The sequence below is a fragment of the Heyndrickxia sp. FW510-T9 genome, from assembly GCF_058781025.1.
In genome coordinates, this window is the sequence record NZ_JBYSWK010000001.1 from 173015 (window position 1) to 230685 (window position 57671).

The 57671-nt window shown below is 35.2% G+C and carries 59 protein-coding genes (2 of these 59 running past the window's edge); all 59 read left to right on the forward strand.

Annotation, left to right across the window (positions count from 1 at the left end):
• A protein-coding gene (fliH, locus tag AC3WJF_RS00845) for a flagellar assembly protein FliH (RefSeq protein ID WP_492449168.1) crosses the window boundary here: on the forward strand, nt 1–332 show its 3' end. The gene continues 430 nt to the left of window position 1, outside the view; 332 of the gene's 762 nt are visible here — the last part of the coding sequence; the start codon falls outside the window, past its left edge; the stop codon is at nt 330–332.
• Nucleotides 329–1645: a flagellar protein export ATPase FliI gene (gene fliI / locus AC3WJF_RS00850; protein WP_492449170.1), complete on the forward strand. Its 1317-nt coding sequence runs from the start codon at nt 329–331 to the stop codon at nt 1643–1645. The genes fliH and fliI overlap by 4 nt, the downstream gene beginning before the upstream one ends.
• 5 nt (nt 1646–1650) lie before the next feature.
• The gene (fliJ, locus tag AC3WJF_RS00855) at nt 1651–2091 is read left to right on the forward strand and encodes a flagellar export protein FliJ (protein ID WP_492449171.1); all 441 of its coding nucleotides are present in this window, start codon (nt 1651–1653) and stop codon (nt 2089–2091) included.
• Between the two features lie 15 nt (nt 2092–2106).
• Nucleotides 2107–2694 carry a MotE family protein gene (locus AC3WJF_RS00860; RefSeq protein WP_492449173.1) on the forward strand — a complete coding sequence of 196 codons (588 nt, stop codon included), beginning with the start codon at nt 2107–2109 and terminating at the stop codon, nt 2692–2694.
• Between the two features lie 29 nt (nt 2695–2723).
• Entirely contained in the window at nt 2724–3983 is a 1260-nt protein-coding gene (locus tag AC3WJF_RS00865; RefSeq protein ID WP_492449174.1) for a flagellar hook-length control protein FliK, read from the forward strand.
• Between the two features lie 9 nt (nt 3984–3992).
• Nucleotides 3993–4637 (forward strand): flagellar hook assembly protein FlgD, encoded by a 645-nt coding sequence (gene flgD / locus AC3WJF_RS00870; protein ID WP_492449176.1) that lies wholly within the window; start codon nt 3993–3995, stop codon nt 4635–4637.
• A 14-nt stretch (nt 4638–4651) separates the two neighbouring features.
• Entirely contained in the window at nt 4652–5047 is a 396-nt protein-coding gene (locus AC3WJF_RS00875; RefSeq protein ID WP_492449177.1) for a TIGR02530 family flagellar biosynthesis protein, read from the forward strand.
• 105 nt (nt 5048–5152) lie between these two features.
• The gene (gene flgF, locus AC3WJF_RS00880; protein WP_492449179.1) at nt 5153–6349 is read left to right on the forward strand and encodes a flagellar basal-body rod protein FlgF; all 1197 of its coding nucleotides are present in this window, start codon (nt 5153–5155) and stop codon (nt 6347–6349) included.
• A 48-nt stretch (nt 6350–6397) separates the two neighbouring features.
• Entirely contained in the window at nt 6398–6619 is a 222-nt protein-coding gene (locus AC3WJF_RS00885) for a flagellar FlbD family protein (RefSeq protein ID WP_492449181.1), read from the forward strand.
• A gap of 1 nt (nt 6620) precedes the next feature.
• Nucleotides 6621–7034 (forward strand): flagellar basal body-associated protein FliL, encoded by a 414-nt coding sequence (gene fliL / locus AC3WJF_RS00890; protein WP_492449182.1) that lies wholly within the window; start codon nt 6621–6623, stop codon nt 7032–7034.
• A 202-nt stretch (nt 7035–7236) separates the two neighbouring features.
• Nucleotides 7237–8235 (forward strand): flagellar motor switch protein FliM, encoded by a 999-nt coding sequence (gene fliM / locus AC3WJF_RS00895; RefSeq protein ID WP_492449184.1) that lies wholly within the window; start codon nt 7237–7239, stop codon nt 8233–8235.
• On the forward strand, nt 8219–9403 hold the full coding sequence (gene fliY / locus AC3WJF_RS00900; RefSeq protein WP_492449185.1) for a flagellar motor switch phosphatase FliY: 1185 nt from the start codon (nt 8219–8221) through the stop codon (nt 9401–9403). Before fliM ends, fliY begins: the two co-directional genes overlap by 17 nt.
• A gap of 20 nt (nt 9404–9423) precedes the next feature.
• The gene (locus AC3WJF_RS00905; RefSeq protein ID WP_492449187.1) at nt 9424–9786 is read left to right on the forward strand and encodes a response regulator; all 363 of its coding nucleotides are present in this window, start codon (nt 9424–9426) and stop codon (nt 9784–9786) included.
• Nucleotides 9787–9810: 24 nt separating this feature from the next.
• Complete coding sequence (locus AC3WJF_RS00910; RefSeq protein ID WP_492449188.1) at nt 9811–10479, forward strand: flagellar biosynthetic protein FliO; 669 nt, start codon at nt 9811–9813, stop codon at nt 10477–10479.
• Nucleotides 10472–11137 (forward strand): flagellar type III secretion system pore protein FliP, encoded by a 666-nt coding sequence (gene fliP, locus AC3WJF_RS00915; protein ID WP_492449189.1) that lies wholly within the window; start codon nt 10472–10474, stop codon nt 11135–11137. The genes AC3WJF_RS00910 and fliP overlap by 8 nt, the downstream gene beginning before the upstream one ends.
• Before the next feature lie 26 nt (nt 11138–11163).
• Complete coding sequence (fliQ, locus tag AC3WJF_RS00920) at nt 11164–11421, forward strand: flagellar biosynthesis protein FliQ (protein WP_492449291.1); 258 nt, start codon at nt 11164–11166, stop codon at nt 11419–11421.
• A 4-nt stretch (nt 11422–11425) separates the two neighbouring features.
• Nucleotides 11426–12202, forward strand: a complete 777-nt coding sequence (fliR, locus tag AC3WJF_RS00925) for a flagellar biosynthetic protein FliR (protein ID WP_492449190.1) — start codon at nt 11426–11428, stop codon at nt 12200–12202.
• On the forward strand, nt 12199–13281 hold the full coding sequence (gene flhB, locus AC3WJF_RS00930; protein WP_492449191.1) for a flagellar biosynthesis protein FlhB: 1083 nt from the start codon (nt 12199–12201) through the stop codon (nt 13279–13281). Before fliR ends, flhB begins: the two co-directional genes overlap by 4 nt.
• 52 nt (nt 13282–13333) lie before the next feature.
• Nucleotides 13334–15370, forward strand: a complete 2037-nt coding sequence (gene flhA / locus AC3WJF_RS00935; protein WP_492449193.1) for a flagellar biosynthesis protein FlhA — start codon at nt 13334–13336, stop codon at nt 15368–15370.
• Nucleotides 15367–16515 carry a flagellar biosynthesis GTPase FlhF gene (gene flhF / locus AC3WJF_RS00940; RefSeq protein WP_492449194.1) on the forward strand — a complete coding sequence of 383 codons (1149 nt, stop codon included), beginning with the start codon at nt 15367–15369 and terminating at the stop codon, nt 16513–16515. Before flhA ends, flhF begins: the two co-directional genes overlap by 4 nt.
• Nucleotides 16512–17387 (forward strand): MinD/ParA family protein, encoded by an 876-nt coding sequence (locus tag AC3WJF_RS00945; protein WP_492449196.1) that lies wholly within the window; start codon nt 16512–16514, stop codon nt 17385–17387. The genes flhF and AC3WJF_RS00945 overlap by 4 nt, the downstream gene beginning before the upstream one ends.
• Nucleotides 17387–18457, forward strand: coding sequence for a protein-glutamate methylesterase/protein-glutamine glutaminase (locus AC3WJF_RS00950; RefSeq protein WP_492449198.1), 1071 nt, complete (start codon nt 17387–17389; stop codon nt 18455–18457). The genes AC3WJF_RS00945 and AC3WJF_RS00950 overlap by 1 nt, the downstream gene beginning before the upstream one ends.
• 14 nt (nt 18458–18471) lie before the next feature.
• Nucleotides 18472–20502: a chemotaxis protein CheW gene (locus AC3WJF_RS00955; RefSeq protein WP_492449199.1), complete on the forward strand. Its 2031-nt coding sequence runs from the start codon at nt 18472–18474 to the stop codon at nt 20500–20502.
• Between the two features lie 256 nt (nt 20503–20758).
• Entirely contained in the window at nt 20759–21205 is a 447-nt protein-coding gene (locus AC3WJF_RS00960; protein ID WP_492449201.1) for a chemotaxis protein CheW, read from the forward strand.
• A gap of 183 nt (nt 21206–21388) precedes the next feature.
• Complete coding sequence (locus tag AC3WJF_RS00965) at nt 21389–22030, forward strand: chemotaxis protein CheC (RefSeq protein WP_492449203.1); 642 nt, start codon at nt 21389–21391, stop codon at nt 22028–22030.
• Nucleotides 22023–22514, forward strand: a complete 492-nt coding sequence (locus AC3WJF_RS00970) for a chemotaxis protein CheD (protein WP_492449205.1) — start codon at nt 22023–22025, stop codon at nt 22512–22514. The genes AC3WJF_RS00965 and AC3WJF_RS00970 overlap by 8 nt, the downstream gene beginning before the upstream one ends.
• Before the next feature lie 50 nt (nt 22515–22564).
• Nucleotides 22565–23329, forward strand: coding sequence for a FliA/WhiG family RNA polymerase sigma factor (locus tag AC3WJF_RS00975; protein ID WP_492449207.1), 765 nt, complete (start codon nt 22565–22567; stop codon nt 23327–23329).
• Between the two features lie 19 nt (nt 23330–23348).
• On the forward strand, nt 23349–23666 hold the full coding sequence (locus AC3WJF_RS00980) for a hypothetical protein (RefSeq protein ID WP_492449208.1): 318 nt from the start codon (nt 23349–23351) through the stop codon (nt 23664–23666).
• Nucleotides 23667–23675: 9 nt separating this feature from the next.
• The gene (locus AC3WJF_RS00985) at nt 23676–24209 is read left to right on the forward strand and encodes a hypothetical protein (protein ID WP_492449210.1); all 534 of its coding nucleotides are present in this window, start codon (nt 23676–23678) and stop codon (nt 24207–24209) included.
• A 169-nt stretch (nt 24210–24378) separates the two neighbouring features.
• On the forward strand, nt 24379–25098 hold the full coding sequence (rpsB, locus tag AC3WJF_RS00990) for a 30S ribosomal protein S2 (RefSeq protein ID WP_492449212.1): 720 nt from the start codon (nt 24379–24381) through the stop codon (nt 25096–25098).
• A 129-nt stretch (nt 25099–25227) separates the two neighbouring features.
• Nucleotides 25228–26112, forward strand: coding sequence for a translation elongation factor Ts (gene tsf, locus AC3WJF_RS00995; RefSeq protein ID WP_492449213.1), 885 nt, complete (start codon nt 25228–25230; stop codon nt 26110–26112).
• Nucleotides 26113–26216: 104 nt separating this feature from the next.
• Nucleotides 26217–26942: a UMP kinase gene (pyrH, locus tag AC3WJF_RS01000; protein WP_492449215.1), complete on the forward strand. Its 726-nt coding sequence runs from the start codon at nt 26217–26219 to the stop codon at nt 26940–26942.
• On the forward strand, nt 26942–27499 hold the full coding sequence (gene frr / locus AC3WJF_RS01005) for a ribosome recycling factor (RefSeq protein WP_492449217.1): 558 nt from the start codon (nt 26942–26944) through the stop codon (nt 27497–27499). The genes pyrH and frr overlap by 1 nt, the downstream gene beginning before the upstream one ends.
• Before the next feature lie 220 nt (nt 27500–27719).
• Nucleotides 27720–28517, forward strand: a complete 798-nt coding sequence (gene uppS, locus AC3WJF_RS01010) for an undecaprenyl pyrophosphate synthase (RefSeq protein ID WP_492449292.1) — start codon at nt 27720–27722, stop codon at nt 28515–28517.
• Nucleotides 28514–29305: a phosphatidate cytidylyltransferase gene (locus tag AC3WJF_RS01015; protein ID WP_492449218.1), complete on the forward strand. Its 792-nt coding sequence runs from the start codon at nt 28514–28516 to the stop codon at nt 29303–29305. Before uppS ends, AC3WJF_RS01015 begins: the two co-directional genes overlap by 4 nt.
• Before the next feature lie 59 nt (nt 29306–29364).
• Nucleotides 29365–30513, forward strand: a complete 1149-nt coding sequence (locus tag AC3WJF_RS01020) for a 1-deoxy-D-xylulose-5-phosphate reductoisomerase (RefSeq protein ID WP_492449220.1) — start codon at nt 29365–29367, stop codon at nt 30511–30513.
• A 14-nt stretch (nt 30514–30527) separates the two neighbouring features.
• A complete protein-coding gene (rseP, locus tag AC3WJF_RS01025) occupies nt 30528–31790 on the forward strand; it encodes an RIP metalloprotease RseP (RefSeq protein WP_492449222.1) in 1263 nt (420 codons plus the stop codon).
• A 218-nt stretch (nt 31791–32008) separates the two neighbouring features.
• Nucleotides 32009–36328: a PolC-type DNA polymerase III gene (locus AC3WJF_RS01030; protein WP_492449224.1), complete on the forward strand. Its 4320-nt coding sequence runs from the start codon at nt 32009–32011 to the stop codon at nt 36326–36328.
• Between the two features lie 580 nt (nt 36329–36908).
• The gene (rimP, locus tag AC3WJF_RS01035; RefSeq protein ID WP_492449226.1) at nt 36909–37376 is read left to right on the forward strand and encodes a ribosome maturation factor RimP; all 468 of its coding nucleotides are present in this window, start codon (nt 36909–36911) and stop codon (nt 37374–37376) included.
• Nucleotides 37377–37463: 87 nt separating this feature from the next.
• Nucleotides 37464–38591: a transcription termination factor NusA gene (gene nusA, locus AC3WJF_RS01040; RefSeq protein ID WP_492449228.1), complete on the forward strand. Its 1128-nt coding sequence runs from the start codon at nt 37464–37466 to the stop codon at nt 38589–38591.
• A gap of 13 nt (nt 38592–38604) precedes the next feature.
• Nucleotides 38605–38883 (forward strand): RNase P modulator RnpM, encoded by a 279-nt coding sequence (gene rnpM, locus AC3WJF_RS01045; protein WP_492449230.1) that lies wholly within the window; start codon nt 38605–38607, stop codon nt 38881–38883.
• On the forward strand, nt 38884–39192 hold the full coding sequence (locus AC3WJF_RS01050; protein WP_492449232.1) for a YlxQ family RNA-binding protein: 309 nt from the start codon (nt 38884–38886) through the stop codon (nt 39190–39192).
• Nucleotides 39193–39205: 13 nt separating this feature from the next.
• Nucleotides 39206–41464: a translation initiation factor IF-2 gene (gene infB / locus AC3WJF_RS01055; protein ID WP_492449233.1), complete on the forward strand. Its 2259-nt coding sequence runs from the start codon at nt 39206–39208 to the stop codon at nt 41462–41464.
• Nucleotides 41461–41739: a DUF503 domain-containing protein gene (locus AC3WJF_RS01060; protein WP_492449234.1), complete on the forward strand. Its 279-nt coding sequence runs from the start codon at nt 41461–41463 to the stop codon at nt 41737–41739. Before infB ends, AC3WJF_RS01060 begins: the two co-directional genes overlap by 4 nt.
• 17 nt (nt 41740–41756) lie before the next feature.
• Nucleotides 41757–42101, forward strand: a complete 345-nt coding sequence (rbfA, locus tag AC3WJF_RS01065) for a 30S ribosome-binding factor RbfA (RefSeq protein WP_492449235.1) — start codon at nt 41757–41759, stop codon at nt 42099–42101.
• An 81-nt stretch (nt 42102–42182) separates the two neighbouring features.
• On the forward strand, nt 42183–43085 hold the full coding sequence (gene truB, locus AC3WJF_RS01070; RefSeq protein ID WP_492449236.1) for a tRNA pseudouridine(55) synthase TruB: 903 nt from the start codon (nt 42183–42185) through the stop codon (nt 43083–43085).
• A gap of 246 nt (nt 43086–43331) precedes the next feature.
• On the forward strand, nt 43332–44285 hold the full coding sequence (gene ribF, locus AC3WJF_RS01075; protein ID WP_492449237.1) for a bifunctional riboflavin kinase/FAD synthetase: 954 nt from the start codon (nt 43332–43334) through the stop codon (nt 44283–44285).
• Between the two features lie 156 nt (nt 44286–44441).
• Entirely contained in the window at nt 44442–44711 is a 270-nt protein-coding gene (gene rpsO, locus AC3WJF_RS01080) for a 30S ribosomal protein S15 (protein WP_055740368.1), read from the forward strand.
• Between the two features lie 190 nt (nt 44712–44901).
• Nucleotides 44902–47019: a polyribonucleotide nucleotidyltransferase gene (gene pnp, locus AC3WJF_RS01085; protein WP_492449238.1), complete on the forward strand. Its 2118-nt coding sequence runs from the start codon at nt 44902–44904 to the stop codon at nt 47017–47019.
• A gap of 104 nt (nt 47020–47123) precedes the next feature.
• Nucleotides 47124–48083 (forward strand): polysaccharide deacetylase family protein, encoded by a 960-nt coding sequence (locus AC3WJF_RS01090; protein WP_492449239.1) that lies wholly within the window; start codon nt 47124–47126, stop codon nt 48081–48083.
• A gap of 120 nt (nt 48084–48203) precedes the next feature.
• Nucleotides 48204–49439, forward strand: coding sequence for a M16 family metallopeptidase (locus AC3WJF_RS01095; RefSeq protein ID WP_492449240.1), 1236 nt, complete (start codon nt 48204–48206; stop codon nt 49437–49439).
• Nucleotides 49440–49546: 107 nt separating this feature from the next.
• Nucleotides 49547–49777 (forward strand): YlmC/YmxH family sporulation protein, encoded by a 231-nt coding sequence (locus AC3WJF_RS01100; RefSeq protein ID WP_492449241.1) that lies wholly within the window; start codon nt 49547–49549, stop codon nt 49775–49777.
• 291 nt (nt 49778–50068) lie between these two features.
• The gene (gene dpaA / locus AC3WJF_RS01105; RefSeq protein WP_492449293.1) at nt 50069–50971 is read left to right on the forward strand and encodes a dipicolinic acid synthetase subunit A; all 903 of its coding nucleotides are present in this window, start codon (nt 50069–50071) and stop codon (nt 50969–50971) included.
• Nucleotides 50968–51564 (forward strand): dipicolinate synthase subunit B, encoded by a 597-nt coding sequence (dpaB, locus tag AC3WJF_RS01110; protein WP_492449242.1) that lies wholly within the window; start codon nt 50968–50970, stop codon nt 51562–51564. The genes dpaA and dpaB overlap by 4 nt, the downstream gene beginning before the upstream one ends.
• Before the next feature lie 237 nt (nt 51565–51801).
• Nucleotides 51802–52848, forward strand: coding sequence for an aspartate-semialdehyde dehydrogenase (asd, locus tag AC3WJF_RS01115; protein ID WP_492449243.1), 1047 nt, complete (start codon nt 51802–51804; stop codon nt 52846–52848).
• A 64-nt stretch (nt 52849–52912) separates the two neighbouring features.
• Nucleotides 52913–54148, forward strand: a complete 1236-nt coding sequence (gene dapG, locus AC3WJF_RS01120) for an aspartate kinase (protein ID WP_492449244.1) — start codon at nt 52913–52915, stop codon at nt 54146–54148.
• Between the two features lie 399 nt (nt 54149–54547).
• Complete coding sequence (gene dapA / locus AC3WJF_RS01125; protein WP_492449245.1) at nt 54548–55420, forward strand: 4-hydroxy-tetrahydrodipicolinate synthase; 873 nt, start codon at nt 54548–54550, stop codon at nt 55418–55420.
• Nucleotides 55421–55594: 174 nt separating this feature from the next.
• On the forward strand, nt 55595–56143 hold the full coding sequence (locus tag AC3WJF_RS01130; RefSeq protein ID WP_492449246.1) for a glycerol-3-phosphate acyltransferase: 549 nt from the start codon (nt 55595–55597) through the stop codon (nt 56141–56143).
• A 177-nt stretch (nt 56144–56320) separates the two neighbouring features.
• Nucleotides 56321–57671, forward strand: partial view of an aminotransferase class V-fold PLP-dependent enzyme gene (locus AC3WJF_RS01135; RefSeq protein WP_492449247.1) — the 5' portion only. It continues 245 nt past the right edge of the window; 1351 of the gene's 1596 nt are visible here — the first part of the coding sequence; it begins with the start codon at nt 56321–56323; its stop codon lies off the right edge, out of view.

The window sequence follows — 57671 nt, forward strand, 5'->3', positions numbered from 1 at the left end:
TTTCTGCGGAGAAAATATTACAAGAGACAATACACTCGGATCCTGAGAAATTCATCCCACTTGTGAGACAAGCTATCAAGGAAGTAAAGGAAAATCAAGAAATAAAAGTTATTGTTCATCCATCAAAATATCAGATGCTCCTTTCTCGTAAAGACGAATTAGATGCAATTTTGCTAGGTCAAACAAATTGCTACATATTTGGAGATGAGCAATTAATCGAAAATCAATGTTTTATTGAAACGGAAAATGGACGGATCGATGTTAGTATTGATAGTCAGCTCCAAATGTTGCGCGAAAAATTATTCGAACTTTTGGAAGGTGTCCATGGATGAAAGCGATAGATCTTTTGCCTCTTATTTCAAATTTAGAAACATATAAACGCTTTGGAAAAGTAAATCGTGTCGTTGGACTCATGATTGAATCTATTGGACCGGAAAGCTCTATTGGAGAAGTGTGTTTTATTCATGTAGGCGGAAAAAGACAAGGTCGAAAAATTATGGCAGAGGTTGTTGGCTTTAAAGGTGAAAACGTGATCCTTATGCCATATACAGATATCCAAGAAATTTCACCCGGTAGTCTCGTCGAAGGAACTGGTCGTTCCTTAGAAATAAAGGTAGGGAATTCATTAATTGGGAAAGTAATTGATTCACTAGGCTCCCCACTTGATGAATCACCATTACCAAAAGGATTACAAGCCATACCTACTGAAAAAGCACCACCAAATCCATTAACTCGTCCACCTATTGCAGAAGAAATCGAGCTTGGGGTTCGTGCCATCGATAGCCTTCTCACGGTTGGAAAAGGCCAGAGAGTCGGGATATTTGCAGGTAGTGGTGTTGGTAAAAGTACATTACTTGGCATGATCGCTCGGAATACAAAAGCGGATTTAAATGTGATTGCTCTAATTGGCGAACGTGGGCGTGAGGTCAGAGAATTTATTGAACGTGATCTTGGGCCAGAAGGATTAGCAAGGTCGATAGTAATATGTGCAACTTCCGATCAACCAGCATTAATGAGAATAAAAGGGGCATTTACAGCTACAGCAATTGCTGAATATTTTCGTGATAAAGGTCTAAATGTTATGTTTATGATGGACTCCGTTACCCGTGTTGCGATGGCGCAACGTGAAGTTGGATTAGCAGTTGGAGAACCTCCGGCAACAAAAGGATATACTCCATCAGTGTTTTCAATACTACCAAAATTATTGGAACGAACTGGTACAAATCAAAACGGCACAATAACGGGAATTTATACGGTTTTGGTAGACGGAGATGATATGAATGAGCCAATTGCAGATACGGTGCGCGGGATTTTGGATGGGCATTTTGTTCTAGATCGTTCACTAGCAAATAAAGGTCAATATCCTGCCATAAACATTCTAAAAAGTGTAAGCCGATTAATGAATCATCTCGTTTCGGATATACATAAACAATCTGCTGAAAAAATACGGGATTATTTGAGTACATATTTAAATGCAGAAGATCTCATTAACATAGGGGCTTATAAACGCGGAAGTTCTAATGAAATAGATATAGCGATTGATATGTATCCTAAGATTATAGAGTTTTTAAAACAGCGAACAGACGAAAAAATCACGATGAATGAAAGTATAGCTTCTATTATAAATCTTGCCGGGGAACGGTGAATAACTTGAAGTATCATTACAAATTTGAAAAGGTATTAACAGTGAAAGAACGTGAAAAAGAAGAAGCATTATCCGTTTATCAAAATTCTGTTAGAACCTTTGAAGAGGTAGCACAAGAGTTGTATCGTTTACTAAAGAAAAAAGAGGATCTTGAACAATTTCAGGCAAATAAATTACAATCCGGTTTTTCTGTTCAAGAAATCAGGCATTATCAACGTTTCATTGTAAATATGGATAAATCCATTTCTTATTATCAGGAGCTTGTCTTGAATGCAAGGAACCGTATGAATTGGTGCCAAACACAGCTGCTAGAAAAAAATGTAGAAGTGAAAAAATATGAAAAAATAAAAATAAAAGACTATGAAAAGTTTATTGAGCTTCAAAAGATGGAAGAGGATAAACAAACAGATGAAATTTCTACTCTCCAATATTTTCATCGAACTTAGAAACTAGGTGATTGTATGGCAAAAGAAGAAACATTAATGGAAGAAAAATCAGGCAGTAAATTTTTATGGTTTATATATGTCATTGTAATTCCTTTATTATTTGCGATTGTCATCGCGTTAATTGTTTCAACGGTTGCTGGTATAAACGTTTTCGAAAAAGCGAAGGAATTAGGTGTAAAAACACATATTTTATCATCCAACAATAGCTTATCTAGTAGTTCAAAAGCAGATGAGGATAAAATTATCAGCTTAAATGCAGAAATAGAGAACAAAAATACACAAATTGAAAATCTGCAGAAACAATTAGATAGTGAGGATAATGAAAAAGAGCAATTGCAGCTAGAGCAAAAAAGGCTTCAAGATCAAATTGACAGCTTGCAAAAGTCACAAGCACAAAGTACAAAAAAATTTAGTGAGATAATCAGCTCATACGAATCAATGAATCCAAAAAGTGCTGCTCCGATCATCTTACAAATGAAAGATGAAAACGCACTAAAAATATTATCAAAATTAAGCTCCGAATCATTAGCCAATATTCTTGAAAAAATGCCTGCTGATAGAGCAGCAAAGTATACCGAAATGCTTGGTGGAAATTCTAATTAAGTCTATTGTATTTGAAAGGAGGTGAAACAATGAATGTAGCTATGCTCGGACTTGGTGCTATTTCATCGTCAGTAAATGCAGGAAAGATGCTTTCACAAACATTAGAAAACAATAATACTTTTTCTAGCTTACTAATGGCTCAAAATAGTAATGTTGGTCAAAGTGAGAATAGTAGTATGCTTGGAAATCTAACAGAAGCATTGAACCAAATGTTGAAGATATTAAAAGACGGTTTTCCAGTTTCAAATGAACCAGACTTTACAATTAATGAAAAAATAAGTGATGAGCAAGTAAGCAATTTGTTAGGGATAACAAAGGAAGAGTCGAAAGATCAACTAAATTCCTTAATCGATAGCCTTTTAGGCCTATTTTCAAACGTTCCACAAATTATTACACAACTTAATGATGCGAAAAAAATGCTGGATCAAGGCAATAATCTAGAGGGAATGACAGATTTAGCTTCAAGTCTAACAAAGTTACCAGCAGAAACTTTCAAACAATTAAACGGAAATCAGCTTCTAACTCTAGCGAAAAATGTAAAAGCTGTCGAAATGCTTGCAAATACAGTTGATTTATCAATGGGTGATATAAATCAATTAGCAACATTAAAAGATAGTATAAAAAATATTACTACAAAGATAGAAGCATTGTTAAAAAACAATACAACACAAACTCGGAATTTAATACTGCAAAATACATTTACTACATTAGTAAAAAATCAACAAGAAGTATTAACTACAGAACCGGAAGTGAAAAAGTCTGATGTTCCAGTACAAGAAAATGTTGCATCAAATCTTATGAATCCAATTTCCAAAACAGAACAGTTTATCCTTCATGTAGGAAAAGGACAAGATTCTACACCTAATTATAGTGAATTTGTCAAGGACTTCACCAATATTCTTGCGAAGTCACAGCTAACAACTGGTCAGGGCGGGACAAATAAATTATTTATTAAACTATATCCTGAAAACTTAGGTTCAATTAGGATCGAATTGCTCCAGGATAAAGGGAACATAACAGCAAAAATGATTGCAAGTAGCGGCGCAGCAAAAGATTTACTGGATTCCGAAATGCATCAATTGAGAAATGCATTTTCAATGCAAAATATCCAGGTGGATAAAATTGATGTCGTTTATGGCCAAACCGATGCACAAAAATTTGAACATCAAGATCCTAGACAACAATCTTCTAATCAAGAAAGACAGGCACCAGAGAAAGAAAAGGAAGATGAGAAGGACACACAATTCTTAAATCTATTAAGTGAAAGTCTACTAGAAAAAATAGTATAGGTGATAAACATGGGGAATACGATAGATCCAAGTTTGATGTATACAAATAAACAAAGTGATCGGAAAACGGGATCAGATATTTTAGGGAAAGATGACTTTCTAAAAATATTAATTGTTCAATTACAAAACCAAGATCCTATGAATCCATTACAAGATAAAGATTTTATTGCACAAATGGCTACTTTTTCTTCTCTTGAACAGATGACGAATATGAATCAAGCGATGCAATCTATGTTAGATTCTCAAACCGAAACCCAATTAGTTAATTATACTCAATTTGTTGGAAAAGAAATTACTTGGGACAAATTGACATCAAGCAGTGATTCGAATGGGCAGTCAACTATTACTCATGGATCAGGAGTTGTAACAGGCGTGAAATTTGTAAACGGTGCACCAAAGTTTATTTTAGACGATGGAACAGAGATAGATGCTGGAAACATTTCTCAGGTTAACACTCAGTCGAAAGATAATTCCTTGGTACAAGCTAGTTATTTAATAGGAAAAAAAGTTACTTGGCTAGATGATCAAAATCAAGAGGTTTCCGCAATCGTTCAATCTGTTTCATTAAAAGATGGTAGTACTTGGTTAGAATTAGATAATGGTGAAAAAATCAAGTCATCAAATTTAACAAAAATCGAAAATATCGAAAATTAAAAGGATGTGGTTGAATGGTTAAGTCCTATATACATCAGGTTCCATTACAACCAGTTACGTCAAGAAATCCTGTACCAAATTATAATAAACAAGAATCAAAAGTTGAATCGCCTTTTTCTCAACATTTTAATGAAGCATTAAAAGGGAATTCCCAAGAATTAACCATTAGTAAACATGCAAAAATTAGAATGGAACAAAGAGGAATAAAGATTGATCCTCTACTTTGGGATAAAATTGCAGACAAAGTAAATGAAGCAAAACAAAAAGGGATCAATGATTCATTAGTTATAACAAAGAACGCTGCATTTATTGTGAATGCCAAAAATCAAACTGTCATTACAGCAATGAACAAGAATGAAGCAAGCTCGCAAATCTTTACGAATATTTCTGGAGCCATAATTGTTGAATAACAGCTGGACCTAATTGGAAGCTGAAACTGTGGATTGATGGAAGCAGTTAGCCAAATGACTCTAAGGAAAATTAAAAGAAAAGATAGATGAAAGGGGAAATAAATAATGCTACGTTCAATGTATTCAGGTATTAGTGGAATGAAAAACTTCCAAACAAAATTAGACGTAATTGGTAACAATATTGCTAACGTAAATACTTACGGCTTTAAAAAAGGTCGTGTTACTTTTAAAGACACTATGAGTCAAACAATCTCAGGTGCAAGTGCAGCATCAGGAAATCTAGGTGGTAAGAATCCAATGCAAGTTGGACTTGGTTCATCTTTAGCATCTATTGATATAGTTGATACTCAATCTAGCTTACAAACAACAGGGCGTCCACTAGATTTGGCCATTGATGGAGATGGATATTTTGTTGTAAAGCAAGGAAATCAAACACTTTATACACGTGCTGGTAATTTTTATTTAGATGCTAATGGTACACTTGTAAATAGTGATGGATATAAAGTTCAACAATATGTAAATGGAGTATTAAAGGATATTACGATTAACGTAAATTCTATGGTTCCTTCGAAACAAACAGACACTATAAACTTAATTGGAAATTTACCGAGCGATGCTAGTGGAGAAACTAGTAATACTCAACAAATAGAGATTGTAGATTCTAAAGGAGTTAGTCATGTTTTCAATATGAAAATTGAAAAAGATACAACTGATGGAAGCTCTGACTGGACCATTACATTCAAAGACAGCGCAGCAACAGATGATACTACTGCAAAAACAATTACTTTTACTCCTCCTAGTACTTTAAGTAATTTAGGTCCAGGTAACACAATTGATTTAACTTTAGCGGATGGAACACCACTAACAGGAATAAAATTGACAAATAATTTGACAAACAATAGTGATGAAGGTCTTACCGCAATGGGAAATCCAAATGGCAATCTGCAAGGATCAATTGAAAGCTTCAATATTGGATCTGATGGTGTAATTAATGGTGTATTCTCAAACGGCCAAAATATGTCACTAGGAACTCTTGCAATTGCAAAATTCAGTAATCCAGCTGGTTTGCAAAAAGCTGGTAGTAACACCTTCATGGCGAGCGTTAACTCAGGTACATCCAATATTAATACTGCTGGTAATGGGCGTGGTTCGATCGCTTCTGGTGCCCTAGAAATGTCCAACGTAGACCTTTCTGAAGAATTCACTGAAATGATCGTTGCACAACGTGGATTCCAAGCAAATACAAGAATTATTACCACTTCTGATGAGATTTTACAAGAACTTGTAAATTTAAAACATTAAGATAGGGAGGGACAGGACTGAGGCTAGTCCCTTAGTCCTGATATAAAAGTGATTACAGTTACACGATTAAATGGTAAAAAATTTCAAATTAATGCAATATATGTCGAAACTATAGAATCCTTTCCCGATACAACGATTACTTTAACGAATGGTCATAAATTTGTTGTGCTAGAAAATGAAGAACAAATACAGGAACAAATACTAATATTCTATAAATCTATAAATATGCTAGGAAGAATAAATATGGCGGGTGAAGTGGATGAAAAATAAAATGCTGACCACAATGGTCGTACTTCTTTTAGTAATCTTATTAGCAGGAGCAGTTGCAATTATTATTATTTATAAATTAGATCATAAAAGTGCTAATCAAGCACCTTCCATTGATGAAGTTCTTAAGCAATCGGTAGATGTTCCTGAAATTACAACGAATTTAAAGAGTAATAACTTTATTAAAATAGCCTTTAAGATCGAGACAAATAGCAAAAAAGCTGAAGCAGAATTGGCAAAAAGAGATTTTCAAGTGAAAAATATTATTATTGATCAATTATCAGAAATGAGCTCTAATGATTTATCTGGCCAAAGTGGAAAAGATAAATTAAGAAATACCCTAAAAGATAAAATATCTAAAGCTATGCAAGATGGTAAGATTGTAAATGTATATATCACCTCTTATGTTATTCAATAAATCATGGAGTGTACACATGAGGTTGTTTCGGATAGATTATTGCTTTTCGTAATTGTTATAAATTCAATAGTTGTTTTAGTGCCTGGGCATCTTTTCTTAAAAAGGAAATTATTCCCAATTAGAACAAAAGAGTTTATAAGATGTTCTTTTACAAAAGCAACAAAGTATAAGAAAAGAGCCCTTCATAAAGGAGGTGGGAATATTGTCAGCTGAAGTATTATCACAGAATGAAATAGACGCTTTGCTCTCTGCTCTTTCAACTGGTGAGATGAATGCCGAAGATATAAAGAAAGAGGAAGAAGCAAAAAAGGTGAAAGTTTATGACTTTAAAAGAGCATTGCGGTTTTCAAAGGATCAGATTAGAAGTTTAACTAGGATCCATGAAAATTTTGCGAGATTATTAACAACGGTCTTTTCAGCACAATTAAGAACATATGTCCAAATTAGTGTTGCATCTGCCGATCAAATTCCATATGAAGAGTTTATTCGCTCGATACCGAAAATGACTATATTAAATGTTTTTGAGGTTCCACCATTAGAAGGTAGAATATTAATGGAGATTAATCCTAATATTGCTTATGCTATGATGGACCGAGTTATGGGTGGAAAAGGAACAAGCGTAAATAAAATAGATAATCTAACGGAAATCGAGAAAAGAATTATGTCTAATCTCTTTGAAAGAGCATTTGAGAATTATCAAGAGGCATGGGCGAATATGGTGAATGTTGAACCCTTCCTTGCAGAATTTGAAGTAAATCCACAATTTTTGCAAATGGTATCACCTAATGAAACCGTTGTGGTCATCTCAATGAACACGACAATAGGGGATACAACCGGAATGATTAATTTATGTATTCCGCATGTTGCTCTAGAGCCGATAATTCCAAAGCTTTCCGTCCATTATTGGATGCAAACAAACAATAAAGAAAAAGAACCAATTGAAACAGAGTTAATGGAAAAGAAATTAAGAAATGCCTCTATTCCATTAATTGCACAATTAGGTTCATCTGAAATTACCATTGAGGATTTTTTAAATCTTGACCAAGGAGATACTATCCCTCTTGTTCAAAAGATTGATGATCCAATCAAAATTAATATTGAAGGAAACTCAAAGTTTTTAGGACAGCCTGGTATCGTAGGGAAAAGAATGGCTATTCAAATACTTGAAGTATTAAAAGGGGGGGATGACGACAATGACTAATATGCTATCTCAAGAGGAAATAGATGCTCTATTAAAAGGAACTGCTGACGATAGTGGAATTGATAATGAGATTATCGTTGAAGATTATTTATCCTTAATGGAGACTGATGCACTTGGTGAAATTGGTAATATTTCATTCGGAAGTTCTGCAACAGCACTCTCCACACTGCTATCCCAAAAGGTTGACATTACCACACCGGAAGTATCCATTATTAAAAGGGAAGATCTAAAGGATGAATTTCCACATCCCCATGTTGCCATCCAAGTAAGGTATACAGAAGGATTTACTGGAATGAATCTGTTAGTAATAAAACAATCGGATGCTGCGATTATTGCGGATTTGATGCTAGGTGGAACGGGTGAAAATCTCGAAGAAATGATGGATGAAATTCAACTAAGCGCTGTTCAGGAAGCAATGAATCAAATGATGGGTTCAGCTGCAACATCTATGTCCACCGTATTTAATAAACGTGTTGATATTTCACCACCAGTTGTTGATATAATAGATTTCGCAGTTGGATCAGGAACAGAAACGCTTCCAAATCAAGATTTGCTAGTGAAAATTTCGTTTCGATTAAGAATTGGTTCATTAATTGATTCATCCATTATGCAGGTTATTCCATTAGATTTTGCGAAAAGTTTAGTCTATGACTTAATGAATAATGAAGGGCAAGGGAAATCTATTGGAACTCAACAGGCTGAAACAAGTAGCCAGCCAACAATGAATCAGGAAATGCTAGGATCTACTGGACACACTGATTATCAACAATCTATGCAAAATCCAGTGGAATCAAGTCACTCTTATGTACCAACAACTAGTCGGGAAAAAGAAAAATCACAAACTAATATTAATGTTCAGCCAGCTGTTTTTTCTAGTTTTCAAGAAGTTCCTGTGCAAATACCAGAAACAAAAAATCTTAACATGTTATTGGATATTCCGCTTCAAGTATCGGTTGAATTGGGGCGGACAAAAAGAACTGTCAAAGATATTCTTGAACTAGGTTCAGGTTCTATAATAGAATTGGATAAGCTTGCTGGTGAACCAGTCGATATTCTATTAAATAATCAGCTTATCGCTCAAGGCGAAGTTGTTGTAATTGATGAAAATTTTGGTGTTCGAATTACAGAAATTGTAAGTCAATCAGATCGAATCAAAAAATTAAGATAAGCTAAGTGGGGGAAAAGTAAATGGCAAATAGAATACTAATCGTAGATGACGCAGCATTTATGAGAATGATGGTAAAAGATATTTTAACGAAAAATGGATTTGATGTAGTCGGTGAAGCAGCGGATGGTGCACAAGCCGTTGAAAAATTTAAAGAGTTAAAACCAGATCTTGTGACAATGGACATTACGATGCCTGAAATGGATGGGATTTCTGCATTAAAGGAAATTAAAAGTGTGGATCCAAATGCAAAGGTCATTATGTGCTCTGCAATGGGTCAACAAGCAATGGTTATCGATGCAATCCAAGCTGGTGCAAAGGATTTTATTGTAAAACCATTCCAAGCGGATCGAGTAATCGAAGCTATTCAAAAAACGTTGTCTTAATGCAACGAAGAAGGTGTTTACAGATTGCTTAGAAGAACATTAAAAATATTGATGGTAATCTTTCTTTTCATTCCTCTGTATGGACAATATCAAACTGTCCATGCAGAGACAACGTATGTAGATCAAATGTTTCCGAATGACAAAGACCAACATAATCAAAAAAGTACTATTAATACAGAAAAGAACAATCAAACAAAGGCTGATTCAGGCAGTCCTGTTATATCTATCTGGGATGTAACAAAAATGATTTTCGCACTTATTCTTGTTATTGGATTATTATATTATTTATTGAAATTTGTTAGTAAAAAGAGTCGATCATATCAACATAATCGCTATGTACAAAATTTTGGAGGCACTCCGCTCGGTGGAAATCGTTCATTACAGATTGTCAAAGCCGGTAATCGAATTTTAATTTTGGGAGTCGGCGAAGAAATCCGCTTATTAAAGGAAATTGACGATCAACAAGAGATTGATGATTTTATAAAGCAATACGATGAGCAGATGGAAAATGCCGTAGAACCAAGAGATATCATTAGTAAAATTTCAAAAAGTTTAAATGGTTTTAAAAAGAATGGGGAAATATCACAGTCATCGTTTCAGAGTTTACTAAAAGAGCAGTTATTAAATATTAAAAAGGAAAGAAAGCACATGATGAGAGAGTTCGACAAGAAGGAGAATAATTCAGATGAATGAGTTTATGAGTTACTTTAATAATAGTTCACCTGAGCAGGTTTCAACTGCTGTAAAATTATTTCTGCTTTTAACAGTACTTTCTTTAGCACCGGGCATTCTAATTTTAATGACTTCCTTTACTCGGATTGTTATTGTGTTATCTTTCGTGAGGACATCACTTGGAACTCAGCAAATGCCTCCAAATCAGGTTATTATCGGTTTATCCTTGTTTTTGACATTTTTTATTATGGCACCAACCTTTCATCAAGTAAATGATCAAGCATTAACGCCACTATTTAATGATAAAATTACGTTAGAGCAAGCTTATGACAAGGCTTCTGTTCCTTTTAAGGAATTTATGAGTAAATATACTAGACAAAAAGACTTACAACTTTTTCTCGATTACTCACATGCTAAGCAACCACAAAAGATCGAGGATATTCCTATAACAGCACTTGTCCCAGCCTTTGCGATAAGTGAAATAAAAACAGCTTTTCAAATTGGCTTTATGATTTTTATTCCGTTTCTAGTGATCGATATGGTGGTCGCAAGTGTTTTAATGTCCATGGGGATGATGATGTTACCGCCAGTTATGATCTCACTCCCCTTTAAGATATTATTGTTTGTGCTTGTAGATGGCTGGTATTTAGTCGTCAAATCATTGTTACAAAGTTTTTAAAGTAGGTGAATAATTTGAGTCAAGAAATGGTTGTTTCTATAGCGGAAAAGGGAATATATACTACACTCATAACGGTTGGACCATTATTGATCATAGCCCTTTTAATTGGATTAATCGTCAGTATTTTTCAAGCAACAACCCAAATTCAAGAACAAACGCTTGCCTTTGTTCCAAAAATTGTAGCAGTTTTAATCGGAATAGTCTTTTTTGGACCATGGATGCTTAGTCATATATTATCATATGCAACTGATATTCTTTCAAATTTAACTAGGTATATAGGATAGAAAAATGGAAAACCTTATTCCTTCCTTTTCGATTTTTTTATTAATATTTATGAGGGTATCCGCTTTTTTTGTCATAATGCCTGTATTCTCTTATCGAACGATTCCAGCAATGCATCGTATTGGCTTTGCAGTAATTTTAGCTTGGTTAATGTATTATTCAATTGATGCCCATCCATATGTAATTGATGGAAAGTATTTTTTATTAATTATTAAAGAAGCAATGGTAGGACTTTTTATTGGTTTTATAGCCTATTTAATCGTTTCAGCTGTTCAAATAGCAGGAGGATTCATCGATTTTCAAATGGGTTTCTCGATTGCCAATGTATTAGATCCTATGACAGGCACTCAAAGTCCGTTGATTGGCCAATATTTATATAGTTTTGCAATTTTACTTTTACTTTCATTGAATGGTCACCATCTTATCTTAGATGGAATTTTCTATAGTTATGATTTTATCCCGATGGATAAAATGATTCCTTATGGTGATCCAAATTTGGCTGAATTTATTATTAAAACATTCAGCAAGATGTTCATTATTGCTTTTCAAATGTCGATTCCTGTCGTTGCAACATTGTTTTTAGTAGATGTAGCTTTGGGGATTGTTGCTAGAACAGTGCCGCAGCTTAATATTTTTGTAGTTGGTTTTCCTATTAAAATAGGAGTAAGCTTTATTGTGATTGTCGTTGTAATTGGAGTTATTTTTGCGGTGTGTCAACAATTATTTGGATATATGTTTTATACGATGAGAGACCTTATGAAAATAATTGGGGGATCACCATGAATTGGATTCGTTTGGATTTGCAATTTTTTGCTGGTGACAAAACGGAAAAAGCAACGCCAAAGAAACGGCATGATGCTAAAAAAAAGGGTCAAGTTGCTAAAAGTCAAGATATTAATACAGCAATTGGATTATTAGCTATTTTTTTGTTTTTATCATTCGGAACGTCATTAATTGGAAATCATCTTTTTGGAATTCTTCGTCATTCTTTTCAAGATTACATGCTAATGGATCTGACGGAGAGTAACTTACATAAAATAATGATCGAACTTTTAAAAGAAGTCGCATTTATTGTTGGACCAGTATTGGCAGTTGCGTTGATTGCCGGGGTATTTTCAAATTTTGCTCAAATTGGTTTTATCTTTTCAACCGAAACAATCCAACCAAAAATAGAAAAATTAAATCCCATTAAAGGATTTAAACGAATTTTTTCTATGAGAGCGATTATAGAACTGATGAAATCGGTATTGAAAATTGTATTCGTTGGTACCGTAACATTTATTGTATTATGGCGAAGAATGGACGATGTATTAAGTTTGTCTTTCAAATCGTTAGGGGACTCCTTGTCTGTAATAGGAAGCCTAGCTCTCCAAATGGGTTTTGCGGCATCTATCGCACTATTATTTTTAGCTTTTCTTGATTATCTTTATCAACGCTTTGATCATGAAAAAAATCTAAGGATGTCGAAGCAAGATATTAAAGATGAGTATAAAAATTCTGAAGGAGACCCTTTAATTAAATCTAAAATTAAACAAAGGCAGCGGGAAATGGCAATGCGAAGGATGATGCAAGAAGTTCCAAAGGCAGATGTAATTATTACGAACCCAACCCATTATGCTATATGTTTAAAATATGATGAGAACGAAAGAGAAGCCCCTTTCGTCATTGCAAAAGGTGTAGATTTTGTCGCACAAAAAATCAAAATGATTGCTGGTGAACATGAAATCACGATGATTGAAAATCGGCCGCTAGCAAGGTCCTTATATGATCAAGTAGAAATTGGGGATACCATCCCTGAAGAGTTCTTTAAAGCTGTTGCTGAAATATTAGCATATGTATACCGTATGAAAAATAAAATCTAGTTCAATTAAAAGAAAAAAGATTGATAAGGCTTAAAAGCTAGGGGGAAACAAAATGGCAGCAAGAGAATTGTCTGTACTCATAAGTGTAATATTAGTCGTAGCTATGTTGATTATACCTTTTCCAACATGGTTATTAAGTGTATTAATTTTGATTAATATTTCTCTTGCTCTCCTCGTATTATTGACTTCTATGAATATGAAAGAGCCCTTGCAATTTTCAGTATTCCCTTCATTATTATTACTATTAACATTATTCCGATTGTCACTCAATATTTCAACAACGAGAGCGATATTAACTAAGGGTGATGCAGGAAGTGTTGTTGAAACATTTGGTACCTTTGTAGTCGGCGGAAATATTTTAGTTGGTCTAGTTGTATTTTTAATCTTAATTATTATTCAGTTTATCGTAATCACAAAAGGATCTGAACGTGTTTCAGAAGTTGCTGCCAGATTTACTCTCGATGCAATGCCAGGTAAGCAAATGAGTATTGATGCGGATTTAAATGCAGGGATGATTTCCGACCAAGAAGCTAGGCAAAGAAGAGAAAAAGTTGGTCGTGAAGCTGATTTTTATGGCGCTATGGATGGTGCTAGTAAATTTGTTAAAGGTGATGCAATTGCTAGTATTATTATCGTTGCCATCAATTTAATCTTTGGAATTATTATTGGTATGACTCAACAAGGCCTCGGAATAGCGGAAGCTGCACAACGTTTTTCATTACTTACAGTTGGTGACGGTATCGTTAGCCAGGTGCCTGCATTACTAATTTCAACAGCAACAGGTATTGTTGTTACACGTGCCGCATCCGATGGAAACCTTGGAAAGGACGTTATCTCGCAATTATTAGCTTTCCCTAAAATGCTTTATATAGCAGCTGCTACCATTTTTATCCTTGGTATTGCAACTCCGATTAATAATTTGTTAACGATGCCAATTGCAGGTAGTTTAGCTATAGCAGCATTTCGACTTTCCCGTGTACCGAAACAAAATGAAGAAGAGATAAGCGAAATGGAAGAAGTCATCCAATCGGATGAAATGAAAAGTCCTGAAAGTGTCATTAATCTTCTAAATATCGACCCTATAGAATTTGAGTTTGGTTATGGTTTAATACCTCTTGCAGATACAAATCAAGGTGGGGATTTATTAGACCGCATCGTTATGATTAGAAGACAGTTGGCTCTCGAATTAGGGATTGTGATTCCAGTTGTCAGAATAAGGGATAATATTCAACTCGAACCGAACGAATATCGCTTGAAAATCAAAGGGAATGAAATAGGACGAGGTGAATTATTGCTTGATCATTACTTAGCAATGAGTCCTGGTATGGATGATGATAGGGTGGAAGGAATTGATACGATTGAACCGTCCTTTGGATTGCCGGCAAAGTGGATAACAGATGCAGCAAAGGAACAAGCGGAGATTTTTGGATATACCGTTGTGGACCCTCCATCAGTTGTTTCGACACATATTACGGAAATCCTAAGAACGAATGCATTTGAATTATTAGGTAGACAAGAAACAAAACAGTTAATTGATCATGTGAAAGAGACATTCCCAATCCTTGTAGAAGAAGTAACTCCAAATCCATTATCTGTTGGAGAAATACAAAAGGTTCTGCAGAAACTATTAAAAGAACATGTTTCGATAAGAAATTTAACGATTATTTTCGAAACTTTGGCTGACTTTGGGAAAATGTCATCTGATACTGATTTATTAACGGAATATGTGAGACAAGCACTGGCAAGACAAATTACTCATCAATTTGCTGAGAATGGAAATACTTTGAAAGTTATTACTTTATCAGGAAGAATTGAAAAAATGATAGCGGACGGTGTTCAACAAACAGAGCATGGCAATTTTTTAGCGATTGATCCAAATGATTCTCAAAATATGCTAGAGGCCATTGCAAAACAAGTGGAACAGCAGTCTTCCATTGGTGTTCAACCCATCATCCTTTGTTCACCTGCAGTACGAATGTATGTGCGTCAAGTAACCGAACGTTATTTTCCACAAGTTCCAATCCTTTCTTATAACGAATTAGAAGCAAATGTTGAAGTCCAAAGTATAGGGGTAGTGAATATAGAATGAAGGTAAAAAAATATATTGCCGCTAATATGACGGAAGCAATGAAACAAATTCGTGCAGAATTGGGTGATCATGCGGTTATTTTAAATTCAAAAGTCACACATACAGGTGGGTTTATAGGATTATTTAGGAAAAAGCAATTTGAAGTAATTGCGGCCATTGATCCAGAACCTCGTAATATCCAAGTAAAGCAAAAAAAGATTGATCAGGTTAAGCACCAGAATGTTCTAACAGTAGATGTTGATATAGAGGATGAAAAAGTAAATGGAAACGGAATTCAAAAAGAGATTCTTGATCTAAAAAAAATGGTAGAAGAATTATCATCAAAACCGAGAATAGCTACCTTTGAACATTTCCCAGTTTCGATTCAAAATTTCCTGCAGATACTAGAAAAGCAGGGGATTGGTCAAAAATATATTCAACAATGTGCTGATAATTTATTGCAAAAATGGCGTATATTTGGGGACGATCCAAAGCAAACGGATGTATTTTCTTGGGGAAAGGCATATTTAGAGGAATTGCTTATACCTTTTCATAATGGAGAGATATCTGAAACCAAAAAATATATAAATTTAGTAGGCCCAACTGGAGTAGGTAAAACAACTACTTTAGCTAAAATGGCAGCAAATGCTGTCATTGAAAAACAAAAAAAAGTTGCTTTTATCACAACGGATACGTATCGAATTGCAGCTATTGAACAGTTAAAAACGTATGCAAATTTATTAAATGTTCCCGTAGAAGTTGTCTATAATCTAGCAGACTTTCATAAAGCACTCGATAAATTTCAATACTATGATCTTATTTTTATTGATACAGCTGGAAGGAACTATCGTGAAGTGCAATATGTGGAAGAACTTAAAAAGGTAATTGATTTTAGAAAAGAAATGGATACTTTTCTAACTCTCAGCTTAACAATGAAAGAAGAGGATATTAAATCGATTATCGAAAGTTTTCAATCAATCGAGATTGATCATTTTATTTTCACAAAATTGGATGAAACCATCACTTACGGTTCCATGCTAAATATAATGATCGAATACCAAAAAAGTGCGGCATTTTTAACATATGGACAAGATGTTCCTGATGATATCGAAGTGGCAACATCTAGAATTATCGTAAAACATTTACTTGAAGGTAAAAACAAATGAAAGATCAAGCCGAAAAACTACGAGAGAAATTAAAAAATAAATACAGTAATTCAGCGAAAACAATAGCGGTGGTAAGTGGTAAAGGTGGAGTAGGGAAATCGAATATTTCTATTAATATAGCTTTGTTATTAGCGAAAAAAGGTAAAAAAGTTTTATTATTTGACTTCGATATTGGCATGGGAAACATACATGTTCTTTTAGGGACAGAAGCTAATAAATCTATTTCTGATTTTTTGTTTCAAGATATCTCTTTGCAGGAAATTATATATCAAGGACCTAACAATGTTTCATATATTTCAGCAGGGAATGGATTCTCGAATATTATTGAATTGGACGACTCTATGGTGTCTAGATTAATAGAAGGACTTGAGTATCTACAGCATCTTTATGATTTTATCATTTTTGATATGGGTGCAGGAGCGACTAACTCTAATTTGCAAATTCTATTATCTGTTGATGATATTGTGGTAGTGACTACACCTGAACCAACCTCTATAACAGACGCCTACTCGATGATGAAATACATTAGTATGGAGCATCAGGCAAATCAATTTTATCTAATCTGTAATCGTGCAGAAAAAGAAAAAGAGGGCTTATATACATTAGAGAGATTAAAGCTAGCAGTAAATAGGTTTCTGAACAAGGATATACAACTTTTAGGTGTATTACTTGAAGATCAACATGTCAGGAAGGCTGTGAAACTTCAGGTTCCTTTTTATCAAGCATTTCCAACTGCTAGTATTTCATTAAGACTTGAAAATATAGTTAGACAATATTTGGGTAATAATGAAAGCACACACATACAGTCTGGTTCAAATAATCGCTTTATCCGGAAGTTCCGAAATTTCTTTTTTGAAAGGCAGGGTCGATAATGGAGATAATTAAAGTACTTGTAGTAGATGACTCTGCATTTATGCGAAAACTAATTACCGATATATTAGACAGTGATCCCAAAATTGAAGTGGTTGGTACATCTAGAAATGGTCAAGATGCGATTGAAAAGGTAAAGAAATTCCGTCCAAATGTTATCACTCTTGATATCGAAATGCCTATAATGGACGGGATACAGGCATTACAGAAAATTATGGAGGATTATCCTACTCCTGTTGTTATGTTATCGAGTACTACCAAATTGGGTACAGAAAATACGATGCTGGCCATGCAGAATGGGGCCATCGACTTTGTAACGAAACCATCGGGAACTATTTCGCTTGATCTTGAAAAAGTTAAAGACGACTTAATTCAAAAAGTAAAAGCTGCAAGCATTGTAAACATCCAAAAACTTCGCATTCCGATTGATACGAAGCAGTCTAAAAGAACAGCAGATATTGTGACAGAAAAACGGATAATAAAAGATTGGGGTCGAAGAAGAAATAAATTAATTTGCGTTGGCATATCAACCGGTGGACCACGTGCATTGCAAAAACTATTGACAAGCTTTCCGGAAACCTTAGATGCTCCAATATTAATTGTGCAACATATGCCTGCTGGTTTCACTAAATCATTAGCAAATCGTTTAAACACATTGAGTCAAATCCATGTAAAAGAGGCAGAAGATGGAGAAATAATAAGGAAAGGAACAGCATATATAGCACCTGGAGACTTTCACTTACAAGTAAAACAGCTTGGAACGAACATTGTCATTAGCCTAAACCAGGCACCGCCTTTAAATGGGCATAGACCTGCTGTAGATGTCATGTTTAATTCTATTAGTATTTTGTCGAATTATGATAAAATTGCTATTATTATGACAGGAATGGGTTCAGATGGTGCACAAGGTTTGGTAGAATTAAAGAAAAAAGGAAATGTTAAGACAATCGCTGAATCAAAAAACAGTTGTATTGTCTTTGGAATGCCAAAAGCTGCTATTGCTACTAATCTAGTAGATGATGTGGAAGATTTAGAAAATATATCGCAGTCAGTTATGAACTATTTGTCATAGGAGTTGTGGAACATATGGAATTGAGCCAATATTTAGAAGTGTTTATTGAGGAAAGTAAAGAGCATCTTCAAGTCTGCAATGAACAATTGTTATTGCTTGAAAAAAATCCGAGTGATTTAACTATTGTGAATGAAATTTTCCGTTCCGCACATACCCTTAAAGGTATGTCAGCAACAATGGGATATGAAGATTTAGCTAATTTAACACATATAATGGAAAATGTTTTGGATGGTATTAGAAATGGGATTATTTCTGTCACACCAGAAATATTAGATGTAGTATTTCTTGCAGTAGATGATTTAGAAATTATGATAGAGTCAATTGCTACTGGTGGAGATGGAAAAAGGGATGTAAGTAAAGTAATTGTTCAGCTACAAAAGATTGAAAAGGGTGAATCCATTGAAGCAGGTACGGGGCTCCAAGAGGTAGCAACTGCACTAGCGATAGAATCGCCGGAATTGAAAGTGAAATATGATGAATTTGAACAGACGGTTATTCGACAATCGAAGGATCAAGGTTTTGAATGCTACGAAATAACAGTAGGTCTAAGAGAAGATTGTTTATTAAAAGCTGCTAGAGTATTTATGGTTTTTGAAGTATTAGAGAAATGTGGCGAAGTTATCAAATCAAATCCAACAGTAGAAATGCTTGAGGAAGAGAAATTTGATAATCATTTCACTATTACACTGATAACAAACGAACCAACGAATGATATTCAGCAAAAAGTTATGAAGGTATCTGAAGTTGAAAATGTAGTCATAGCTCCTGTAAGTATAGAGCATCATGCTGACAAAGATATACAAGTAATAGAAATAAATGAAGATATCAAACAACCGGTACGTACAGCAGAAAAAAAATCCGAAGGTACTAAAAAGGTAACGCAGCAAGTAAGTCATACTAACAAAACCATCAGAGTAAATATTGATAGATTAGATGTTTTAATGAATCTTTTCGAAGAACTAGTGATTGATAGAGGAAGGTTGGAACAAATTTCAAAAGACCTTAATAATTCTGAATTACATGAAACAGTGGAAAGAATGTCACGTATTTCCGGTGATCTACAAAACATTATTTTAAATATGAGAATGGTTCCTGTAGAAACAGTATTTAATCGTTTTCCTAAAATGGTCAGACAGCTTGCTAGAGATTTACATAAAAAAATTAATCTAGAAATTATAGGTGCTGAAACAGAGCTTGACCGAACAGTTATTGACGAAATTGGCGATCCTTTAGTTCATTTATTACGAAACGCACTTGACCATGGTATAGAAACACCAGATGTCAGAGTAAAGAATGGGAAAAGTGAAGATGGTACCATTACGTTGAAAGCTTTTCATAGTGGAAATCATGTGTTTATTGAAATTTCAGATGATGGTGCAGGCATAAATCGAGAAAAGGTTTTACAAAAAGCGGTCTCTAAAGGGATTGTTCATGAGACAGAAGCTGATTCCTTGTCTGATAAGCAAGTATATGAACTTATTCTATCTTCAGGATTTTCGACAGCTGACAAAATATCGGATATTTCTGGCCGTGGGGTAGGTCTTGATGTTGTAAAAGCAACGATAGAATCTCTTGGTGGATCCATCACAATTGATTCAATAGAAGGTTCAGGTTCCGTATTTATCATTCAGTTACCTTTAACACTTTCAATTATTTCAGTAATGTTAGTCGAGGTTGGCAAAGAGAAGTTTGCTATTCCATTATCATCAATTATTGAGACTGCCATTATTAAAGAATCGGATATATTAACAGCTCATAATCAAAAGGTAATCGATTTCCGCGGAAAAGTTGTACCTCTTGTTTATTTAAAAGATACTTTTGAAGTATCAGGGCAAAAAGATGAGAGTGAGTATACTTCGGTGATAATAGTTAGAAAAGCAGAAAAAATGGCCGCATTGGTCGTCGATTCTTTTATAGGACAACAAGAAATTGTTCTTAAGTCATTAGGAAATTATTTATTAGATGTTTTCGCTATTTCTGGGGCTACTATTCTAGGTGATGGTCAAGTTGCACTTATCGTAGATTGTAATGCATTGATTAAGTAAAAGACAAATGCGGAAGCGCCTTGCTCATCTGCGTATGGATTTCGTAGTCTTCGACTGAGATAAAGGAAACCGTGCTGAGGTAGTTCACGAGCTATTGAAAATTGAACTACCATTTTCACCGAGTGAAATTTGAAGTACCAATTTCACCTGATGTTGACTTATCGTATGGAGGAGACGTAGAAATCCACTAGCCGATAGGCGCTGGAGCTAGACGCAGAAAAAAATCAAAAAAATGTTTGTAATGGAGTGTTATTTTATGGTAGAAATACTTGAACAAACAGAAAATAAAATGATTATATTCCAATTAAAAGGTAATGAATATGCAATACCTGTACAACAAGTAAGAGCGATTGAAAAGGTATTACATATTACCCGTGTACCAAGAACAGCTTCTTTTATTATGGGTGTTATCAATTTACGTGGTGTGATCATTCCTATTATTGATTTACAAAATCGGTTAGGTATAGGTGAAATAGAAGTTACCGAAAAAACAAGAATCATAATTGTGGCAATGGATAATATTGAAGTTGGTTTAATGGTTGATGGTGCAAATGATGTATTAGATATACCAATGGAATCAATTGAGCCACAGCCTGAAGTAGTGGATTCTATAAAAGCAGAATTTATTTCAAGTGTTGCTAATATTAATAAAAGATTAATAATGATCATGAGCTTAGAAAAAATAGTAAGTCCACTAAATTAGGAGAGGCTCTTTTCTTAAACTTTGTTGCTTTTGTAAAAGAAAATCTGCTAAATTTCCTCATTCGGTTTAAGTATGGAGTTCCTTTTTAAGAAAAGATGCCCCGTAACTAAGTCTAATTTAGGATGTAAAACAAATTACGAAAAGCAACATTTTATACGAAAACAGCTTTAGGGGAAGAATACAATGGGTTTAGAAGATAAAATCACTAGTGTACATTTAGATATTCTAAAGGAAATTGGGAATATTGGGGCTGCACACGCCGCAACATCATTGTCGATACTATTAAATAAAAAAATTGATATGAATGTTCCAAAAGTTAGTATCGAATCTTTCTCTGAAATGATGGAAATGGCAGGAGGTTCAGAGAATGTAGTTGCGAGTGTGCTTCTTCGAATTGAAGGTGATGCATCAGGGTATATGTTTTTTATTCTGTCATTACAGCAATGTGAAAAATTCGTTAGACAAATGACAGGAGATGCAAAATTTTCATTTAACCAGCCAAACATGTCAGAATTAGGTCTATCAGCTTTTCAGGAATTAGGGAATATTTTGGCGGGGGCTTATTTAACTGCATTATCGGACTTTACACAACTTGAATTATTTCCATCTGTTCCAGAGTTAAGTATAGATATGTTCGGTGCCATTATTAGTCATGGCTTAATCGAACTTTCACAAACGAGCGATTATGCTATTGTCATTGATACAAGTCTTACAGAAGAACAAGATGATGTCGACCATACAATGAATGGTCAGTTTTTTCTTCTTCCTAATCCGGAGTCATTTCAAACTATTTTTGAGGCTTTAGGAGTGGGATTGCATGGGTGAGGTTGTTAAGGTCGGAATCGCGGATATGAATATTGTATCCCCGCCAAATACTATTAGAACAACAGGGCTAGGATCGTGTGTTGGAGTTATCATATATGATTCCTATTGTGCAATGGCTGGATTAGCACATATTATGTTACCGGATTCTAGTATTGCTAAATCCAAAAATGAGATAAATAAAGCGAAGTTTGCAGATACTGCTATTAAGGAACTTACAGAAAAATTAATTAATGAAGGCTGTAAAAAATTCCATTTAAAAGCAAAGATTGCAGGCGGAGCACAGATGTTTTCATTTTCCTCCTCCAATGATTTCATGAAAATTGGACCACGTAATGTCGAAGCGGTAAAAACGGCTTTAAAAACAGAAGGTATTGAATTACTTTCAGAAGATACAGGTGGTAATTCCGGGAGGACAATAGAATTTGACCCGAAAACATTACAATTACAAATCAGATCGGTCAATAAAGGAATTCAAGTTATTTAGAAAGACTAATATCGTATAGCATTTTCTAAATAATTGCGAGGAGGGGTCATATGTCAAAGACGGAAACAATCGAAGAGCAAAAGTATTGGGAATTATGGATAAGTTCTCGTAATACAGAAGCTGGTGATGTTCTTGCAAAAAAATATTTGCCTTTAGTTCATTATCATGTTCAAAGGATTGCGGTAGGACTTCCTCGTAGTGTTTCAAGGGACGATCTGAAAAGCTTTGGTATGCTAGGGCTTTTGGATGCATTAAACAAATTCGATCGGGCTCGAGATTTGAAATTTGATACATACGCTTCCTTTAGAATTCGTGGAGCTATTCTAGATGGCTTAAGAAAAGAGGATTGGCTACCAAGAAGTACAAGGGAAAAAGCGAAAAAAATTGAAGCGATTTTAGAACGATTAGAGCAAAAATACATGAGGCATGTTACAGCAGCTGAGATTGCAGAGGAATTACAGACATCGGAGGACGATGTCTATCAAACATTAAACGAACAATTTTTTGCAAATGTTTTATCTGTTGACGAACAAGCACATGAAAAGGAAGAAAATGAAACGTATTCTTTTGTCATTAAAGATGACCAAATACCTAGCCCAGAAGAATATTTAATTCATGAAGAGAAAGTACAAGATTTGACTAAAGTGATTTCAACCTTATCTGAAAAGGAACAGATGGTTTTAAGCTTGTTCTATCATGAAGAATTAACTTTAACAGAAATTGGCGAGATTATGAGTTTATCCACATCGAGAATTTCACAAATTCATTCGAAAGCATTATTTAAATTGAAAAATATTTTGGAAAAGAAAATGTAAATTCTAAGAGGTGGGTATCGTGGAACTTAAATCACTTGAATTGCAAATCGCATTACCAAGAACACATGATGCCGGAAAAATAATGCAAAATATTCAACATGAAAGTAAGGTATTGAATGAAAATGCAATGCAAGAAATGGAGAAGGAATTAATTGAAAAGCGACATCATGTACTGAAACAGGAACAAAAAGATCCAACAATGTTAAAAGATCAAGGTGATTCAAAAAATCACCAAGAGCAAAATGCAAGTAAAAGGCAACCAAGAGAAAAGCATATGAATAAACAATTACAACAATACCACCCATTTAAAGGTAATCATATTGATTTTAACGGGTAGGAGAAAATTATGACTACATTTATTTTATTTATCTCCATCATTATTAATATCGTGGCAATATTCGCCATTATCATTCTTTATATGAGACAGAATCGGCTTTTGCATATAGAAAAAGACCAAAAAAAAGCATTAAAGGATATGGAAGAAATGTTTTCATCCTATTTAATTGAAATGAGAGATGAAAACGAGAATTTTATAAAAAGAGTTCAAATCCTAGGAAGTAAGCAAGCTACAAAAAATACTTTAGATGACGATGAAGAGTGTTCAATGGATATGTCCATGATCCAAATGGAGCAAAAAAATGATTCCCCTATTTTAACAGCATTTATGAAAAATCATGCAGAAAAAACTTATCAATCTGCAATGACCAAAAAGGATGCAACAACGGAGGAAACACAAGAAAGTGATTTTGCAACATTACCACTAGAAAAACAAGTTCTTTTTTTAGAAAAGGAAGGCTTGTCCATTGAACAAATTGCCAGCAAGCTCCATAAAGGAAAGACTGAGATTGAGTTGCTGCTGAAATTTCGTCAAAAAATGTAAGATTTTCTTGAATAAAAAATGGAATTATGTTATATTATTTTTTGGTGTTATCACACACGTTTCATGATTTAAATAGATGGTGCTTTCAAGATAAATATGATTTTATTTTGGTAGTCTCTGTTTAAAAATGATTGAAGCGGAGGAAACTAAAACCATAGGAGGCAACACAATGTCAGTAATTTCAATGAAACAATTGCTTGAAGCAGGTGTACATTTCGGACACCAAACACGCCGTTGGAACCCAAAAATGAAGAAATATATCTTCACAGAGCGTAACGGTATCTATATTATCGATCTTCAAAAAACAGTGAAAAAAGTTGAAGAAGCATACAACTTTGTAAAAGAACTTGCTGCTAACGGCGGAAACATTCTTTTCGTAGGTACTAAAAAGCAAGCTCAAGAATCTGTTAAAGAAGAAGCTGAAAAAGTTGGTATGTATTTTGTAAATCATCGTTGGTTAGGTGGTACATTAACAAACTTTGAAACAATTCAAAAACGTATTGTGCGCTTAAAAGCGATCGAAAAAATGGAAGAAGATGGAACTTTCGAAGTTCTACCTAAAAAAGAAGTTGTTCAACTTAAAAAAGAACATGAACGTTTAGTAAAATTCCTTGGTGGAATTAAAGATATGAAGACTCTTCCGGATGCTTTATTCATTATCGATCCTCGTAAAGAGCGTATTGCAGTTGCAGAAGCACGTAAATTAAATATTCCTATCGTTGGTATTGTTGATACAAACTGCGATCCTGATGAAATTGATTATGTAATTCCTGCAAATGATGATGCAATTCGCGCAGTTAAGCTTTTAACTGGAAAAATGGCTGACGCTATTTTAGAAGCTAGACAAGGTGAAGAAGAAACAGTTGTCGAACCAGTAGAAGCACAATAATTATTTCTTGATTTTGTTTTACAAAAGGTGATAAGAAGGGTACTCCTTATCACCTTTTTTTAAAGATGTTAATTGTATACTATCTGAATTTTAATGTGAATACATAGAATTAAAGGAGGAAATATTCTCATGGCAGTTACTGCACAAATGGTAAAAGAACTTCGTGAAAAAACAGGCGCAGGTATGATGGACTGTAAAAAGGCACTTACTGAAACAAATGGTGATATGGATAAAGCAATTGATTACCTACGTGAAAAAGGTATATCAAAAGCTGCGAAAAAAGCAGATCGTATTGCTGCAGAAGGTATCACTTATATATTAAGTGAAGGTAATGATGCAGTTATTCTTGAAGTAAACTCAGAAACAGACTTTGTTGCAAAAAATGAAGGATTCAAAACACTAGTTGCTAATTTAGCTAAACACATCCTTAAAAATAAGCCAGCTTCTGTGGAAGAAGCTTTAGAACAAAAAATGGAAGACGGAGTAACTGTTGTTGAAGCAATCAATGCCGCTATTGCAAAAATTGGTGAAAAAATTACACTTCGTCGCTATGAAATAAAAACAAAAACAGACAATGATGCTTTTGGTGGATATCTGCACATGGGTGGACGTATCGGTGTATTAACTGTATTAGAAGGTACTACTGATGAAAGTGTTGCAAAAGATGTTGCTATGCACGCTGCTGCATTAAATCCTAAATATATCTCTCGTGACCAAGTATCCCAAGAAGAAGTAGAACATGAGCGCGGAGTTTTAACTCAACAAGCATTAAACGAAGGCAAACCTGAAAATATTGTTGCTAAAATGGTAGAAGGCCGTTTAAGCAAATATTTTGAAGATATTTGTATTATAGATCAAGCATTTGTTAAAAACCCTGATCAAAAGGTTGGTCAATTTGTAAAAGCTAATAACGCAACGATCACTGACTTAGTTCGTTATGAGGTTGGCGAAGGTATTGAAAAGCGTCAAGATAACTTTGCTGAAGAAGTAATGAGCCAAGTTAAAAATAAATAATTTTTTGCGATTCCCTAGGGAATTGGGAAAACCAACAAGGGGAGCACACTGTGTGTTCCCTTTCTTTCAAGCTTGTATACATAATAAACTAAGTGGAGGTTTACATGAGTACCCCAAAATATAAACGCGTTGTTTTAAAATTAAGTGGAGAAGCACTAGCGGGTGAACAAGGTTTCGGCATTAATCCATCTGTTATTAAATCAGTGGCCGTGCAGGTAAAAGAATTAGCTGAATTAGATGTTGAAGTCGCAGTTGTTGTTGGTGGCGGCAATATTTGGCGCGGGAAAATAGGCAGTGAAATGGGTATGGATCGTGCTTCAGCAGATTATATGGGAATGCTTGCAACAGTGATGAATTCTCTTGCGCTTCAGGACAGTTTAGAGCAAAATGGAATTGAAACGAGAGTGCAATCATCTATTGATATGCGTCAAGTTGCAGAACCATATATTCGCAGACGTGCAATCAGACATTTAGAAAAGAAACGTGTTGTAATTTTTGCTGCAGGTACTGGAAATCCGTATTTCTCGACAGATACCACAGCTGCGCTTAGAGCGGCTGAAATTGAAGCAGAAGTTATCTTAATGGCAAAAAATAATGTCGACGGTGTTTATTCAGCGGACCCGAAATTAGATAGTAATGCTGTTAAGTATGAACAACTTACTTATCTGGATGTAATTAAAAATGGTCTTGCGGTAATGGATTCAACAGCATCTTCATTATGTATGGACAATGATATACCTCTAATTGTCTTTTCTATTATGGAAAATGGCAATATTAAACGGGTTGTAATGGGTGAAAATATTGGAACGATTGTTAGGGGGAAAGAATAATGCCAAAACAAATTATTGCTACTTCAAAAGAAAAAATGACTAAAGCGATTCAAGCTTATACGAGAGAACTGGGAACGATTCGTGCAGGACGTGCAAGTGCTTCTTTACTTGATAATATTGTAATTGATTACTATGGTGCACCAACACCAATTAACCAATTAGCAGGTGTATCAGTTCCGGAAGCACGTCTGTTAGTTATCCAGCCTTATGATAAGTCAATTCTTGGTGAAATTGAAAAGGCTATATTAAAATCTGATTTAGGTTTAACACCTAATAATGACGGAAGTATAATTCGATTAGCGATTCCTGCTTTAACAGAAGAACGCCGCAAAGAACTTGTAAAAGTAGTTAAAAAAGATTCAGAAGGCGCCAAGGTTGCAATTCGCAATATTCGAAGAGATACAAATGATGATCTGAAAAAGCTTGAAAAAAATGGTGATATTTCAGAGGATGATCTTCGAGGGTATTCTGAAGATGTACAAAAGCTTACAGATGAGCATATAATCAAAATTGATCAAATTACAAAAACAAAAGAACAAGAAATATTAGAAGTGTAAAATTTCCTAAACTCTCTTATAGAGAGTTTTTTCTTTTTATTAAGAAAAAAGATTGATACAAAGTATTAACAATCTCTACACAAAATGACATATATTATCTATAATAGAAGTCGCACCTTTTCAATTCTTATATTAAAGAAATTCCTTGTTTTTTTTGCTATTATAGTAGTAGCGGATTTTACATATGAAAATGGAAAGCATTCCAAGTGGAGGTCCAATGATGATTAATAAATTGAAGTTTTGGAAAACTTCCAAGGAAAATAGTGCATTAGAAGATCGAATCAATGCATTAAAGGAGTTCCCATTACCAAAACATATTGCGATAATTATGGATGGAAATGGGAGATGGGCAAAAAAGCGGGCACTTCCACGTATAGCAGGTCATCATGAAGGGATGAAAAGGGTTAGGAGAATAACCCGTCTTGCATCGAAGCTAGGGATTGAAGTTTTGACTCTTTATGCATTTTCCACAGAAAATTGGAAACGTCCAAAAACTGAAGTGGAATATTTAATGAAGCTTCCCGGTGAATTCTTGGGAACATTCTTACCTGAGTTAAAAGCCGAAAATGTTCGTGTTAATATGATGGGATATAAGGATAAACTTCCAGAACACACAATAAGCGCCGTTGGAAAGGCGATATCAGAAACCCAACATAATAATGGATTACTCCTTAATTTTGCTCTTAATTATGGAAGCAGGGATGAAATCGTAAGGGCGGTAAAGAATATTGTACAAGATGTGCAATGTGGAAAATTAAACGAGAAAGAAATCACTGAAGCAAATTTTTCTGATTATTTAATGACACATCATCTTCGGGATCCGGATTTATTGATTCGTACAAGTGGCGAAATTCGATTAAGTAACTTTATGCTTTGGCAATTAGCCTATACTGAATTTTTCTTCTCTGATGTATTATGGCCAGATTTTAGTGAAGAAAACTTAGTGGAAGCAATAGAAGTATACCAACAACGATCAAGAAGATATGGTGGTTTAAAAGAAAAGGGCGGGGAAGAATGAAACAACGAATTATAACAGCAGTAATAGCTGCCGCAATATTTATACCAATTGTATTATATGGACGATTACCGTTTACTATTTTAGTTTATTTAATGGCTTTTATTGCCTTAGGTGAAGCATTAAGGATGAGTAAATTAAAGGTAATGTCATTTCCTGGAATTATTTCATTTGTTATGTTAGGGATTTTTTTGATTCCTCATCAATATATTGAAGTAGTAGAGAAATTTGGATTATCGAAAATGGATTATCTCTATATAGGTTTACTTATCCTCTTATGCTATACCGTTGCTTCTAAGAATCGCTATTCTATTCTAGATGCAGCTGTTATGTTACTTTCTATATTTTATGTCGGTTTCGGATTTTATAACTTTATTTACATAAGAGATAATGGCCTTACATTTATTTTATATTCCTTATTTATTATTTGGGCTACAGATTCTGGAGCGTATTTTATTGGACGGGCACTTGGAAAAAGAAAACTATGGCCAGAAATAAGTCCTAATAAAACAGTAGAAGGATTTTTTGGAGGAATATTTTGCGCACTAATAGTTGCGATTCTTTTCTCGTTATTTTCCAACATACCAACTTCTATGCTAAAATTAATTATTATTACGGTCATATTATCCGTGTTTGGTCAAATGGGCGATTTAGTTGAATCTGCCTTAAAGCGCCATTATAATGTGAAAGACTCAGGGAGAATACTACCTGGTCATGGTGGTATTTTAGATAGATTTGATAGTTTATTATTTGTATGGCCTTTAATTAGTTATTTGCTATTGCCATCATAAAATATCACTTTAGATTTTAAGCGAGTCATGAACCTGAGATTTTTGGGAGTTGAAAAGTATTGAAAAATATAAGTTTGTTAGGGGCAACAGGATCAATAGGGACACAAACACTAGATGTAATAAGGAAACATCCAGAAAAATTTCGGTTAGTTGCCTTGTCTGTTGGGAAAAATATTGATCTAGCTAGAAAAATTATTCATGAATTTAAACCCGAATTAGTATCCGTCCAGTCTAAAACAGATTTTGATAAATTGAGAGTGGAATTGGGCTCTAATATCCAGCTTTCTTATGGAGAAGATGGACTGGTGGAAGTAGCGGTTTATGAAAAAACCGACATATTGGTGAGTGCTGTATTAGGAAGTGTTGGACTTTTCCCGACCTTACAAGCTATCAAAGCAAAAAAAACGATAGCAATTGCAAACAAAGAAACACTCGTAACTGCGGGACACTTAGTAATGAATGAAGCAAATCACAATCAAGTCTCGCTCCTTCCAGTCGATAGTGAGCATTCAGCTATCTTCCAATGCTTACAGGGAGAACAAGATAAAGATATTGAAAGATTAATTATAACAGCATCTGGAGGCAGTTTCCGTGATAAAAAAAGAGAAGAATTAGTTGCGGTTACTGTTAAAGATGCCCTTAGCCATCCAAATTGGTCAATGGGGGCAAAGATCACTGTCGATTCTGCTACAATGATGAATAAAGGCTTAGAGGTAATTGAAGCACATTGGCTCTTTAATCTTCCATTTGAAAAAATAGATGTGCTCTTACATCGAGAAAGCATTATCCATTCCATGGTAGAATTTCAAGATGGAAGTGTGAAAGCGCAATTAGGAACACCAGATATGCGAGTTCCGATCCAATATTCATTAAGTTATCCGGAGCGTATGCCTTTACCGTCCTCAGAAAGATTAGATTTAACTCAAATTGGTAAGCTTCATTTTGAAAAAATGGATTTAGAACGGTTCTATGCATTAAAGCTTGCCTATGAGGCTGGTAAAGTAGGCGGGACAATGCCTACGGTACTAAATGCAGCAAATGAAATTGCAGTAGGAGCTTTCTTGAATGAACAAATTTCCTTTTTACAAATTGATGAACTTGTAGAAAAGGCCCTTGAAAGGCATAATGTGATAAAGTATCCTGATTTAGATACGATTAGAACCATTGATATGGAAACAAGAGAATATATAAACTCACTCATAAAATAAAGGTGGTTTTTCATTTGACAACATTAATAGCCTTTATCATCATATTTGGTGCATTAGTATTTTTTCATGAAGCGGGACATTTTTTCTTTGCTAAGCGTGCTGGGATACTATGTCGAGAGTTTGCTATCGGGTTTGGTCCTAAATTGATCTCCTTCAAAAAAAATGAAACACTTTACACGATTCGTCTCCTACCTATTGGTGGTTATGTCCGCATGGCAGGAGAAGACCAAGAAATGCAGGAGTTAAAACCCGGACAACGTGTAGGTTTAATACTAAATAAGGATGATAAAGTAGAGAAAGTTGTTATAAATGGTAAAGAAAAATATTCAAATATTCGTTTCATTGAGGTAGATTCTGCAGATTTGGAGCATAAGCTTTATATTAAGGGCTATGAGGAAGGGGAAGATGAGAATTTAAAAACATTTTCCGTTTCGAACGAAGCTGTGCTAGTTGAAAATCAGACTGAGACGCAAATAGCTCCATGGAATCGTCAATTTGCATCAAAGTCATTAGGACATCGTGCAATAACAATTTTTGCAGGACCGATGATGAACTTTGTCCTAGCAATTGTTATTTTTACAGTGTTAGCTGCATTTCAAGGTATTCCAATCACAGAACCAGTTTTGGGGGATTTAACCCAAGATGGTGCCGCAAAAGCAGCTGGTCTCCATAAAGGAGATAAGGTAATTAGTATTGATGGGTCCGAAATTTCGAATTGGAATGATATTGTAGAAATTATTCAAAAGCATCCGGGTGAAGAGTTGATCTTTACTGTTGAAAGAAATCATCAAACGAAGGACATTTCTGTAACACCAAAAATTGAAAAAAATGAAAAAAATCAGGAGTACGGAATGATTGGGGTGCACAGTCCTGTTGAAAAATCCCCATTAAAAATTGCCACATATGGATTTAAACAAACATATGAATGGACTATTAGAATATTCCAGATGCTAGGGAAATTAGTTACTGGTCATTTTTCCATTAATATGTTATCAGGACCTGTCGGCATATATAAATCAACCGAGGTTGTTGCTCAATCAGGTATTCCATACTTAGCGCAATGGGCTGCACTATTAAGTATTAATTTAGGAATAATGAACTTATTACCGATTCCCGCTTTAGATGGTGGAAGATTATTATTCTTCGCTGTTGAAGCATTACGAGGGAAACCAATTGACCGTCAAAAGGAAGGAATGGTTCATTTTATCGGGTTTGCATTATTGATGCTTTTAATGATTATCGTAACATGGAATGATATCCAAAGATTTTTTCTATAGATGAAGGAGCAATCGGTTTTCGCCGATTGCTTTTCTCTTTATGTTATAATGGTTTAGTTCTAGCGCCTATCGGCTAGCGAATCTCACTCATTCGTACGTCGGTGAGCAAGGCGCTTTCGCTTTTCATATTTGTTAATGTTTTTACATTGAAATTGTGACTAAATTTTTCTATTATGGAAAGGGTAAATATGAAATATTAAAGGATGGGAGAGGGGAAAATGTCAAGCAATCCCGCCGAAAAAAAAGAACGATTTCGTCTATTATTACAACAACTTGACTTAACGGAAGATACATTTTTTGAACATTTTACAAATGCGGAAATTGAAAAATTAGTAGTGGAGCGTGCATCCAAACGCTGGCATTTTTATTTTGGATTGGAAAGAATCCTACCATTTCCAATTTTTAACCGATTTGTTCTTCAATTACAAAAAACATTCCAGCATATAGCTAATATCCATTTCTCTATCTATGTAAAAGATCAATCCTATGAAGAACAAATGATTGCTGATTACTGGAAGTACTGTTTAAAGGATATTGAAGGTATTTCGCCGATGCTCCTTTCTTTACTTCATGAACAATACCCGCAAGTTAAAGGAAATAAGCTTACGATTGAGACACGGAATGATACAGAAGCACGAACATTAAAGCTAAAATATGGAGAAATAATTGCAGGTTCATACCAATCATTAGGATTTCCAACATTTGTTTTAGACAGTGTCATATCTCAAAATCAATCAAATGAGGAATATCAAAAATTTGTAGAGGAAAAGAAAAAAGAAGACGAGGAACGCGCAAAACAAGCAGTAATGGAAATACAAAAGAAAGCTTCTGATAAATCCGATAGTGATGTGGATAGTGGTCCACTATTTATCGGAATGAACATTAAGGACGACGACTCTTATAGAAAAATAGAAGAAATCGTGGATGAAGAAAGACGAGTATTTGTAGAAGGTTTTGTATTCTTTGCAGAAACAAAGGAGCTTCGCAGTGGTAGAACACTATTAACCTTTAAAATTACCGATTACACAAGCTCTATTCTAGTAAAAATGTTTTCACGTGATAAAGAGGATGCAGAGATTCTTGGCAAGGTAAGAAAAGGGATGTGGCTTCGTGCCAGAGGAAGTATCCAAAATGATACATTTGTAAGAGATTTAGTAATGATTGCAAATGATTTAAATGAAATTAGGCCGGTTGAACGAAAAGATAAAGCACCGGAAAATGAAAAACGGGTTGAGCTTCATTTGCACACACCAATGAGTCAGATGGATGCTGTTTCTTCTATGAGCGATTTAGTAGCCCAAGCAAAAAAATGGGGTCATAAAGCAATCGCATTAACCGATCATGCAGTCGCACAATCTTTCCCTGAGGCGTATAGTGCTGGGAAGAAACATGATATAAAAATATTATTTGGTATCGAAGTGAATTTAGTAGATGATGGAGTTCCTATTGCATATAATGACGCTCATCGTTTATTGTCTGAAGATACCTTTGTCGTATTTGATGTGGAAACAACCGGGCTTTCAGCTGTTTATGATACTATCATCGAACTTGCGGCTGTAAAAATAAAAAATGGTGAGATTATAGATCGCTTTGAATCTTTTGCGAAAGCACATCGATCTTTATCGACAACCATTATTGACCTTACTGGTATTACGGATGATATGATCAAGGATGCACCAGAAGTGGACGAGGTCTTGAAAAAGTTTCATGATTGGACAGAAGATGCTATACTTGTAGCCCATAATGCATCGTTTGATATGGGATTTTTAAATGTTGGCTTCACCAAAATGGGTTATCCAAAAGCAAAAAATCCTGTAATTGATACATTAGAACTAGCAAGATGGCTTCATCCAGATTTTAAAAATCACCGATTAAACACATTAGCGAAAAAATTTGATGTAGAGTTAACTCAGCACCATAGAGCAATATATGATACAGAGGCAACCGGGTATATATTAATTAAATTGCTAAAGGAAGCTGCTGAAAGAGAAATTGAGTATCATGATCAGTTTAATCATTTTATGGGAGAAGGCGGAGCGTTCAAACGTGCAAGACCATTCCATTGCACTTTATTAGCCCAAACGGAAGCGGGATTAAAGAACTTATTTAAACTAGTGTCCCTTTCCAATATTGATTATTACTATCGTGTACCCCGGATACCACGTTCCAAACTTCAAATGTTCCGAGATGGGATATTAGTAGGTTCTGGTTGTGATAAGGGTGAGGTTTTTGAAGGAATGATGCAAAAAGGCCCTGAAGAGGTAGCGGAAATTGCTAAATTTTATGATTATCTTGAAGTTCATCCAAAGGACGTTTATGCCCATTTATTAGAGTTGGAGTTTATTCGTGATGAAAAAGCTTTAGAAGAAATTATTACGAATATAGTCAATTTAGGAGACAAATTAAATTTACCTGTTGTCGCAACAGGAAATGTTCACTACTTACATCCTAATGATAAAATATATCGTAAAATATTAGTCAACTCGCAAGCTGGTGCAAATCCATTAAATCGCCATAAGCTTCCTGATGTACATTTTCGAACTACGGATGAGATGCTAAATAATTTTTCATTTTTAGGTACGGAAAAAGCGAAGGAAATTGTCATTACAAACACGAATAAAATTGCCGATTTGATTGATTCCATTAAACCGATTAAAGATGACTTATACACACCAAAAATCGAAGGTGCGGAAGATGAAATTAAAAACATGAGCTATTCACGCGCAAGGTCCATTTATGGTGAAGAATTACCTGAAATCGTTGAGGCAAGGCTAGAAAAAGAATTAAAAAGCATAATTGGCCACGGATTTGCTGTTATTTACTTGATTTCACATAAATTAGTTAAGAAATCGTTGGATGATGGTTATCTCGTTGGGTCTCGTGGTTCAGTAGGTTCATCGTTTGTTGCAACGATGACCGAAATTACAGAAGTGAATCCATTGCCGCCACATTATATTTGTACGGAATGTAAGCACTCCGAATTCTTTAATGATGGTTCTGTTGGTTCTGGTTTTGACTTACCAGACAAAAATTGTTCCAATTGCGGTGCTAGTTATAAAAAAGATGGACATGATATTCCGTTTGAAACATTCCTTGGCTTTAAGGGGGATAAAGTTCCAGATATTGACCTTAACTTTTCAGGTGAATATCAACCGAGAGCACATGCCTACACTAAGGTATTATTCGGAGAGGACTTTGTTTATCGTGCAGGAACGATTGGAACGGTAGCAGAAAAAACCGCCTATGGCTATGTTAAGGGATATGCTCAGGATAATAATCTTCATTTGCGCGGTGCTGAAGTTGATCGTTTAGTGCAAGGCTGTACTGGTGTTAAGAGAACAACTGGTCAGCATCCTGGAGGAATTATCATCATCCCAGACTATATGGACGTGTATGATTTTACGCCAATCCAATATCCTGCAGATGATAATAGTTCTGAGTGGAAGACGACCCATTTTGATTTCCATTCGATTCATGATAATGTCTTGAAAATGGATATACTCGGGCACGACGATCCGACTGTTATTAGAATGCTTCAGGATTTAAGTGGTATGGACCCGAAAACAATTCCAACAGATGATCCAGAAGTGATGAAAATCTTTAGCAGTACGGAATCATTAGGTGTTACATCGGAGCAAATTATGTGTAATACAGGGACACTTGGGATACCTGAATTTGGTACACGATTTGTTAGGCAGATGCTAGAGGATACAAAACCTAAGACCTTTTCAGAACTTGTTCAAATCTCAGGTTTGTCTCATGGAACAGATGTATGGCTCGGGAATGCACAAGAGCTTATTCATAACGGTACATGTACACTTCCAGAAGTTATTGGCTGTCGTGATGACATCATGGTTTATTTAATATATCAAGGAATAGAACCATCTTTAGCATTCAAAATCATGGAGTCGGTGCGTAAAGGAAAAGGACTTCAACCTGAAATGGAAGAGGAAATGAGAAAGCAGAATGTTCCCGAGTGGTATATTGATTCTTGTAAAAAAATTAAATATATGTTCCCAAAAGCTCATGCGGCAGCATATGTACTAATGGCTGTTAGAATTGCTTATTTTAAAGTCCATCATCCACTCTTTTATTATGCAGCATATTTCACGGTAAGAGCTGAGGACTTTGATTTAGAGTCCATGGTAAGAGGCAGCAACGCTATACGATCCAAAATTGAGGAAATTAATGAAAAGGGCTTGGATGCGGCACCGAAGGAAAAAAGTTTACTTACTGTGCTCGAGATTGCGTTGGAAATGGTGGAACGTGGTTTTCATTTTCAAAAAGTAGATTTATATCGTTCTAGTGCAAAAGATTTTATTATAGATGGGGAATCACTAATTCCACCTTTTAACTCTATTCCGGGTCTAGGCACGAATGCTGCTTTAAATATTGTAAAAGCACGTGAAGCAGGAGAATTCTTGTCTAAAGAGGACTTGCAGCAAAGAGGTAAGGTTTCAAAAACAATTATTGAATATCTAGATAAGCATGGTTGCTTAGTAGATTTACCAGAGCAAAATCAGCTTTCGTTGTTTTAGTAATTGATTGTAGTTGTCTTATTTGTCCAGTTACAGCGCCTATCGGCTAGTGAATTTCTATTTGTCCAGCTCCAGCGCCTATCGGCTAACAAACTTCCGGTCTCCTCCCTGAGATAAGTCAACATCGGCTCCTGAAGAACCTCGCCGTGTTTCCTTTATCTCAGTCGAAGCCCTACAGTTTGTACGCCGATGAACAGGCGCTTCCGCTTTTCTATTTGTCCAGTTACAGCGCCTATCGGCTAGTGAATTTCTACGTCTTCTCCCTACGATAAGTCAACATCGGCTCGTGAACTACCTCGCCGTGGTTCCTATATCTCAGTCGAAGACTACGAAATTCATACGCCGATGAGCAAGGCGCTTCCACATTTCTAATTTGCATTAATTTGTAGGTTATGGTATATTTTTATTGGAAATACTACTGATAACTCTCGTATTTAAGAGTGGGGCTTACCCGCTCTTTCTTGTTTTTCACATTTATAGTTAAACATAAACAAAATTGCTTCGTGAGTTCATCATTTTATAATTTGTGGATTAGTCTTCGGTTATCAACAATGTAGGTGGACATTTGTAGGAGGTATTTATGAGTAAAGTAACGGACATTATTGAGGGACTCGTTACACCAATCGTAGAGGAAATGCAGCTTCAACTCGTTGACATTGAATATGTAAAAGAAGGGAAAAATTGGTTTCTTCGTGTTTATATTGACAATGAAGATGGTATAGATATTGAAGAATGCGGTATAGTCAGTGAACGTCTAAGTGAAAAGCTTGATGAAATTGATCCAATTCCTCAAAATTATTTCCTTGAAGTTTCATCTCCGGGTGCAGAACGGCCGTTAAAGAAAGAGAAAGATATTGTTAATGCCGTAGGGAAAAATGTAAATATTAAAACCTATGAAGCCATTAATGGTGAGAAAACTTTTGAAGGCAAACTTTTAGCTTTTGACGGCGTAACATTAACCGTTGAGGTGAAAATCAAAACGAGAACAAAGGAAATCAGCATTCCATACGAAAAAGTGGCTAATGCCCGTCTAGCGATTATTTTTTAGATTTTTGACAATAAAGAATGGAAAATAACTGCACAGCGATTATTGTTGTGACAAGTTTTACTTTTTATTAAGGGGGATGACGTTTCCATGAGCACAGAGTTATTAGATGCTCTACTAATATTGGAAAAAGAGAAAGGAATTTCTCGTGACGTTATTATTGAAGCAATTGAAGCAGCATTAATCTCTGCCTATAAGAGAAATTTTAATCAAGCACAAAATGTCCGAATTGATCTGAATTTAGGAAATGGCACAATGAAAGTTTTTGCTCGTAAAGACGTTGTAGAAGAAGTGTTCGATTCACGACTGGAAATTTCAATCGAAGATGCCCGAAATGTTAATCCTTCCTATGAGATTGGCGATGTTGTTGAGTTGGAAGTTACTCCAAAGGATTTTGGACGAATTGCTGCTCAGACTGCGAAACAAGTTGTTACACAACGAGTTCGTGAGGCGGAAAGAGGAATTATTTATTCTGAATTTATTGATCGTGAAGACGACATTATGACTGGTATTGTCCAGCGTCAAGACCCAAGATTTATTTATGTGAATTTAGGGAAAATTGAAGCGCTATTACCACAAAGCGAGCAAATGCCAAATGAGTCTTATAAGCCACATGATCGTATCAAGGTTTATATTACGAAAGTGGAGAAAACGACAAAAGGACCACAAATCTTTGTTTCACGTACACACCCAGGTCTATTAAAACGTTTGTTTGAAATAGAAGTTCCTGAAATTTACGATGGAACCGTAGAGATAAAATCGGTAGCGCGTGAGGCTGGAGACAGATCGAAAATATCTGTACATACCGATCAATCTGAAGTGGATCCGGTTGGTGCTTGTGTCGGACCAAAAGGTACAAGAGTTCAAGCGATAGTAAATGAGTTAAAAGGTGAAAAAATTGACATCGTAGAGTGGTCTGAAGATCCAGTCACTTTTGTTGCCAATGCTCTAAGCCCATCAAAAGTATTAGTTGTAATCGTTGACGAAAATGAAAAAGCGACGACGGTTGTTGTACCAGATTATCAACTATCTTTAGCTATTGGTAAAAGAGGTCAAAATGCTCGTTTAGCAGCTAAGTTAACCGGATGGAAAATTGATATTAAAAGTGAAACGGATGCTAGAGAATTAGGTATTTATCCTCGAACGAATACAATATTATTTGATGATGATGATGACACCTACGATACATTCGATGTAACCGAAGATGATTTCGAATAAGAGGTGATCAAAAATGGCTACTCGAAGAAAAATTCCATTGAGAAAATGTGTTGCAACAGGTGAAATGAAGCCAAAGAAAGAAATGGTACGAATCGTACGTTCCAAAGAAGGCGAAGTATCGATTGATCTAACAGGCAAAAAATCTGGTAGAGGTGCATACCTTTCAAAGGATAAAGAGGCAATAATACTTGCGAAGAAAAAAAATATATTAGCTACTCATCTTGAAGCAAGTGTTAATGAAGAAATATATGATGAGCTAATGAAGCTTGTGGAGAGAGAGAGCATAAAGTAAATGAGTCACTCAAAAGCCATGTCTCTGCTCGGTTTAGCAAATCGAGCTCGTAAAGTAATATCAGGGGAAGAACTTGTACTAAAAGATATTAAATCTGGTCGTGCAAAACTTGTATTACTTTCAAAGGATGCCTCACAGAATACCTCAAAGCGAATACAAGACAAGTGTCTATACTATAATGTTCCCGTTGTAATGGTTGACAATAGGGAGGAGCTTGGTTCCGCAATTGGTAAGGAAGCTAGAGTAGTTGTAGCAATAAGCGATGCTGGCTTTGCGAAGAAACTTACAACACTGCTCGCAAGAATTTGATGGGGGTGAACATATGAGTAAAACAAGAGTTTATGAATATGCAAAAAGCCATAATATTTCAAGCAAAGATGTTATTACAAAGCTAAAAGAGATGAATATTGAAGTTACCAATCATATGTCAACTATAGATGGGAATGCTATTGAGAAATTGGACTCGATCTACAATAAGAAAGAATCCAATAGCAAAAATAGTAACAATCAGCCAAATAGTGACAAACAACAAAAGAGTAACCAACAACAAAAGAGTGATAAGCAACAAAATATTAATAACACTAGTATTAAACCGGCTACTAGAATAAACAATACGGAAGATGAAGAGGATATCGTGACAGAAAAAGTACAAACAAAACCACATACAAAACAAAAAACACAGAATTTAGACGGTAAAAAAACAAATAAAGAAAATTCTTTAAAAGAAAATAAAGTTTTTACAAATAGTAAGAAAACTAACAATAAAAATAAACAAAAGCATAAACAACACACACCACCACCACAACAAGTTCAAAAGAAAAAAGAGTTGCCAAAGAAAATTGTTTTTAGTGAATCATTAACAGTTGCAGAACTTGCTAAAAAGTTACATCGAGAACCATCTGAAATTATTAAAAAGCTATTTATGCTTGGAGTAGTTGCTACCATTAATAAAGAGCTTGATAAAGATGCAATCGAACTAATTGCTACTGAATATGGTGTTGAAGTAGAAGAAGAAATCAAAGTTGATGTAACCGACCTTGAGGTTTATTTTACAGAAGATCCAGCTGAGGAACTAGTGGAACGTCCTTCTGTTGTAACGATTATGGGACATGTTGACCATGGGAAAACAACTACCCTAGACTCTATTCGTAATACAAAAGTAACTGCAGGTGAAGCAGGTGGTATTACACAACATATTGGAGCATATCAAGTAGAAGTAAACGGGAAAAAGATTTCATTCTTGGATACTCCTGGGCATGCTGCATTTACAACAATGCGTGCACGTGGAGCTCAAATCACAGACATTACTATCTTAGTTGTTGCTGCTGATGATGGTGTAATGCCGCAAACAATTGAAGCTATAAACCATGCTAAAGCAGCAAAAGTACCAATTATTGTTGCTGTTAATAAAATGGATAAACCGGGTGCAAATCCGGATCGTGTAATGCAGGAATTAACAGAATATGGCCTTATCCCTGAAGATTGGGGCGGAGATACTATTTTTGTGCCGATTTCTGCACTAAATGGTGAAGGTATTGATAACCTCCTTGAAATGATTTTACTTGTGTCCGAGGTTGAGGAATACAAAGCAAACCCTAATAGAAATGCACTCGGTACCGTTATCGAAGCTCAATTGGATAAAGGACGCGGATCTGTAGCTACACTGCTTGTTCAAAATGGTACCCTTAAAGTAGGAGACCCAATAGTAGTCGGACACACTTTCGGTCGTGTGCGTGCAATGGTGAATGATTTAGGGCGACGTGTTAAAGAAGCAAAACCTTCTACACCAGTTGAAGTTACAGGCTTAAATGAAGTGCCCCAAGCGGGTGATCGTTTCGTTGTATTTGCTGATGAAAAAACAGCTCGTCAAGTAGGTGAAGCTCGTTCCCAACAAGCCGTTTTAGCGCAAAGAAATGATACGGCTCGTATTAGCTTAGATACATTATTTGAGCAAATGAAGCAAGGGGAAATGAAGGATATCAACATTATCGTTAAAGCTGATGTACAAGGTTCAGTAGAAGCACTTGCTGCAGCATTACAAAAAATAGATGTTGAAGGTGTCAACGTAAAAATTATTCATACTGCAGTAGGTGCGATAAATGAATCTGACATTACTTTGGCAGCTGCATCTAATGCAATTGTTATTGGCTTTAACGTCAGACCTGATGTAAATGCAAAACGTGCTGCAGATGCTGAGAAGGTTGATGTTCGATTACATCGAATTATTTACAAAGTAATTGAAGAAATCGAATCCGCTATGAAAGGGATGCTTGATCCAGAGTTTGAAGAAAAAGTTATTGGGCAAGCAGAAGTTCGTACTACCTTTAAAGTGTCTAAAATCGGTACCATTGCAGGATCTTATGTCACTGACGGGAAAATTACTCGTGACAGCGGTGTTAGGGTAATTCGAGATGGTGTTGTTATTTTCGAAGGAGATATTGACACATTAAAACGATTTAAAGACGATGCGAAAGAGGTTAGTCAAGGTTACGAATGTGGTATTACCGTTAAAAACTTTAATGATGTGAAAGATGGAGATATCATTGAAGCTTATATCATGCAAGAAGTGGAAAGAAAATGATAGGCAGTCTTGAATGCGAATTTCGCATTTATGATTGTACGTCATTAAAAGATAAGAGAGCAGTTCTTCAGCGGGTCTTAACTCGTTTAAAGCAAAAATATAATGTTTCCGCTGCTGAGATTGATCATCAGGATGTTTGGCAACGGACAAGAATTGCAGTTGTAACAGTTGCCTCTTCGCAAAAGGCAGCAGAAAGAGAATTGGATAATACACTAAGGTTTCTAGATTCTTTTCCAGAATGGGAAAGGCTAGAAACGAATTATGAGTGGTTGTAAACTGTGAGGTGTTTAGGATGAGCCTACGTGCTAACCGTGTCGGTGAACAAATGAAAAAAGAGCTAAGTGACATTATCGGTCGAAAATTAAAAGACCCACGTATTGGCTTTGTTACTGTAACTGGTGTTGAAGTTACAGGTGATCTTCAACAAGCGAAAGTTTATATTACGGTCCTTGGAGACCAAAAGCAAAGGGAAATTACATTAAACGGATTAGAAAAAGCAAAAGGATTTATCCGATCCGAAGTTGGCCATCGAATCCGCTTAAGAATAACTCCCGAGTTATTTTTTGAAATCGATGAATCCATTGATTATGGTAATAAGATCGAAACATTATTAAAAGAAATTCATCGAGAAGACTAGTAAAAAAAGATAGACATCTTAATGTCTATCTTTTTTGATATGATAATACAAGAAAACAAACATAATAAAAGGAGTAAGATTATGGACGGTATTCTTCCTTTATGGAAGCCTCAAGGTATGACTTCACATGACTGTGTTTTTAAAGTTCGGAAAATGCTAAGGATGAAGAAAGTTGGTCATACAGGGACATTAGATCCGGATGTTACAGGGGTATTGCCCATTTGTTTAGGACGTGCAACCAAAGTCGCTGAATATATTACAAATGCTGGAAAAGAATATGAAGGTGAGGTTACGATCGGTTTTTCCACAACAACTGAGGATTCCTCAGGAGAAAAAGTGGCTGAAAAACCAATCGAAAAGCCTTTTTCAAAAACAAAGATTATTGAGGTGTTAAATTCTTTAACAGGAGAAATTACACAAACCCCTCCGATGTATTCAGCAGTTAAAGTAAACGGAAAAAGACTTTATGAATATGCAAGACAAGGGATAGAAGTGGAAAGACCAACTCGAACTGTTAATATTTATCATATAGATTTATTAGATGATAGAGAATTATTTGAAGGAGAACGGGTTTCTTTCCGTTTTCGTGTTCGATGCAGTAAAGGTACTTATATAAGGACTTTGGCTGTCATGATTGGGGAAATGCTTGGTTACCCAGCACATATGTCGTTTTTAACGAGATTATCATCAGGATCTTTTACGAAACAGGATTGTGTTACATTTGAAGAGCTAGAAGAAAAGATTCAGGAAAATACAATAGAAAATATTATTCTTCCTTTAGAAAGAGGACTTTTTGGTTTGCCGAAAATAGAAATTAATGATACATTAGCAGAGAAAGTGAAAAATGGTGCGGTTTTATCCAAAGAAACATTAGATTGGACTAACATGACTGAAGCCGCAATATTGCATCATAATCAAGCAATAGCTATTTACGCAGAACATAAAGAAAAAGCTGGTCTAGTGAAACCAGTTAAAGTATTTTAGTTAAGTTGTTTTCGGACGATTTGTTTAAAATCCAAATACCGATTTTAACCTGTTTAAAACTTGTTGCTTTTCGGCACTAGTTATAATCCCAATCTGATATGGTTTTTGGGCATCTTTTCTTATATAGTTTATTTATTTTTAACCAAGTAAACTTTTTTACGGAAAGTTTTCGTATACAAAAGCAACAACTGTTAAGAAAAGAGACTTTGTTATGATATATGTAATAGAAAATAGGTGAGAAATAAAATGAAAGTTTTAACATTACATCATCCACATTCTTATGCAAGAAACGATTTTCCTCCCTTAGTAATGGCACTTGGTTATTTTGACGGCATTCATCTTGGCCATCAAAAGGTAATTAAAACCGCAAAGAAAATTGCAAATGAGAATCAATGGAAAAGTGCTGTGATGACATTTGATCCACATCCGTCTGTTGTTTTAAGCTCACAACATAAACATGTAGAGCATCTAACACCACTCGAGGAAAAGATTCGGTTAGTTGAAGATCTTGGAATTGACTATTTAATCATTGTCCGTTTTACTTCGAGTTTTGCTAGTTTAGACCCGCAAGAATTTGTCAATCAATACATAGTAGGTTTACATGTACGTCATGTTGTCGCAGGCTTTGATTTTACATATGGGAAATTTGGAAAAGGAAATATGGAAACAATGAAGGTTCATTCAAATAACCAATTTAACTGCACTATAATTGAAAAGTTACTTTCTCAAGAAGATGATGAAAAAGTAAGTTCTACCTTAACTCGCAAAAGGATAAATGAAGGAGATGTAAAAGGCGCTTATCTTTTATTGGGACGTTATTACAGAACAACTGGAATTGTCGTTCATGGAGAAAAAAGAGGTAGACAAATTGGCTTTCCAACTGCCAATATTAACGTAAATGGGGATTATATCATTCCAAAAAATGGAGTGTATGCTGTAAGAATTTATGTTAATAATCAATGGTTTTCAGGTGTTTGTAATATTGGTGTCAAGCCAACCTTCAAAAATCCTAATGAATTTATGAGATCTATTGAGGTACATATTATCAATTTTGACCATTCTATATATGGTGAAGAAGTGATTATCGAATGGCATATAAGAATCCGTGATGAACAGAAATTTGCTGGTATTGAAGCCTTGAAAACACAAATTGCAAAAGATAAACAAACTACGATTAATTACTTTGCACAAGCCGAATAAATATGATAGAGATGTAAGCTTCTTGTAATATTTAACTTGTTTTTTTATAGGAAAAGTAGTATCCTTAAATAGTATTGAACCATTGCTTGGCATGTCGAGTCACCGACGCATGCGAGGGAATTGGCGATTTATTAATTTTTTTAGGAGGTGAAAAGGATGGCGATTTCACAAGAGCGTAAAAACGAAATCATCAACCAATTTAAAGTTCATGAGAACGATACTGGTTCTGCTGAGGTTCAAATTGCAATCCTTACAGAGGATATTAATAATTTGAATGAACATTTACGTACACATAAGAAAGATCACCACTCACGTCGTGGACTTATGAAAATGGTAGGTAAACGTCGTAATCTACTTACTTATCTACGTAATAAAGATGTTCAACGTTATCGTGAACTGATTAACAAACTTGGTTTACGTCGTTAATGAAGTAGAAACATGCGAAGCGGGATTTATCCCGCTTTTTTGTTAGCAAAAAAAATTTCTATATTAGAACTCCCAAACTTGACCAGACAATATTTTTTAAGTTTGGTGAACAATACATATATACTAGTACTTCAAGGAAATAATTCTAATTAATTTTTAAATATGCGATAATAATGAAAGGAGTTTATACATGGCACAAGAAAAACAAATTTTCACCATGGATTGGGCAGGACGGAAGCTTTCCGTTGAAATTGGCCAATTAGCCAAACAAGCAAATGGAGCCGTACTTGTCCGTTATGGAGATACAGGTGTATTAAGCACAGCAACTGCTTCCAAAGAACCAAAAACAGTTGACTTTTTTCCGTTAACTGTAAACTATGAAGAAAGATTATATGCTGTAGGTAAGATTCCTGGAGGTTTTATTAAAAGGGAAGGTAGACCTAGTGAAAAAGCAATATTAGCAAGTAGACTAATCGACCGACCGATACGACCTTTATTTGCTGATGGTTTTCGTAATGAGGTTCAAGTAGTTAGTGTCGTAATGAGTGTTGACCAAGACTGTCCGACAGAAATGGCAGCGATGTTCGGGTCTTCTCTTGCATTATCAGTGTCAGATATTCCATTTGAGGGACCGATTGCAGGTGTTGTTGTTGGCCGTGTTGGTGGGGAATTTATTATCAATCCAACAGTCGAACAAATGGAAAAAAGCGATATGCATTTAACCGTTGCTGGTACAATTGATGCTATCAATATGGTGGAAGCGGGAGCAAATGAAGTTCCTGAGGAAATTATGCTAGAAGCAATCATGTTCGGACACGAGGAAATAAAGAAACTTATCACTTTCCAAGAAGAGATTGTAGCGAAAATTGGAAAAGAAAAAATGGAAATTACCCTTTATGAAATCGATCCGCAAATTGAATCCGAAGTTCGCGAGATGTGTGAAGAATCAATGATCTCTGCAATTCAAGTTCAAGAAAAGCACGCACGCGAAGATGCGATATCGGATGTTAAAAATAAAGTGATTTCCACTTTTGAGGAAAGAGAAAATATTGATGAAGCAACTTTGAAACAAGTGAAGAAAACGTTAGACAAATTAGTAAAAGGTGAAGTGCGTAGACTAATTACTGAAGATAAAGTGCGCCCTGATGGACGAAACATCGATGAAATACGACCATTATCGTCAGAAGTTGGCATTTTGCCTCGTACTCATGGTTCGGGTCTCTTTACTCGCGGGCAAACACAAGCCCTAAGTGTGTGTACATTAGGTGCTTTAGGTGATGTGCAAATTCTTGATGGATTAGGTATTGAAGAATCTAAGCGTTTTATGCATCATTATAATTTCCCACCATATAGCGTTGGTGAAACTGGGCCAATGCGTGGACCTGGCCGACGTGAAATTGGACATGGTGCACTAGGAGAACGTGCACTGGAACCTGTCATTCCTAATGAGCAAGAATTTCCATATACAATCCGTTTAGTTTCAGAAGTGTTAGAATCTAATGGATCCACGTCACAAGCCAGTATTTGTGGTAGTACCTTAGCAATGATGGATGCTGGTGTACCTATTAAATCTCCGGTTGCTGGAATTGCAATGGGTCTTGTTAAATCAGGTGAGCATTATTCTATTCTAACTGATATTCAAGGAATGGAAGATCATCTAGGTGATATGGATTTTAAAGTTGCTGGAACCGAAAATGGTGTAACTGCATTACAAATGGATATTAAAATTGAAGGACTCTCTAAGCAAATACTAGAAGAAGCATTACAACAAGCGAAGCGTGGAAGGATGCAAATTCTAAAATCTATGATGTCAACGATTTCGAAGCCTCGCACTGAGTTGTCCGTATATGCTCCAAAAATATTAACTATGTCGATAAATCCTGATAAGATTCGCGATGTTATCGGACCAAGTGGTAAACAAATAAATAAAATTATTGAAGAAACTGGCGTTAAAATTGATATTGAACAAGATGGTACAGTATTTATTTCATCCGCTAATGAAGAAATGAACAAAAAAGCGAAAAAAATCATTGAAGATATCGTTCGTGAAGTTGTAGTTGGCCAAGTTTACTTAGGAAAAGTAAAACGAATTGAAAAGTTTGGTGCATTTGTAGAAATTTTTAATGGTAAAGATGGTCTTGTTCACATTTCAGAACTAGCAGAAGAAAGAGTTAAAAAAGTGGAAGATGTTGTGAAAATCGGCGATGAAATCCTTGTAAAAGTAACGGAAGTTGACAATCAAGGAAGAGTTAACTTATCCCGAAAAGTTGTTTTAAAAGAACAAAAGGAAAAAGAACAACAAGCATAAATCTAAAAGTCAGGTTCTCCTGACTTTTTTCTTTCATATGATTCCAATAATGTTCTACCTTGTCCTTTCTTTTCATAAAGTATTGATGAAGGAGGTAGGTAGCAGTGAAAAATCTGAAAAGCTTGATTGGAATTATTTTGATTGCTATTCTAACTGTAGTACTAATTCAAAATCCATTATCCAACCAATATCTTACAAAATTAAAACAAGGTACATTATACATATATGCTGATCAAAATGATTTATACAATCAAATAGATTTAGCAGCTAAAGAGTATTCTAAAAAGCCTCAAGATGCGAAAATCGATAAAATTTGGAAGGCAATTCCGGGTTATAATGGTTTGAAGGTGGATACAAAAGCATCATATAAAAATATGAAAAAAGATCGTAAATTTGATAAAAATAAATTAATCTTTACACAAATTCCACCAAACGTACATTTACAAGATTTGCCTGCTAGTCCGATTTATAAGGGAAACCCCGAAAAACCCATGGTTAGCTTTTTAATTAATGTTGCGTGGGGAAATGAATATTTACCGAAAATGTTAGAAATATTAAAAAAATACAATATCCATGCCACCTTCTTTTTAGAAGGCAGATGGACACAGGAAAACCCAGAACTTGCTAAAATGATCGTTGAGGATGGTAATGAGGTGGGGAATCATTCCTTTACTCATCCAGATATGAAAATTCTCACATCAGACAGAATTCGTGAAGAGTTAATAAAAACGAATCAAGTCATTCAGGCAACTACGGGAAAACAAGTAAAATGGTTTGCCCCTCCAAGTGGGAGTTATCGTGATGAAGTAGTAGATATTGCTGATTCATTAGGGATGGGGACAATAATGTGGAGCGTCGATACAGTTGATTGGCAAAAACCATCACCAAGTACAATTGTTAATCGTGTTATGACGAAGGTGCATCCTGGCGCTCTTATACTCATGCATCCTACAGATTCAACTGCTAAAGCGTTAGAACAGCTCATTTTGGAAATAAAGAAAAAGCAATATCGAATTGGGTCAGTTACTAAGCTCTTGGATGAAGAAAGAGTCATAAAAAAATGATGATGGAAAAGAATAATATAAAAAGATAAAATAAAGTATTTGTCGAAATGTATGCTTTCCTAGTAAACGGTGTGGATTTCATCGATTAGGTATTGCAGCATGAATGAAGGAGGATTAATCGTGATCAGGAAATATACATGTCAAAATGGACTAAGAATCGTACTAGAAGAAATTCCAACCGTTCGTTCAGTAGCTATAGGAATATGGATTGGGACAGGGTCAAGAAATGAAACTTTGAAAAACAATGGGATTTCTCACTTTCTGGAGCATATGTTCTTTAAAGGAACAAAAACGAGAACAGCTCGGGAAATTGCTGAGGCATTCGACTCCATTGGTGGCCAAGTCAATGCATTTACATCAAAAGAATATACTTGCTATTATGCTAAGGTATTAGATAATCATACTCAATTTGCACTAGATACACTTGCAGATATGTTTTTTCATTCTACATTTGTGGAGGAAGAATTGGGGAAAGAAAAAAATGTTGTCTGTGAGGAAATTAAAATGTATGAAGATACACCAGATGACATCGTTCATGATCTTTTAAGCAAAGCAGTATATGGAAATCATCCGCTTGGATATCCGATTCTTGGAACTGAGGAAATTTTAGATACCTTTACTAGTCAGACATTACATGAATATATGCATGATATGTATACCCCTGATCGTGTAGTAATTTCAGTTGCTGGAAATGTCAATGAGAATTTTATTAAACAAATTGAAGCATTATTCGGAAATTACACAGGTGGAAATGATAACCGAAGTGAGATAGCTCCAGACTTTTATTCTAATCAAGTTGTCAAAAAGAAAGATACAGAACAAGCCCATTTATGTATCGGTTATGAAGGGCTGCCAATTGGTCATAAACAAATTTACGATTTAATTGTATTAAATAATATTTTAGGCGGTAGTATGTCATCACGACTTTTTCAAGAAGTTCGTGAACAACGTGGACTGGCATATTCCGTTTTCTCCTATCATTCTTCCTATAAAGATACGGGTATGGTAACAGTATATGCTGGAACAGGGGCAAACCAATTAGATCATTTATATGATACTATTCGTGAAACCTTGGATACCATCAAGACTGATGGAGTAACGGATAAGGAAGTAAGGAATTGCAAGGAACAACTAAAAGGAAGTTTAATGTTGGGCCTTGAAAGTACAAATAGCCGGATGAGTAGAAATGGGAAGAACGAGCTATTATTAGGTTACCATCGATCCTTAGATGAAATTGTAGAAGTAATTGACCAGGTAACAATGGAAAAAGTCAATTCGCTTTGTAATGAAATTTTTTCAAAGAAAAGTTCAATTTCATTAGTAAGCCCTAGCGGCAATCTTCCTAAAAATGCATAATAAAAATCCCCAAATGGGGATTTTTTAATTTCCTTGAAATAAGCATTCTAAAAACATAAAACGAGCTATACATTGGTAGTAGAAATATAAAAAAAGGGGGTTAAAGCATGCGATTAAGCGAGTTAAGTGGGAAGGAGATTGTGGATTTTAGAAAAGCACAAAGGTTAGGAGTACTAGGGCAAACAGATCTTGAAATTAATGAAAATACTGGACAAATTCAATCACTGATTATTCCAACGGGAAAATGGATGAAAAAACATGTTAATGAAATAAAGGTTCCATGGCAACAAATCCGAACAATTGGAACAGATATGATCATTTTAGAAGTTCCAAAATAAAAGAATATGTAATTGTATTTTACCTCGCATAAAAAGCGGGGTTTTTTGCTTTTTTTCCATCTAGCTAAGGCTCCTAGCGGCTAGTGGATTTCGACGTCTTCCCCCTACGTTAAGCGGGCACTCAACCTTTAAATTCCACTCATCCGTACACTAGAGCTGCAGCGCTTTCGCATATGTTCATTTATTAAAGAATTAAAATCAGATGAGAAAGAAATTTCACCGTTTACCCAATACCTACATACTATGTTTAAGGTATAAACCCAATCAACATTGAAGAAGGTGACGATATTGATGTTGACAGGACTGCAGATTGCTGTGATTGGTGGAGATGCACGTCAATTAGAAGTAATCCGAAAATTATCTGAGTTGGATGCAAAACTGTCATTAATCGGATTTGAACAATTAGATAACGTGTTCACTGGAGTTAGCAAAGAAAAAATAAATGATGTAGATTTTACAGAAATTGACGCAATAATTCTGCCTATTACTGGTACGGATTCAAACGGTTATGTAGAAATGATCTTTTCGGCTGAAACAGTTGAAATAACAGAAGAAATGCTTTTAAGGACCCCGTCCCATTGCACGATTTATACAGGTATTAAAAATGACTATTTAGAAGAAATCATGAAAAAAGTGAAAAGAAGGCTAGTTATGTTATTCGAAAGAGATGATGTTGCGATATATAATTCCATTCCTACAGTTGAGGGTACGATAATGATGGCAATTCAGCATACGGAATTTACCATTCATGGTTCCACTATAGCAGTACTTGGATTAGGTAGGGTGGGGATGAGTGTAGCAAGAGCTTTTCACCATCTTGGTGCAAAAGTAAGAGTTGGTGCAAGAAAAAGCGAGCATTTAGCTAGAATTACGGAAATGGGGCTTCAACCATTTCACTTAAGTGATATTGATAAAGAGGTAAGAGATATTGATATTTGTATCAATACGATTCCATATTTAATTGTAAATGCAGCTGTGATTCAAAAAATGCCAACCCATACTTTGATCATTGACTTGGCATCAAAGCCAGGCGGGACAGATTTTCGCTATGCTGAAAAACGCGGAATTAAGGCACTACTTGCTCCGAGTCTTCCTGGAATCGTAGCGCCAAAATCTGCAGGACAAATTTTAGGAAATGTATTAGCGCAATTACTGGAAGACGATGTATTAAAACGGAAGGAGAAAATAATATGAGTTTAGCTGGAAAACGGATAGGCTTTGGATTAACTGGATCGCATTGCACGTATGATGATGTGTATCCTGAAATAAAAAGATTAGTTGATTCTGGAGCAGAGGTTATCCCTGTTGTAACCTATACCGTAAAAAATACTGAAACACGTTTTGGTAGTGGGGAAGATTGGATTGAAAAAATTGAACAAGTAACTGGAAGAAAAGTAATTGATTCCATTGTGGATGCAGAACCATTAGGACCAAAACTCCCGCTTGATTGTATGGTTATCGCACCACTAACAGGAAATTCTATGAGTAAGATGGCAAATGCTCTTACTGATTCTCCAGTGCTTATGGCAGCAAAGGCAACACTTAGAAATCGCAATCCAGTTGTATTAGGAATTTCCACAAATGATGCACTTGGTTTAAATGGTGTAAATTTAATGAGACTTATGTCAACGAAATATATATATTTTATTCCATACGGTCAAGATGACCCGATTAATAAACCAAATTCAATGGTTGCCCAAATGACTTTATTACAAGAAACAGTTGAAGAGGCTATAAATGGCAGACAATTGCAACCAGTAATTATCGAAAGGTTCCGAAACAAATAACGATGAGTAAATCACCAAGATAGCTCGCCTATAGGCGAGTTTTCTATGAGCAGGAAAAATTAGTGCAAAAGTTTAAATTAATAAGTTATTTACCTATGCGTTACAATCCCTTTACTAATAAGATGAATGAGAGAAAATGATATATTAACGTGTGTTAATATGGTAAAATATATTCGTTATTTTCTTTAGCTAATAATATAAAATATCTGTATATAAATTGGAAGGAGAAAACAAAAAATGTCAATATCCACAGGGTATCATATGGCTGTTCTTGGAGCCACAGGTGCGGTTGGACAACAAATGATAAATACGTTGGAAAATAGCGAGATTCCTATTCGAAAAATATCTTTATTGTCATCTGCACGTTCAGCCGGAACTGTATTAAAATTCAGAGATGAAGATGTAGTAGTGGAAGAAGCGACACCGGAAAGTTTTAATGGAGTTGACATTGCCTTATTTAGTGCAGGTGGAAATATCTCTAAAATGTTTGCTCCCGAAGCAGTAAAACGTGGGGCAATTGTCATTGATAATACGAGTGCATATCGAATGGAAGAGGATGTTCCTTTGATAGTTCCAGAAGTTAATGAGGAAGATCTAAAACTTCATAAAGGTATTATTGCGAATCCGAACTGTTCAACTATTCAAATGGTAGTGGCATTAGAACCTATCCGCAAGAAATTTGGCTTAGGTAAAATAATTGTGTCGACCTATCAAGCAGTTTCAGGTTCTGGAACCGCGGCTATCCAAGAATTACATGAACAAACAAAGGCAATTATTCAAGGTGAATCATTTGAGCCTCAAGTATTGCCTGTTAAGAGCGATAAAAAACATTACCAGATTGCTTTTAATGCAGTTCCTCAAATTGATAAATTTATGGAAAATGGTTTTACTTTTGAGGAAGTAAAAATGATGAACGAAACGAAAAAAATAATGCATATGCCTGAATTGAAAGTCGCTGCTACTTGTGTTCGTCTCCCGGTTGAAACGAGCCACTCGGAGTCAGTTTATTTTGAGGTGGAAAAGGCTGGATTAACAGCGAATAACATTCAAGAAGTACTAGATGCGGCAGATGGAATTATTTTAGAAGATAATCCTAGTGAGCAAATTTATCCAATGCCTGCAAATGCTGTTGGAAAAAAGGAAGTATTTGTAGGTAGAATTAGAAAGGATTTAGATGAAGACCATGGTTTTCATATGTGGGTTGTATCGGATAATTTATTGAAAGGTGCTGCCTGGAATTCCGTTCAAATCGCTGAAAGCCTTATTAAGCTTCGTCTAGTTTAATCTTGCATTAATAATTTATTGCCTCATCATAAATACGAAATTTTTAACATATAGAGGTGTTAGAATGAAGTTAATTGTGCAGAAATTTGGGGGTACATCTGTACGCGATAGAGAAGGACGAAAACAAGCGATAAAACATATTGGAAATGCATTGCAGGATGGTTTTAAGGTAGTAGTGGTTGTTTCTGCAATGGGAAGAAATGGCGATCCATATGCGACAGATACACTACTCTCACTTGTTCGGAATCCAAAAATGTTAATCAATAAAAGAGAGCAAGATTTACTTCTATCATGTGGAGAGGTTATTTCAAGCTTAGTATTTACGAATATGCTTCTAGAAGAAGATATTAATGCAACTGCCTTAACTGGATCCCAGGCAGGGTTTAGAACGAACTCTGAGCATACAAATGCAAAAATTATCGATATGAAATGCGAAAGAATTTTAAAAGAACTCGAAACAAATGATGTTGTAGTTGTGGCTGGTTTCCAGGGTTCTGCAAAAAACGGTGATGTAACAACGATTGGTAGAGGTGGCAGTGATACATCTGCGGCTGCCCTTGGCGGAGCATTAAAAGCTGAGTGGATTGATATTTTCACAGATGTAGAGGGAATCATGACTGCGGATCCAAGAATTGCTGAAAATGCAAGGAAATTACCTGTTGTTACTTATACGGAAGTATGTAACATGGCCTATCAAGGGGCAAAGGTGATTCATCCGCGTGCTGTTGAAATTGCAATGCAAGCGAAGGTTCCTATTAGGATTCGCTCGACTTATTCTGATAATCTTGGAACATTAGTAACCTCTTTAAATAAGCAATCAAGAGGGACAGATATTCGTGAAAGGCCAGTGACTGGTATTGCCTATGTATCCAATGTTGCACAGATCAAGGTATATGCCAAGGAAGGTCAATATGATCTTCAATCAGAGGTTTTTAAGGCGATGGCTAACGAAAATATAAGCGTGGATTTCATTAATATTTCCCCTACTGGTGTTATTTACACTGTCGCGGAAGATGCTATTGAGAAAGCTGCTTCTGTTCTAGAACAAATGGGACACAGACCTGAAATTGAAAAAGGCTGTGCAAAAGTTTCTGTTGTTGGCGCGGGAATGAATGGTGTGCCAGGTGTCACCTTCAAAATTGTTTCAGCATTATCTGAAAAAGGTATTAGAATCTTGCAATCAGCTGACAGTCATACAACAATTTGGGTACTAGTCAAAGAAAATGATTTAGTTGATGCGGTTAATGCTTTACATGATGCATTTAATCTACAAGAAGAAACATTTGAAATAATTATTTAGATACAAAGAAAAGCGGAAGCGCCTTGCACATCGGCGTACGGATGAGTGAAATTTGCAGTTTAATTTCACCTGAGTAGTCTTCGACTGAGATAAAGGAAACACAGGCGAGGTAGTTCACGAGTTATTGAAAATTGAACTACCATTTTCACCGAGTGAAATTTGTACTCCCAATTTAACCTGATGTTGACTTATCGTAGGGAGGAGACGTAGAAATCCGCTAGCCGATAGGCGCTATTGAAATTGAAGTACAAATTTCACCTGGAGCGAGACAGAGTCTACATTAGCTAAATAATTAATTTTAATAATATAATGATACTTACTTTTCATACAAGACAAATAAATTTCCTCGTATTAATACAATTTTCAAATATGCTTGGAATAAAAGAAGGAGTGTTTAATATGAGTCGTTTCGGTAGAATTTCTACTGCTATGGTTACTCCATTTGATGCAAAAGGGAATATTGATTTTCAAAAAACAACACAACTTGTGGAGTATCTAATAGAAAATGGATCAGATTCCCTTGTTGTTGCAGGAACAACTGGTGAATCTCCTACACTTTCAACAGAAGAAAAGCTCGCTTTATTCAGTCATGTTGTAAAAACGGTAAATGGTCGTGTTCCTGTTATTGCCGGGACAGGAAGTAATAACACTTATGCATCGGTCGAATTAACGAAAAAAGCAGAAGAAGTAGGTGTAGATGCTGTTTTACTAGTTGCGCCTTATTATAATAAACCTAATCAAATTGGGCTTTTTGAACATTTCCGAACGATTGCAGAGGCGACTAAATTGCCTATTATGCTTTACAATGTTCCTGGACGTACAGTTATAAATCTACAACCTGAAACAGTTGTTAAACTTTCCGATATTCCTAATATTGTAGCAATCAAGGAAGCTAGTGGAAATTTAGATGCAATCACTGAAATTATTGCAAATACAAATGAAGATTTTGAATTATACAGTGGGGATGACGGACTTACTATTCCTGTATTAGCAATCGGTGGAAAAGGTGTTGTCTCCGTTGCATCTCATATTATTGGGAATGAAATGCAAGAAATGATTGGATCATTCTTAAACGGCTCCCATGAGGCAGCTGCAAAACAGCATCAGAAACTTCTTCCATTAATGAGAGGATTATTTGATGCACCTAGTCCCGGACCTGTTAAGACTGCTCTACAACTTAAGGGCTTAAATGTAGGGTCTGTTAGATTACCGCTAGTACCATTAACAGAACAAGAGCGTTCAAAGTTAATAAGCTTATTAAATAATTTATAGACAAAGGAAGGGCGTGTATCTTAGCCCTTCCTTTTTTATTCTAAAATAATGAAATATAATAAATCTAAAAATACAAATGTTTAAGAAAGTTATCATTTTTTATATAATTACCTTAAATTCTGAAAAAAATGGTAATATAATAAGCATATAGACTTTTAGGTAGAAAGGGATTGAATGATGATTTTAATGTATTTTTTAGCATACATAGTTGGGAATATATTAACTGCACATATTGTAGGGAAAGTTTTTTATAAGAAAAATATTTTCACTGAGGGAAGTGGAAATCCAGGCGCTAAAAATGCCGGCAGATCTTTTGGCAAAACAGGATTCTTGCTTGTATTAATTTGTGATATGTTAAAAGCTGTTTTCATATGTTGGCTTGCAGACTATTTGAAAATGAATTTTTTTCAGCAATCAATCGTTCTGCTATTTGTCATATTAGGTCATATGTACCCGGTATTATATAAATTCAAAGGTGGGAAAGGGATAGCATCCTTTCTTGGAGGGATTCTTTATATTTCGCCACTGGCAACATTGTGTCTTGTCATCACCTTTTTAATTAGCTACCCTTTCACAAAGTCTTTTACAAATTCAGGGTTAGTCGGAATTGGATTAGCACCGATTTTCACTTTTATTATTTACCATAATATGTATGCAAGTATTACCCTCTTCTTAATTATTATTTTAATAATTTTAAAACATAAAGTAAGGCACTTTTCTTAAACTTTGCTGTTTTATTAATCTAAAGCATTATTAATTTACATAATCACCTATAGAATGGATATCTTTTTTAAAGCAAGATGTACAGAACCAACAGATTTTGGATTTTTCACAAAGAATGAAATACAAATTTAAAGAGAAAAGCATAACAAGTAGGAGAGTAATGATGGGGGATAGGACATGAACTATACGATTAAAATTGCAAGAACAGCCCAAGAATTTAACGAGATTTTTCAATTGAACTATGAAACTTTTGTAGAAGAAATTCCGCAGCATAATGAAAACACGGAAAAAATATTAATTGATAAGTTCCATGATGAAAATGAATATATCATTTGTAAAGTGGCTGATGAAATTATCGGTATGATGGCCATCAGGGATATTCGGCCGTTTTCATTGGACCATAAGCTAGGGAAAATTGAAAACCACTTAGGATTGCCATTTAAAAAACCATGTGAAATTCGACTTTTGAGTGTCAAACAAAAATTTAGGAATGGTCGAGTATTTGCTTCATTAACAGGAGCCTTGATCCGCTACTGTTTATATGTTGGTTATGATATTGCTTTTATTTCTGGAACTACGAGACAATCGAAACTATATAAGCATCTAGGGTTTGAACCATTTGCACATCTTGTTGGTAATGATGATGCACTATTTCAACCAATGTATTTGACAAAGGGAATGTTTTACCAAAAAGAACATTTAATATCTATGTCTAAAGTAAATTCTTTTCTCCCTGGGCCAGTTAAGGTAGATAATAATATTCAATCGATCTTTTTATCACAGCCCGATTGGCATCGTTCCCAGGAGCATAGGCAAATTGCCGAAAATGTTTTTTCAAAATTAAAAAATCTGACAAATACAAAACATGTTGCCGTATTTACAGGTACAGGTACGGTAGCCAATGATGCTATTTCTTCACAGCTTGCATCGTTAAGTACAAAAGGGTTAATATTATCGAATGGTGAATTTGGTGAACGGTTAGTAGATCATGCAAAGCGATTTGGACTTTCTTTCGACAAGCTTGCATATGAATGGGGAGCAGCATTTGATACAAAGGAAATAAGAGAATTATGTAAACTTCATCAATATGATTGGATATGGTTTGTTCATTGTGAAACTTCGACAGGTATGATGAATGATTTCGATTCTATTCAAGATATTTGTGAGGAATATTCTGTGAAAATTTGCGTGGATGCTATTAGTTCGATCGGTGCAGTACCGGTAAATTTTGAAAAAATATATTTGGCATCAGGTGTTTCCGGTAAAGCGATTGGTGCAATAACAGGTCTTTCCTTTGTCCTTTTCAATGAATTGGAAGAGAGCTCTAATTCGGTCCCACGTTATCTAGACATAATGTATTATCAGAAGTGTGAAGGAATCCCATTTACACAAAATTCATATTTATTCAAAGCATTAGATTTAGCATTAGATAAACAATTTGAAACTACTTATTTTGTTCAAAAAACCGCAACGTTTTCTTATTGTTTCGATTCTTTAAAGGATCAAGGGTTTACCTTTGTTGTGGAAA

Excerpts from the sequence above, each read along its gene's own strand:
- fliI (WP_492449170.1), top strand. The coding sequence starts at position 329 with ATGAAAGCGATAGATCTTTTGCCTCTTATTTCAAATTTAGAAACATAT.
- AC3WJF_RS00860 (WP_492449173.1), top strand. The coding sequence starts at position 2,107 with ATGGCAAAAGAAGAAACATTAATGGAAGAAAAATCAGGCAGTAAATTT.
- AC3WJF_RS00865 (WP_492449174.1), top strand. The coding sequence starts at position 2,724 with ATGAATGTAGCTATGCTCGGACTTGGTGCTATTTCATCGTCAGTAAAT.
- flgD (WP_492449176.1), top strand. The coding sequence starts at position 3,993 with ATGGGGAATACGATAGATCCAAGTTTGATGTATACAAATAAACAAAGT.
- AC3WJF_RS00875 (WP_492449177.1), top strand. The coding sequence starts at position 4,652 with ATGGTTAAGTCCTATATACATCAGGTTCCATTACAACCAGTTACGTCA.
- flgF (WP_492449179.1), top strand. The coding sequence starts at position 5,153 with ATGCTACGTTCAATGTATTCAGGTATTAGTGGAATGAAAAACTTCCAA.
- fliL (WP_492449182.1), top strand. The coding sequence starts at position 6,621 with ATGCTGACCACAATGGTCGTACTTCTTTTAGTAATCTTATTAGCAGGA.
- fliY (WP_492449185.1), top strand. The coding sequence starts at position 8,219 with ATGACGACAATGACTAATATGCTATCTCAAGAGGAAATAGATGCTCTA.
- AC3WJF_RS00905 (WP_492449187.1), top strand. The coding sequence starts at position 9,424 with ATGGCAAATAGAATACTAATCGTAGATGACGCAGCATTTATGAGAATG.
- fliP (WP_492449189.1), top strand. The coding sequence starts at position 10,472 with ATGAATGAGTTTATGAGTTACTTTAATAATAGTTCACCTGAGCAGGTT.
- fliQ (WP_492449291.1), top strand. The coding sequence starts at position 11,164 with ATGGTTGTTTCTATAGCGGAAAAGGGAATATATACTACACTCATAACG.
- fliR (WP_492449190.1), top strand. The coding sequence starts at position 11,426 with ATGGAAAACCTTATTCCTTCCTTTTCGATTTTTTTATTAATATTTATG.
- flhB (WP_492449191.1), top strand. The coding sequence starts at position 12,199 with ATGAATTGGATTCGTTTGGATTTGCAATTTTTTGCTGGTGACAAAACG.
- flhA (WP_492449193.1), top strand. The coding sequence starts at position 13,334 with ATGGCAGCAAGAGAATTGTCTGTACTCATAAGTGTAATATTAGTCGTA.
- flhF (WP_492449194.1), top strand. The coding sequence starts at position 15,367 with ATGAAGGTAAAAAAATATATTGCCGCTAATATGACGGAAGCAATGAAA.
- AC3WJF_RS00945 (WP_492449196.1), top strand. The coding sequence starts at position 16,512 with ATGAAAGATCAAGCCGAAAAACTACGAGAGAAATTAAAAAATAAATAC.
- AC3WJF_RS00950 (WP_492449198.1), top strand. The coding sequence starts at position 17,387 with ATGGAGATAATTAAAGTACTTGTAGTAGATGACTCTGCATTTATGCGA.
- AC3WJF_RS00955 (WP_492449199.1), top strand. The coding sequence starts at position 18,472 with ATGGAATTGAGCCAATATTTAGAAGTGTTTATTGAGGAAAGTAAAGAG.
- AC3WJF_RS00960 (WP_492449201.1), top strand. The coding sequence starts at position 20,759 with ATGGTAGAAATACTTGAACAAACAGAAAATAAAATGATTATATTCCAA.
- AC3WJF_RS00965 (WP_492449203.1), top strand. The coding sequence starts at position 21,389 with ATGGGTTTAGAAGATAAAATCACTAGTGTACATTTAGATATTCTAAAG.
- AC3WJF_RS00970 (WP_492449205.1), top strand. The coding sequence starts at position 22,023 with ATGGGTGAGGTTGTTAAGGTCGGAATCGCGGATATGAATATTGTATCC.
- AC3WJF_RS00975 (WP_492449207.1), top strand. The coding sequence starts at position 22,565 with ATGTCAAAGACGGAAACAATCGAAGAGCAAAAGTATTGGGAATTATGG.
- AC3WJF_RS00985 (WP_492449210.1), top strand. The coding sequence starts at position 23,676 with ATGACTACATTTATTTTATTTATCTCCATCATTATTAATATCGTGGCA.
- rpsB (WP_492449212.1), top strand. The coding sequence starts at position 24,379 with ATGTCAGTAATTTCAATGAAACAATTGCTTGAAGCAGGTGTACATTTC.
- tsf (WP_492449213.1), top strand. The coding sequence starts at position 25,228 with ATGGCAGTTACTGCACAAATGGTAAAAGAACTTCGTGAAAAAACAGGC.
- pyrH (WP_492449215.1), top strand. The coding sequence starts at position 26,217 with ATGAGTACCCCAAAATATAAACGCGTTGTTTTAAAATTAAGTGGAGAA.
- frr (WP_492449217.1), top strand. The coding sequence starts at position 26,942 with ATGCCAAAACAAATTATTGCTACTTCAAAAGAAAAAATGACTAAAGCG.
- uppS (WP_492449292.1), top strand. The coding sequence starts at position 27,720 with ATGATTAATAAATTGAAGTTTTGGAAAACTTCCAAGGAAAATAGTGCA.
- AC3WJF_RS01015 (WP_492449218.1), top strand. The coding sequence starts at position 28,514 with ATGAAACAACGAATTATAACAGCAGTAATAGCTGCCGCAATATTTATA.
- AC3WJF_RS01030 (WP_492449224.1), top strand. The coding sequence starts at position 32,009 with ATGTCAAGCAATCCCGCCGAAAAAAAAGAACGATTTCGTCTATTATTA.
- rimP (WP_492449226.1), top strand. The coding sequence starts at position 36,909 with ATGAGTAAAGTAACGGACATTATTGAGGGACTCGTTACACCAATCGTA.
- nusA (WP_492449228.1), top strand. The coding sequence starts at position 37,464 with ATGAGCACAGAGTTATTAGATGCTCTACTAATATTGGAAAAAGAGAAA.
- rnpM (WP_492449230.1), top strand. The coding sequence starts at position 38,605 with ATGGCTACTCGAAGAAAAATTCCATTGAGAAAATGTGTTGCAACAGGT.
- AC3WJF_RS01050 (WP_492449232.1), top strand. The coding sequence starts at position 38,884 with ATGAGTCACTCAAAAGCCATGTCTCTGCTCGGTTTAGCAAATCGAGCT.
- infB (WP_492449233.1), top strand. The coding sequence starts at position 39,206 with ATGAGTAAAACAAGAGTTTATGAATATGCAAAAAGCCATAATATTTCA.
- AC3WJF_RS01060 (WP_492449234.1), top strand. The coding sequence starts at position 41,461 with ATGATAGGCAGTCTTGAATGCGAATTTCGCATTTATGATTGTACGTCA.
- rbfA (WP_492449235.1), top strand. The coding sequence starts at position 41,757 with ATGAGCCTACGTGCTAACCGTGTCGGTGAACAAATGAAAAAAGAGCTA.
- truB (WP_492449236.1), top strand. The coding sequence starts at position 42,183 with ATGGACGGTATTCTTCCTTTATGGAAGCCTCAAGGTATGACTTCACAT.
- ribF (WP_492449237.1), top strand. The coding sequence starts at position 43,332 with ATGAAAGTTTTAACATTACATCATCCACATTCTTATGCAAGAAACGAT.
- rpsO (WP_055740368.1), top strand. The coding sequence starts at position 44,442 with ATGGCGATTTCACAAGAGCGTAAAAACGAAATCATCAACCAATTTAAA.
- pnp (WP_492449238.1), top strand. The coding sequence starts at position 44,902 with ATGGCACAAGAAAAACAAATTTTCACCATGGATTGGGCAGGACGGAAG.
- AC3WJF_RS01100 (WP_492449241.1), top strand. The coding sequence starts at position 49,547 with ATGCGATTAAGCGAGTTAAGTGGGAAGGAGATTGTGGATTTTAGAAAA.
- dpaA (WP_492449293.1), top strand. The coding sequence starts at position 50,069 with ATGTTGACAGGACTGCAGATTGCTGTGATTGGTGGAGATGCACGTCAA.
- dpaB (WP_492449242.1), top strand. The coding sequence starts at position 50,968 with ATGAGTTTAGCTGGAAAACGGATAGGCTTTGGATTAACTGGATCGCAT.
- asd (WP_492449243.1), top strand. The coding sequence starts at position 51,802 with ATGTCAATATCCACAGGGTATCATATGGCTGTTCTTGGAGCCACAGGT.
- dapG (WP_492449244.1), top strand. The coding sequence starts at position 52,913 with ATGAAGTTAATTGTGCAGAAATTTGGGGGTACATCTGTACGCGATAGA.
- dapA (WP_492449245.1), top strand. The coding sequence starts at position 54,548 with ATGAGTCGTTTCGGTAGAATTTCTACTGCTATGGTTACTCCATTTGAT.
- AC3WJF_RS01130 (WP_492449246.1), top strand. The coding sequence starts at position 55,595 with ATGATGATTTTAATGTATTTTTTAGCATACATAGTTGGGAATATATTA.